Origin of the sequence: Streptomyces aurantiacus JA 4570, from assembly GCF_000414115.1 — a bacterium.
Taxonomy (GTDB): domain Bacteria; phylum Actinomycetota; class Actinomycetes; order Streptomycetales; family Streptomycetaceae; genus Streptomyces; species Streptomyces aurantiacus_A.
In genome coordinates, this window is record NZ_AOPZ01000361.1 from 1 (window position 1) to 52603 (window position 52603).

Genomic DNA, 52603 nt, shown 5'->3' on the forward strand with positions numbered 1-52603 from the left:
GGCGATCGGCGCCGGGTCGAAACGCCGGGCGCTCTCCAGGGCCGCGGCGCCCATCGCGCGGCGCCGCTCCGGGTCCTCGATCAGCTCGACGAGCGCCTTCGCGAGCGCGTCGGCGTCCCCGGGCGGCACCAGTCTGCCGTCGCGCCCGTCGGTGATGATCTCGGCGGGCCCGAGCGGGCAGTCGGTGCTCACCACCGGCACCCCGCACCGCATCGCCTCGACCAGCGTCATCCCGAACGACTCGGCGTCGGACGCCGACGCGACGAGTGACGCCTTGGCGAACTCGGCCTCGATGGCGGAGCGCACACCCATCAGCTCGACGTGCCCGCCGAGCCCGAGTTCGTCGATCAGCTCCCGCAGCGGCTCCTTCTGCGGCCCGCCGCCGTAGATCCGCAGCCGCCAGTCGGGATGCCGCTCGGCGACCGTCGCGAACGCCCGCACCAGCAGGTCGAACCGCTTGCCGGGCACGAGCCGCCCGGCCGCGGCGACCACCTTCGCGGTGCCGTCGGACGGCGCGACGGACGGGGCGGGCACCATGTTGGGCACCGCGAGGACGCGGACGCCGGGCAGTTCCATCCGCTCGCGGTAGACGGCCGCGTCGGCGTCGGTGATGGTGACCAGCGCGTCCAGTTTCCTGTACTGCGGCTCGAGTTGGGCGCGCAGCTTCTTGCTGTGCGCGTCATGGCGCAGATGTTCCTGCGTGGGCGCGCAGCTTCTTGCTGTGCGCGTCATGGCGCAGATGTTCCTGCGCGATGCGCAGCGCGCCGGGCGGGCCGAAACGCGCGAGGTAGACGTTGAGGCCGGGCCGCGTGCCGATGATCACGTCCGCGTCGCAGCCGCGCAGATACTCCTGGGCGCGCACGTCGTGCAGCCGCGAGTACTGCCGGTGCCGCCCCTCCGCGCTCGGGAACGCCCGGGCCGGCTCCGCGAGCCGCGGATCCGCCGCGTCCGCGCCGTCCGCGCGCAGATCCACCAGCGGTACGAGGCGCACGCGCGGGTCGACGGTGAACCGGGGCACCTTGCGGTGGCGCATCAGCGAGACCACGGTGACCTGGTGACGGTCGGCCAGCGCGGACGCGAGGTTGAGGGTGGTGCGGATGGTGCCGCCCACACCGAAGGCGTTGTGCAGCAGGAACACGACCTTCAGGGCCTTCATACGGAGAGATCCCCCTGGTGGAGCTCGGTGTTCCGCGCGAGGGGTCGGTTCGCACGGAAATGTACGGTACGGAGTAGTGAACGGCGCGCGGCCGTGGAGGAAACGAAAGGCCACTCGTGTGCCTCGGGGTAAGCGGGGATTCCGGCCAAGGTGGCGGAGCGGCAAGAACACGCCACACCCCCGCGGCAGCCCGGGGCAGGCGGGCCCGGGCCGCGCGGGGGCGGGGCGGATGCGGTGCCGGGGCGGCGCGGACGGCGCTCGGCAGGGTGGCCGGAAGTCTCACACCGTGCTGCTTGCCGAGGACGGCCGCGGCATCCGGGCGGCGGTCACGGGTGTGGCGAGGGTCACGGCGACGCCGCTTCACCGACGGCTGTTCGTCGGTTGCGCGGCGAACTCGCCCACCGGTTACGCGGCGAACTCGCCCGACAGCGCCGCGGCCATCCGCAGCTGCGTCGCCGCCTCGGCGTCCCGCCCCTGCCGTTCGAGGGTCCGGCCCAGCATCAGCCGGGCGTACCCCTCGACGGGGTCGAGCCGCAGGACCGTACGCAACTCGGTCTCGGCGCGCCGCAGTTGTGCCGAGTGGTAGTAGGCGCGCGCCAGCAGCAGCCGCGGGGCGACCTGCTCGGGCACCTCGTCGGCCAGCGGGGCGAGGATGCGTGCCGCCGTCGCGTACTCCTTGGCGTCGAAGAACTGCCCCGCGCGCTCCCAGCGCTCGGCGGCCGTGCCGTGGTCGAAGTAGGTGAACTCCACTGTTGCCTCCTTGACCGGCCACAACGACCCCGAGTGGTTGAATATTCCACCACATGGTCGAGGGGCGGGCCGCCGCTACTCCCGCCCCCGTGCCCGCTTGAAGCGGGCCAGCCCCTCGCCGAGGTCGACGATCGGTTCGGGGTAGTCGTAGCGGCCCCGTTCCGCCGCCCCGAGCTTCCACGGCTCGTGCACCCTGCCTCCCTCGAGACCGGCGAGTTCGGGCACCCAGCGGCGTACGTAGACACCGTCCGGGTCGTACCGCCTGCCCTGGAGAACGGGGTTGAGGACGCGGTTCGGCCGGGTGTCCGTGCCCGTGCCCGCCACCCACTGCCAGTTGAGCTGGTTGTCGGCGATGTCGCCGTCGACCAGGTGCTCCAGGAAGTGCCGGGCGCCGACGCGCCAGTCCACGTACAGCGTCTTCGTCAGGAAGCTCGCGGCCAGCAGCCGGCCGCGATTGTGCAGCCAGCCCTCGTGCCGCAGCTGCCGCATGGCCGCGTCGACCACCGGATAGCCGGTGCGGCCCTCCTGCCATGCCCGGATGTCCGCGTCCGCCGACGCCCCGGCGCGCCAGCGGTCGTGCCGCGCGCGGTAGTCGGCCACCGAGGTCTCGGGACGGGCCGCCAGGACCTGGTGGTGGAAGTCGCGCCAGCAGAGCTGACGTACGAACGCGTCGGCTCCCGGCCCGCCCCGCTCCTGTGCCAGGTGGACGAGTTCGGCCGGGGACAGCGTGCCGAAGTGCAGGTGCGGGGAGAGGCGGGACGTCGCGTCGCCGGGCAGGTCGTCGTGGCGGGCCGCGTAGTCCGCGATTCCGTCGCGCCGCCAGGCCAGCATCCGGGCCCGGCCCGCCCTCTCGCCCCCGGCCGCCAGCCCCTCCGCCACGCCCCGGACCGCGTCCCGGCGCGGGATCCGGCCGGAGGGCACGTCCTCGGGCACCCGGACCGCCCGGGGAGCTCGCAGCGGCCGCCGCGCCCCCTCCGCGGACCAGCGCTTGAAGTACGGCGTGAACACCGCGAAGTGATCGGAGCCGCCGCTCGGCGTCACGGCACCCGGCGCGACCGCGGTGATCACCGCGTCGTGGACACGCAGCCGCCGTCCGTCCGCCTCCAGCGCTCGCCCGAGCCGCCGCTCCCTGGCCTGCGCGTAGCCGCTGACCCCGGCGGCGACGTGCACCTCGTCGGCCCGCGCCCGGGCCGCGATGCCGCGGACCACGTCCACGACGTCGCCCGACCGGACCACGAGGCGCCCGCCGCGCTCACGCAGCCCCGCGTCCAGACCGGCCAGGCAGTCGCGGAGGAACGCCTCCCGGTTGGGCGCCGCGAAGCCCGACGCGGCGATGGCGCCGTCGCGTACGAACAGCGGCACCACGAAGTCCCCGGCGGCGACGGCCGCAGTCAGCGGCGGATGATCGTGCACCCGCAGGTCGGAGGTGAACAGGACGACCGAAACGGTCATGGTGCGGCTCCTGGAGTGTGGTTCTGCCTCGACCGTTCGGTACGCCGACGGAGTACGGCGGGTCAACGACCGGCCGCGTCCCGCGTGTCGACGCCGCCCCGCTCCTTGGCCGTGGCCACCGCCGTCCGCGCGATGTTGCGGGCCATGCCGCCGAAGACGACGGAGTGGAAGGGGGCGACGCTCCACCAGTAGGCGTGGCCGAGCAGCCCGCGCGGGTGGAACAGTGCCCGCTGGCGGTACCGCGTACGGCCGTCGTCGCCGCGCTCCGCGTACATCTCCAGCCACGCCAGGCCGGGCAGCCGCATCTCGGCGCGCAGCCGCAGCAGCCTGCCGGGCTCGATCTCCTCGACCCGCCAGAAGTCGAGCGAGTCCCCGACCCGCAGCCGCGCGGCGTCCCGGCGCCCGCGCCGCAGCCCGACGCCGCCGGCCAGCCGGTCGATCCAGCCGCGCGCGGCCCAGGCGAGCGGGAAGGAGTACCAGCCGTTCTCGCCGCCGATGCCCTCGATGACCCGCCACAGGGCGCTCGGCGACGCCGCCACGGTGAGCTGGCGCCGGTCGGTGTAGAGGCTGCCGCCCGCCCAGTCGGGGTCCGTGGGCAGCGGATCGCTGGGCGCGCCGGGTGCGGCCGCGGACGACCAGCGGGTGATGACCTGCGCCTCCTGGATCCGGCACAGCGCGAGCCGCAGCGCCGCGGCGCAGGACAGCGGGCGTCCGGGCAGGTCGGGGACGTACGCGGCGATGTCGTGTTCCCGGCAGACCACCTCGTGGCGCAGGGACTCCGCGAGCGGCCGCGCGATGCTGTGCGGCACGGGGGTGACCAGGCCGACCCAGTAGCTGGACAGGCGCGGAGTGAGCAGGGGCACCGGCACGATGAGCCGCCGGCGCAGCCCCGCGACGGTGGCGTACGCGCGCATCATGTCGCGGTACGTGAGGACGTCGGGGCCGCCGATGTCGAAGGTGCGGTTCAGGCCCGCGGGCAGGCGGGCGGCGGCGACGAGGTAGCGCAGCACGTCGCGGACGGCGATGGGCTGGATGCGGGTGCGCACCCAGCTGGGCGTGACCATCACCGGCAGCCGCTCGGTGAGATAGCGCAGCATCTCGAAGGACGCCGACCCCGAGCCGATGATGACCGCGGCGCGCAGGACGACACTTTCGACGCCGGAGTCCAGGAAGATCCGGCCCACCTCGGCGCGGGAGCGCAGATGCGGCGACAGCTCGGCCTCCGGTTTGTCCGCGGGCGTGAGCCCGCCCAGGTACACGATCCGGCGGACCCCGGCGGCGCGTGCGGCCTCGCTGAAGACGCGGGCGGCCCGCCGGTCCGTCTCCTCGAAGCCCGAGCCCGTGCCGAGGGCGTGAACGAGGTAGTACGCGACATCGACGTCCCGCATGGCCGCGCCCACCGACTCCGCGTCGGTCACGTCGCCGCGGACGACCTCGGCCCGGCCCGCCCACGGGTGGTCACGGAGCTTCTCCGGCGAGCGCGCCAGGCAGCGCACACGGTGTCCGGCACCGAGCAGTTCGGGCACGAGCCGCCCGCCGATGTAGCCGCTGGCACCGGTCACGAGGACGCGCAGGCCGGCGCCGCCACTGGTCTGCATTCGTCCATGGTGCGGCGCTCTGCCCGGCGGCGCGACCGGACGCCGGGTGCCTCGCCCGACACCGGACACGGGAGGGGCCCGACACCGGACGCAGCAGGGGGTGGACAATGAGCCGACTCTCAGCACCCCGTAGTCCGTACGAGATCCAGGGAGCACATACCGTGAACGACATCTGGGCCTACCCGCCCGGCAGCGGCCACAGAGGCGAGCAGCAGGAGCCCATGACCGGCTTCACGGTCGAGGCGACCGACGGCGTCATCGGCCAGGTGGACCGGCAGGTGGACCAGCCGGGCCGGCAGCACCTGGTCGTGGACACCGGAATGTGGGTCTTCGGCAAGAGCGTGCTGATCCCGGCCGGCGCGGTCACGCGCATCGACCGCGAGGCGGGGACGGTGACGGTCGGCCACTCCAAGGAGCAGGTCAAGGACGCGCCGCGGTTCACCACCGACAGCGAGACGACGGACCCGGCGTACCTCAACGAGGTGGGCGCGTACTACGCCACGCTGGACCGCGACGCGGAGCTCTGAGCCCCGCCGGCGCTCCGCCGGCCGCGGACGGGGAGTTGCTCTGTCCGCTCCGGGTGCCCGGGGCTAAGTTGTGCGGTATGAGCAATCTTGATCGCGAGGCGGTGCCTTCTCTGTGCGGCGGACGCGGGTTCGTCGTCGCGGAACCGGTGCGCGAACTCCTCAGCCCACGGCACGTGAAGCTCGGTGCGGCGACCGAGGTGCGGCGCCTCCTTCCGAACCTGGGGCGCCGGATGGTCGGCGCCTGGTGCTTCGTTGTTCATTAGTGGTCGGCGCCTGGTGCTTCGTTGTTCATTAGTCCAAAGCACAAACGCCCCCACCTGCAGCGATGCGGGCGGGGGCGTTCGCGTGTGTCCTAGCGGGTCCGACCGCGCGGCTTGAGAGGGGTCGAGGGCAGCGTCGGCGCGGCGAGCGGGCCGCCGTCGTACCCCTTTACCTCGCCGAAGCGGGTGCCGGTCATCCAGTCCTCGCGAGCCTGCTCGATCTCTTCCTGCGTCCGGCCGACGAAGTTCCACCACATGATCAGTTCCTCGGCGAATGGCTCGCCGCCGAGCAGCATGATCCCGGCGTCGGATGCCGCCCGCAGGGGCAGCTCGGTGCGGCCGCACCCGAGGTACAGCATCGATCCGGGCAGGACCGGAACGCCGTCGACGTGCACCTCGCCGGACATCGACAGCACGCCGTACTCGAAGTCGGGCACGAGGGGCAGGCGGGTCTCGGCGCCGGCGGCGAGGGAGATGTCGGCACCGACGATCGGTGTGTACGTCGTACCGGGGGATGCGGTGCCGTCGAGGTTGCCGAGGATGACCGTTGCGTCGAAGCCGGGGGCGGTCACCTTCGGCAGCTCGGGGTGATGCTCGAACTTCGGGTCGGCGTACCGGTCCGAGTCGGGAAGGGCGACCCACAACTGAGCGCCGTGCAGGAAGCGGCCATGCGATTTCGGGGACTCTTCCGAGTGAGAGATCGCCCGACCGGACGTCATCAGGCCCAGTTCACGGGGGCGGATCGTCTGCAGGCTGCCCGTGCTGTCCCGGTGCAGCACCTCGCCCTCGTGCAGCCAGGACACGGTCTGCAGGCCCATGTGCGGGTGCGGCGGCACCTGCATGCCGGGCTCGTCGGCGATGTCGTCCGGGCCGTACTGATCAACGAATGCCCACGCCCCGATCATGCGTCGTCCGAGGTTGGGCAGGAGTCTGCGGACTTCGGTGGACTCGCCGAGTTTGACGCGGCGAGGGCTGAGGAGTTCGCGTACGGGCTCCGCTACGACGAAACCGCGGCCGCCGCAGAGGGATGGGGCGGCCTCGCGATCAAGGTTGCTCATGTCGCACAACTTAGTCCCGGATGTCCGAGGCGCACAGACCAACGCCCCGACCCGGGGTCTTGCGGAGATGAGGGGTCGGGGCTTGGCCGTCACCTCTCCGTTGTGGGGCAACGGATCGGGCCTGCGTGTCGCTTGCTTCTTGTAGTGCACCGGAGTGCGGGAGGAGTCCGGTTACCGGATGGTTGGCATGGACGCCAGCGAACCACGTGCATCCTGCAGCTTTCAAGAGCACATGTGCGAGGCGCTAAGCGAGCGGATGAGGGCGCCCGGCGGAGTTCTGGTGCTGAGGCCCGCTTCCGCTCGCCGACTCCTGTCAGGTCTGTGCAGTAAGATCCTGTCTCTGCCCCCGCAGCGGCGCGGACGGGGCAAAGACAGGCTCTGAGGCACGTCTCATCTGCTGTTAGCTTCTCGGGCAAAAATCCATCGTCCTGGTTTTCGTGATTGCCTTCCGGAATCAACTTGAAGGCCCGATAGGTCCTGCAGTACACCGCGGCGTCCGTCCTGAGTTTGCGCGATCAAGCGGTTGCCCCGCGATTCAACAGCGAGATACCACGTCCCAGGCGCAAGCTCGGCTATCGGTGTTACTCCGCCATCCTCGGGATACAGGGGCCGAGGGACGGGTACCGCAAACCAGCCCGGGATCTTTAGCCGCGCCATGAGGGCGACGGGACACTGAGAGCTGGGAAGGACGGGGCGCTCCTCCGGCTTCGGGGTATCCAGTTCGGGTGCGGGGGCGACGGAAGGGGCGTGACGCCCCTTCCACCGGTTGACCTGCGCTCTTTGCCTACGTTCGTCACGGCGTCGGAGCAGCTGCCACCATCGGGCGTCCATCTTGGCAACTCGCCGATAGTGCGCCACTAGCCGGGCCATTTCTTCCGGCGGAGGGATGCGGCCCAGCACGACTGTCTGGTTGTGGATGTACTCAGCGAGGTAGACGGCTGTCGGGCTGCCACACATCTGGATGGGGGGCAGTGCCTCACGGAGGCGCTGCTTGCCGTTCGGACCGTCATTGACCCTGGACAGGCAGTGAAGGAAGTGTCCAATGATGGCTCGCTGTTCCTCGCGCGACCCGACGCGGACGGTGACGACCGCGTCTCCGGCGGGATTCCAGGCCATGTAGTTCTTGACCGTGTTGGCAACCGCTGCGCTAGCGGTGATTGCGGTGGCGTCTGGCACATCTCCATGAGACATCAGCCACAGGGCGACGAGATAGGCACTGTCTGTAACTATTCCGATACGGAACGCCCAGTGAGGTGCTTGGCCATGATCGCGAAGGTTGGCGAGTCCTCATAGGGCTTTTGTTCGCCGACCTTGATGTAGCCCCACCTCTCATACAGGGACACGACTTTGGGATGAGTCACGTCCACGAGGAGAGTCGCCACGTCCTCGTCACGGGTGAGTACGAGCGCACGGTGCAGTTCCTCCGACGCCCCGGTCTTTCGCCACTTCTTCAGCACCTTGAGCTCGGACAGCGCGAACACCCTGGCCTCTGGTGCAACCGAGGTAGGGCGTGCAGAGCCCTTCCACCAACCTCCGGCGCCGAAGGGCGCTCCGTACGCAAATCCCGTCGGCTCACCTTCATCGAAGCCGATTACGCACGACCAACCTTCCTTGCTGCTCCACATGTCGACGAACTGTGCGAATCGCTCCCTCGCGCGGAAACGATCTGCCTCGCCGTCGTACACCGCGTCCTGCATGTCTAGGAGCATCCCCCGGATAGCTGCCGCGTCCTGGTGGGTGTACGTCTTCAAATCCATGTTCGCGCCCTCTCCAGCCCTGCCCGGACCCCGGGCTCTTTCGATCCTGTTGCTGCCACGATCTTTTGAACCTTCACCAGCGTCTCGCTGGTCCGCTTCGAGCGGATCCTGCCGAGCATCGCAGCCGTCCGATCCCCAGTGCTGCACGCCAGCTCAAGGTCCCCCTGAGTGGCTTGCGACAGAGCTAAGTGGGCCGAGTAGTAAGTGCGGTTGCGGACGAGTTCGGGACGGATCGCGGTTAGCGCACGGTGGAGGTGACTCTCGGCCCGGTCGGGCTCGCCGAGCTTCAGCCACACAAGCGAGGACAGTCCATCGAACTCCGCCTGATCGTAGAAGCCGATCCACGGGGGGCGTTCTAGCTCGGCGCGGCGATCGAATGATCGCTCGGCTGCGGCGAGTGCTCTGAGCGATCCAGGGCGGTCGCCTGCGCCAGCGAGAGCGTTCGCTCGGCGCATGTGTGCGAGCGAGGCATACAGCGGATCATTCTTGGCGATGCTCTGGCTTCTTGCGGCATCTGCCGCCGCCGCAACCTCAGCGAAGTCGTGGCGTTGTACCGCGACCATGGATAGATGGTTCCACACGTGGTACTGGGTCTCGCTGTCGCCCGACAGGCCGGCAAGCGTCACCGCCTTGTCCAGGTGGCCACGGGCACGAGTTCGTGCTTGGGCATCGATGGCCGCGAACGCCGCTGAGCAAGTCACGTTTGAGGCCAGGCAATACAGCTTGGTCCTGGTGCGTGCGGAGGCGCGACTTCCGCCGAGGTCCGATTGAATGCGCATAGCCAGTTCTACGGCGGCGTTCTCTACCTTCTGCGCCCCACCCAATGCTTTGTCCTGGGCGATGATCTTGGCGTACTCATCGCCGTACCGTTCAACGTCGCTTAGCCCTAGGCGGGTGCGGGATCCGGCGCCGGCAACGGCTCCGACGACAGTGCCGGTGGTGGCGGTGACGAACGTACGACGGTGCACAGAGTCCTCCGGTGGTGCCTCTTGCGCTTTCTTCGATCGAGGGACGAACCCGAGATCCGTTGCCGGGCGGCCGAACACTCTCTCGATGGGGATCCTCTGCTTGGCATGGGGCCACCGCGTCTCGCCCTTGAGGTACCGCCGCACATCGCGGGTCGTCAGCCGCCCTTCCCTTCCTGTGAGCTCCCCGATCTCGTCGTTCAGGCGGCGGACTAACTCCGGTTGAGACATGTCGAGTTCGTCCATGGCCCTGGCGAACTTCTGGTTCTCTCCCACAACCGCACGGTAGCCGTGCCGCCGCAGGGGCCGACACCCCGAAGGTAAAAATCACCGGGGTCACGGTCGCGGAGCCTGGGGAAATCACCTATGCCCGATGCTGCAGTCAGCGGTGCACTGGGGGCTCAGCAAGACCCAACCCACGAGGAGGCTCCCGGTGCACATGAAGTCCATCGAGGGGGGTGCCGCCCCGTCGAGCCTGAGTCGCGAGAACGGCGAAGAGGGGACACGGAGCGTGGGCGAGATCAAGACCACCAAGATCAAGACTGGGGGTGAATCGACCGAGCCCTTCAAGGTCGTCATCTACGTTTGTGTGGCAGGCAACGCCAGCCCGGACGATGCGGTGAGTGCGTGCCGGGCGTACGCCGAGCGGTTCGGTTGGAAGGTCACGCAAGTGATCCATGACAACACGGGCTTGCTGCCGCCGCAGGGGCGTGACGGACTCGCGACTGCTTTGGACCTGATCCAGGCGAAAGCCGCCGGTGCGGTCCTGGCCCCGTACCGCTCGATGATCTCTCCACGGTCGGACGAATTCGACGAGGTAGCGGCTGAGATTGAAAAGCGCGGAGGGTTCCTCTGCGTACGCGATGAAGCGGTGTACGACAACTCGATTCCGTCCAGACAGTGAGCCGCTGCGATGACACGCACTGCTGCCTTAGCCGAGCCCGGGTTCTGGTGCGAGTGGCGCCTGAGCGATGGCAAGCGCATCACGTCGTGTGAGGCTGTCACGGCCGGTTCGGCGATGCGGTGGACTCGCATTCAACTGCGAGTGATGTCCTCAGCGGTGCAGGAGCCAGCCCTCGGCTATCTCTGGCAGTGGCTGAACGACGGTTGGCTTCATGCCGCCGCTGCTCTTGAGCGTGGGGAAGACTTCACGCTTCCGCTTGCTGCCTCTGACGTCGCCCTTGTATGGCACGCGCGCCCAGTGGTTCTGCTGCCACTCGTCGGTGGGAGTCCGGTTCCGCACCGCGAGGTGCTTGGAGGCGACCCGTGGCAGTGAAACCCCCCGATCTGTGGGCTAAGTTCAAGTGGGCGCGTGGCAACTGCTTCCGATGCGAACGCACGAATCTCCTCGTGACACCTATCGGAACGATCGAGATCAACAGAGTCGCCGTTGAAGTTCTGGCGTGCGAGCGATGTGTTTTCAGGCTGGGGCAAATTCACTGGGCGCTCAGAGAACGTGCTCGCATTCATGATGCTCCGTCGGCGAACGTGGCCGTTGAACCACAGCGAGACGCACCCACGCGGCGACGTCGGCGCCTGCTCGTCCCTATTCGGCGGGCGCGTCGCGGACGTCACCGGATGAGACAACCCGCTTCGGTTGCGTGAACGGACAGCCGCAGCCGAAGCGGGTTCTCGCACTTAGATTCCTTGCCTTGGACAACCTGATCGTGTCGTGCGATCTGGACCGGTTGCACTGCTCAGCTTAGGCAAGGGTTCCCCCGTTCGCTGCCGTGTAGCAGGGGGCGGACCATCACGCGAATCAGAGGCAATCCGCAAGGAGGATCCACGTGGACGACTTCATACCCCCGCCGAAGCGCACGCGCTCGTTCGAGAAACTGTTCGTGACCAAGGCGCACCGCAGGGTTCAGACGCCGGCGGAGTGCCACGAATACAAGAAGGTCGCAGGGTCTTCCGACGGTGCCAAGACGTACGACACCACTGCTACCTGACCGCATCAATCCTGTGGGGCATGGCTGTGAAATTGCCGTGCCCCACAGGGGGTACTTGGAGGTTCACCGTGATCAAACTGCGCCTCACTCCCTACGCAGATGGTGCGTGGGGATGGGACGGTCGCCGCTATGTGACGACCGGTGGTACCAGCGAAATCGCCCCGTATCAGCATCCGATGGTTGAGCATGCTGCCATAACTGACGGCGCGCGCTCTTTACTCGTTGTACGCGAACGCGTTTCCGGCAGGTTGGCCACTGACCCGAATCTGCGAACGGTGTCGTCGGTCGAATTCGATGCAGCTCGTGCTCTGGCCGAGGAGTGGCCGACTGACTACGTGCTTGTGGAGGCGGCCCCTGAGTTGCCGGTTCGTGTCTTGGTCGGCTCGTGCCGTACCGCGCCCCTCTACGTAGCGCACGACGAGAAGAGCCTTTACGGCTCATGGGACATGGTTGACCTAGCCGACCACGCGCAGAAGCTCAGTCCCCGAGAGGTTGCCCGTCTGCTGATCTACCGCCCTCGGTACAGCACCGAGACCGTGTTCCGCGGCATTCACCGACTGACCGAACGGGCTGCTGCGACCTTCGGCAGTCACCTGCACATCCACTATCCCGAGCCTGCGTTGCACAGCGGTCCGCGCGAACTCGCGGACGACGCTGACGTCTTGGCCGCCTTTGTGGGCGCGATGGACGATGCCCTTGACATGCGGCCCCTGGACGAAGCGGCAACGGTGTTTCACCTGACAGGGGGCTTCGACTCCGGCACCGTGGCCACCCGTGCGGCCGAGCGCTTCCCCGGCCGGTTCGCCACCTCAACGCTGTTGATCGATGGGCCCGGCCGCGAGTCTCAGGCGCGACGCCGCAAGCAGATTCGGGAAGCCGTGCAGTTCAACGACGAGGATTTCATCGTCGATGCCACGCAGTACCCGCCGCTTCATCCGGACTGCGCGCGTGTGCGCGGCGTGCGGATCAGCCCGTACGAGGAGCCGCTGCACCATCCCTTCACCCGGCTCACAGCACTGATGGCCGAGCGCGGCACCCGCACCGTGGTCACGGGACTCGGCGGCGACGAGATGGTCGCCTTGTCTCAGGAGGAGTATCCGCACAAGTCCATGGGCGAGATCGGCGATGAACTGCCGTGGATCGGTGTTCGCGCGCGTGAGGCGCTGGAGCACGCCGACGACGCGATTGCCCCGCCAGCGGTGGTCAACTCCATGACGCTCCTGTCGCTGGAGACCACGGCTCCCGTGTTGTTACGCGCCGGAATCTGGCCGGTGCATCCCTTCGCCGACCCTGGCATGGTCCAGCTCGGCGAATGGCTCCCCTTCCATTGGCGCGAGCTCAAGCACCTTCAGCGCGAGCGTCTGGCCGCCCTCGGGCTCGGGCCAGAAGTCACCCAGTCACGCGAGCGGGAGTCTTTCGCGGAAGTCGTTCAGTTCTCCCTCACCACACACGCACGCCCCCTGTTCGCCCGCATGCTGCATGAGGGCTCGCCTCTGTTCGACGAAGGGCTCGTCAATCCCGATGGGCTACGGCAAGCGGTGCGGCGCCTCGGCACGGGCCCCTACCGAGAGGATGGTGACGCTCAGCTCTTGGAGGTCATCGACCTCCACCTCGCCGCCCAAGCCTTCCTCTAACGTCTGCGACAGCTCGACGAGGAGACCCATCGTGTACGTCATGCGTCCCGCCACAGCCGCCGACTCCTCAGCCGTCGAGGCCATGATCTTGGCCCGTTCCTCGTGGCTTGAGCACCGCGGTATGCCCAGTTGGCGAGCAAGTGCCCAAGACCTAGCCGGGCAGGCGGAGAACACTGACGGCTCGATGTGGCTCCTCGTCGAGGACAGCCCGGAACGGATCGTGGGCTGCACCACCATCCAGCAGCAGACACCCCCCTGGGGATGGACCGAGCAAGAACTCGCCGAGCCAGCCGACTACCTGTACTCAACCGTCACCGACCCCGCCGACCGTGAACATCGGCCGGGCACGATCATCGCTCTGTGGGCCGTGGACCGAGCAGCGCGTGAGGGCAAGCACTGGGTGCGGCGCGGGTGTATGTTCCCGGGCCTCGTCCGCTACTACGAGACTCAGGGGTTCAAGCTCTTCCACGAGGTTCAGCGCACGAGGAACCGCGTGTACCTCATGGGGCGTCGCGCAGAACCCATCGAGGAGCTTCCCCGACTCTTCAATGTCGGCTGAGGAGTTGGCGAAGTGCTCGGAGCATGACCTCGAGCGGCCCGAGGCATCTGGGGCGCACACCTCTGAGAACCTGTCTTGGAACCCCTGCATGTTTCTTGAGCGACCAGCTCTGTCAGCCGGAATGGGGGAGCCAAGAAGAGGGCAGAACTACCGTCGCAGGGACAGGACTGCCGACGGCATCGAGGAGCCCTCTGGGAACCGGACCTGCCGCGCGGTCGAAGTCCACGTCGCCGCCGGAGAATTCCGCGCTGCCGAAGTCCACGTCGCCGCCGGAGAACAGCACGCTGCCAAAGGCGGTCGAAGGTCACGCTGCCGCCGGAGAATGCCGCGCTGCCGAAGTCCACGCTGCCGCCGGAGAACACCGCGCGGTCGAAGGTCACGCTGCCGCCGGAGAACACCGCGCCGCCGATGTACACGTTGCCGCCGGAGAATTCGGCGCCGAAGAAGGACACGCGTCCGCCGGAGAACTCCGCCCCGATGAAGGACATGGTGTCGCGGGAGAACTCCGCTCCGATGAAGGACACGCTTCCGCCGGAGAACTTCGCGTTCCCGAAGTACACGTCGCTGCCGGAGAACTCCGCCCCGTTGAAGTACACGGACCCGCCGGCGAACTCCGCCCCGTTGAAGGTCACGCTTCCGCCGGCGAACTCCGCCCCGTTGAAGGACACGCTTCCGCCGGAGAACTTCGCGTCCCCGAAGTACACGTTGCCGCCGGAGAACACCGCCCTAGCGAACGTCACGCCGCTGGAGAACACCGCCCTGGCGAAGTTCATGTCGCTGTCGATGGTGACGCCGGTGAGGTCGAGGTCGCAGCCTTGCCAGGAGCGGTGGGAGCCTCGGGGCCGTCGGTAATGGTCGCCAATGAGGCGCAGGATCGTGTGCCGGACCTTGCGTAGAGCCAGATAGCGGTGGTGCTCCTCTTGATGGTCGGGGCCGTCGCCGGGGTCGGGGGTGTAGGGGAGCTGGAGGTAGGCGCACAGGACGTCGATACAGGTCTGGCGCTGGCTGTCGTCGGGGGCGTCGTCAGCGAGGCCGGCCAGAGCGTGGACGCCGCCGAGTCGGACGGCCGGGGAGTCGGAGCCGAGTTTGTCGACGGCCTGGGAGAAGCGCTCGGTGTGGAGCCGGGTGGCTTCGCGGTGGGCGCCTGCCTCGTCGACGCGCTGGCGGCGGTAGGCGACGACCAGGGCGACGAGCGCGCCGGATCCGGCGACGACTCCGAAGGAGAGTTTCACCAGGTCGAAGAGCGTCTTCGCGTCGAGCTTCGCAGTGTGGTCGATCTCCTGGACGTCCAGCAGGACCACCAGTCCGTAGAAGACGCCCCCCGCGACCATGACTGCGGTTATGAAGGCGACCGTGAGAGCCCGGCCGACCTTCCACAGCCGCAACTCTCGATCATCCGGGCTCGAACGCGGCCTCTGGTTGGCTGTCATGAGGAGGGAGACAACGCGTGCAGACCTACGGTTGCAGGGTGCTGTCGGGCCGGGGTCAAGCGCAGCAGGTCGACCCACACGGGGCGAGGCTTCTATCCGCTGGGAACCCGATTCGGGACGTTTGAGTCGGAGGCATCGAGACGGGTTCTGACAGTCCGCACCGCCCGTCGAAGGGACGGTCTAGGCCCTGCGCGCGCTCCGGTGTTACCAGGGGACAAGGCGCGTGGCGTTCGTTCGCGTGCTCATGCGACGACTGTGGTCGCGTTCCGTCTCTCTTATGGATCTTGGTGGATGGGGCGGCCCTTGTGGATATCTCCGTCACCTGAAGGAGTGCATCACGGCCCATACGCACGAGAGCGCCCCTGTCCGGCCGTGAGGCCGGACAGGGGCGCATATCGTCAGTCCTTGCGTCGTTCCATTGGCAGTCCGAAGGCGGCCGGGCTCGGTGACGGTGGGTCGGGGGCCGGTGCTCCGTTCCTTCGGCACACGAGCGCGTCGGGGTCCCAGGATGGCGCCTGAAGCGTGTACCCGTCGGGGCACGTCTGGCCTGAAGCGCCGTCCTTCCCGTCGACGCCGGCGCGCCCGTCGGACCCGTCCTTCCCGTCTGTGCCGGGTGGCCCGGCGGGGCCCGGCGGCCCGGTCACGGACGAGCCGGGCTCGCCCTGGTCACCTTTGACGCCGCTCGGGCCCGGCTTCGGCGTAGGGCCCGACTTTCCCGGGCTGCCCTGGTCGCCCTTCTCTCCGTGCGCCCCGCGGGCCCGGTCGGGCCCCGCGGTCGGCACGGGCACCTCGGCCCGGTCCGGGAGATCCTCGACGGCACGCTCGGGGTCCGGCGCCGCCGGGGTGCCGCCCTTCGCCTTGATCTGCTCGCGCAGCACGCGCACGTCGCCGGCGAGCACCGCGACGGCGTCCCCGCGCAGGTTCGCCTCGTCGGCGAGCGCGTCGGCCCGGCGTGCCTCGGCGTCGATGCGCAACCACACCAGGATGACGGCGCCCGACAGCACGAGGAGAACGGCGGCGACGGCGAGGGGGCGCCACCGCTGCGCGAGGATCGGCTGAGCGTGACGGCGCTTCACGTCGGCTGCCCCCCGAGCTCGTCGATCCGGTCGCGCAGCCGGGCGTTCTCCGCGGTGAGCGCCGCGATCTGCCCCTGCAGTCCTGCCTTGTCGGCCCGTTCACTGGCGAGCTCGGCGTACGCCGCGGCGAGCTTCACCTCGTTCTCGGCGAGCTGCCGCGCGAGCTTGTCGCGCTCTTCCTGCAGGTTGTCGACGAGCGTCGAGTACCCGCCGAGGATGGCGCCGGACTGCGAAGCCCGGTTCGCGCCGCGCTGTCCGACCAGGGCGGCGGCGGCCGCGGCGAGCCCGACGACGATGGTTCCAACGGCGCCGAGCGTCGCAGCGTCCACGCTGTCCCTCCGCGGTGTGGGTGAGCAAGGGGGCGCCTACGGGGTGAGCGGGTCCTCGGGGTATCCGGCGGCCGGTCCGAGACCGACGGTGCGCGGCGGGGTCGCCGGGTCGAGTGCCTTCGGCAGCGTCGAGCCGGTACCGAGCACGCCGAGGCGGCCGGCGACCCACGACTTCGCGGACGCCAGGACGAGCGCGATCGGCGCCGCCCACCACATGGACACGCCGGCGAGGTCAGTTATCAGGACGCCGAGCGCGCCCTGTGCGCCGGTCCACAGCGCCCGCTCGGCGATGTCGAACCGCAGCTTGCTTCCGAACATGGGGTGATCTCCCTAGGGGTGTCAGATGACGTTGAAGCCATGGCGGGCGCCGAGTTTGGCGAGCGAGGACTTCCCGGGCACGCCGTCGGCGTCCTTGCCCGTGTAGGACCCGCCGGCCTTCGAGCGCTGCCACTTCGCGTACGCCTTGATCGACTCGGTGCCGAACGACCCATCGACCCACCGGGCGGCGAGCAGCCCCTCGGCGACGAGGGCGCGCTCGACGACCAGGACGGCCGCCTTGTGGGTGGTGGCGCCCTGCGGGGCGGCCGGGTCACGGCGCGCGGCCGCGGCCACGTCGGCGACCTTCACCTTCCGGCCAGTGGCGGCCGCCTTGTACTTGGGCCGTCCGTATCCGGTGATCGTCGAAGCGGTGCGCACACGGCGCGCGCACACGTCGGCGGTGTTGCCCTCGATCGTGTAGACGTATCGGCCGCTGACGCCCGTGACGATGCCGACGTGATCGATACGGGCGATGTCGTTGGTGCCGCCCCAGTCGAAGAACACGATGTCGCCGCGCCGGATACCGGCGACGTCGCTGTGCCACTGTCCGGCTGCCTTGAAGCGGGCGGCGTGCGCGACGGTGTACGCGTAGTCGGTTCCCAGGCACACGGTGTCGTGCTCGTCGGCGAGCACGGACCAGTACGTCACCGCAGCGTTGCACCACGCGAAGTTGCCCGCGTAGGCGCCGCCGTTGCGCTTGCGGTACCACCGTTGTATCGCGTTTGGCTCGCCGAGCCCGAGCGACTTCTCGGCGGCCGCGATCATCCGCTCGACGCTCATGCGAGGTCACCGCCCGCTACGGCCACGTACGTGCCGGTCATGTCGGCAGCGCCGAACTCCGTTTCGAGCAGGTCGGTCTCGTCGGCGACGGTCGGGCCGTTGTCGGTCTCGACGAGCTGCTCGGCCTGTTCGTCCTGGTCGAGGTCGGCCTCGACCGGCCGGTCGGTGTCGCTCATGGGTGAGCCCCTTTCTTGGGAATGACGAACGCCCCGGCCGGATGGCACGGGGCGTGAAGTGAGGAACGGTCTTGTCAGAACCTGCGGATCTTCCGAAGGCGCTTGGCGTAGGTGCCGGTTCCGTTGAGAGTTGAGGGGCCGCCGAGGTCGCTGAACGTCGGGCCGGACACGACCTTGCGGGAACTGATGAACCGGTGGTTGCCGGACGGGTCCTGTCCGAGATAGATGCCGTTGTGGTCGATCTGCCCCTCGACGGGCTCGCTTTGGTCCGCGTCGAACAGCACGACGTCGCCGGGGTGCATCCCGGCGAGCGGCGGCGGTACTCCCGTGGAGTCCTGAATCAGGACGCCCGGCCCCGATGGGCCGATGTCGCGGGTGCGGCGCGGCAGGTTGATGCCGTCAAAGTTCTGGTCGAACACCATGGGTATGCCGAGGTGCCGGCCGTAGACGGTGCGGACGAAGCCCGAGCAGTCGAGGCAGCCGCTGACCGTGATCTCTCCGTGCGGGAAACCGCGGGTTTCGCCGTTGGGGTAGGTCCAGGGAACGCCGATGTAATCGTTCCAGTCGGAGAATTCAGACCGGGTGCCATCGGGTTTGAGAGGTCCGTACTGCGCCTCGCCGAACACCTTCCTGCCGTCCAGCGCAGGTGACGTGACGGCGGGGGCCCCTGTGACGTACATCATCGCGTAGGCGAGCACGTCGGGTGTGCTGTCGGCGGACCAGGCGCGTACCCGGTTGGCGAGGCCGGTCGTCCACGTGCCGTTGAACGGGGCGTTGAGGACGCGCACCCACGTGTCGTGCGTGACGGTTGGCGGGTTCGCCCACACCGCGGAGTCGACGGCGACCTCGTCCACGAGCGTGTTGAACGGCATCGCGGTCGAACCGGTCGACGCGAAGCTGCGGAGACCGACGCGGCCGGTCGGCAGCGCCGTGTCGGTCGCGGAGTGCAGCCACACGGACGGTTCGGCGGTGCCGTCGAGCCACGCTCGGCAGCGGACCGTTGACCCGGTGCGCTGGACACGGATGTGCCACCACTGCCCGGCTGTGAAACCGCTGCCCACGGTGGCAGCCGAGCCGAGCGTTGTCGTCGTCCCTCCCACGGTCTTCTCCAACGCCAACTGAACCGTGCCGGTGGTGTTGATGAGCAGCCGCGCCCGGTAGTGGTTCGAGCTGTCCACGTACCCGAACGTCATGGCGATGGAGGTCGTCGCCCCGGTCGCGGTCTTGCTGGCGGTGACCTTGCAGCTCGCCGAGACATCGGCGATATCACCGTCGTTGACCGACGCGTAGCGGCCCGTGTTGGCGGTGTCGTTGACGATGACGCCCTGCGAGCCGTCGACGCTGAACAGTGCGTCGCTACCGGCGAGGTTCAGCCATGTGCCACCGCCGGGCGACTGTCCCCATCCGCTGCTGACGGTCCGGGCGAAGCTGTCCACGAACGGCCGCTTCCGCTCCGTGAACGTCCGCCGCTGCCCTCGAACCGTGACTGTCTTCGCGCCTGCGGTGAACGTCGCCAAGAGGCCGGAACCGTCGGAAACCTGCAGCATCTGCGGCGGGCCCGCCACCGGCTCCGCGGACAGCGCCCCGACCGGACGCGGATAGGCGTTCTGGTCATCGAGGACCATGAGCGGACTCATCACACCCCCTGCACATCGATCTGCACGGTCACCGCGGTCACCTCGCCGCTCACGGCGCGCACGGCCACGGCGAGGGAGTCCCCGGCCGCCATGGCTTCGCCCTGCACGGCCGGACCGGTCAGCCACGTGTCGGCCGTGGACAGCGACAGATCCGTCGCCAGTAGATCCGCGCCGTTCTTCTGCGCGTTGACCGTCGCCCCGGTGCCGCCCTGCCGGTATCCGTGCACGGCGGACACGACGCACGCCCGCGGTGCCCGCCACACGACGTAGGCGGCGGGCCCGGTCGGCGCGGCGAAGACGAGCCCCTTGGATGTGCCGGCGCCCCCGGTGCCGCGCGCGGTGATCCATACCCGAGTGGTGCCGCCGGCGTCCGCCCACATGCCGGTGACGCCCTCCGGCCCCTGAAACTCGGGGATCGCCCCGGACGCGTCCGTCACTACCTGGGACGTGGCCGCGCCGGTCTCGGCCAGGAGATCGGTGTACCAGGTGCCGCCCGTGGGAGAGTCCCAGAACGTCACCGCCACGCCAGGCGCCACACCCCAAATGCCGTCTTGCGGCTGCACCACGAAGTCGGCGACGCTCGCGCCGAATTGGTACCGCGCCATGTCAGTCCACCACCCAACTCACGTCACCGGGCAGTACGTCGTCGGCGTTGGTTATGTCCGGTTTCTGTGTCAGCCACGCTTGCCCCGGTCGCGTGGAGTGGTTGGCGGGATAGATCGTGATGCGGCTGATCTTCGCGCCGGTGATGTAGCCGATCGAGTAGACGTTGCGGTTGGGGTGGCGGTATGCCGCCGGGACGAGCACGGGCAGGCGGGAGTCGGCGGGCCCGGACAGGTTGCCGCCGGTGCGGGAGAACTGCCCGAGGCGCAGGTTCACGGTTCCGTTCCGCTCTTCCAGGATGGGGGCGACGACGACCGACCATGACGGGACGTTGGCGTCTGCCTCGATCGCGCCGCTGTCCGAGAACACCGTGCGCCACGCGGCGCCGGTGTACACGCGCAGCCGGTCGGTGTCGACCTCGTACCGCACCTCGCCGCGCTGCGGGTTCGGGTCGTACCACTTCGAGTCGACCGGCCGGATCCGCGTACCGACGTAGCGCTCGTTGCGGGCCACGGTGACCGAGTTCGCTCCGTTCGGCACGGTGACCGTGGCGAGCAGCACCTCGTACACGCCGACATCGCCGGTCTGCTGTGTCAGCATCGGCGGGCCCGAGCCGGGCACCCCCTGCTTGACGATGGCGCGGACCGTCCACGTAGCCCGGTCAAGGCGCAGCACGATGCGGTCGGTTCGGGTCTGCCCGGACAGATTCGGGCTGATCGGCAGGTTCACGGTCGTGGTGCCCGAGGTCCACGCGTGCCCGCGCACACTGCCGTAGACGGCCGCGCGCACATTGACCGACAAGCCGGTGCCTGCCGTCACGACCGCCGGGTCGGCCGGTGTGCCGTATACGCCGTCACCGCTGAACGCCGCGGCGATCTTCTCGTACTCGGTGTCAGTGACCGCGCGGGCATTGTGTGCCGGTGACGGCCACGAGTCCTGAGCCACGGGCACCTCCTTCGCTATCGGGTTTCGAGTCGGCCGAGGCGGCGGGCGAGCGTGCGCAGGGTCTTGACCGTGGCGGGGTCGGTGGTTGCCTCCGGTGACCCGACCAGGGTCGTGACGACCTCGCCCGCGTCCGGGGTGGCCTGCAGGTGGATGGAGCGGACGAGGTCGGCGACCTCGACGCCGAACGGAAGCGCCACGGTGACCCGGTCGCCGAGGTCGAATTCGCGGCCGGCCTTGAGATCGGGGGTGTCCACGGTGACCGTCGCGAGTTCGACGGGGGCGGCGCCGCCTGCGATCTCCCCGTTCCCGGCCTGCGTGAGCTCGCCGTCGGTGTCGGTCTGCGCCGAGCCGTCGACGTACCGCTCGACCCGCCACCACGAGGCGGCGGCCGCGGGGTCGGCGACCTGCACGTAGGTGCGTCCCGTGGTGCCGATGTCCGGCTCGGTTCCGGCGATCAGCGCGTGCGTGACGGTCGGCGCGCTGCGCTTGAACTGGATGGACCGCAGGTTGCCGATCCCGATGCTGAACCGGGCGGTCGCCGTGAGGTCGCGGGGCGCGTAGCAGCCGAACAGGATCTGTCCGGCCGCCTGCCCCGTGCGAAACCCGATCTTCCCGCCGTCCAGCGCGATGCGCCTGCAGACGTCGAGCAGCGGCTCGAACCGCGTCTTCAGCGTCGTCGAAGTGCCCACGCCCGCCGCGGTGTCGAGCGTCAGGCGCGGGATGCGCCGCTCGGGGCGCGCGCCGGCCCCGCAGTTCTCGCCGACCAGGGTCCGAATGACCGTTTCCGCGTTGGTGGCGGCGAGCTGCCGGTAGGTGTTGGCGGGCTGTGCCGTCCACGCGTCGGCCGGTGTCGGCCACGTGATGTACCCGGCCACCGTGGCGAGGTCGTCCGTGAAGGTGACCGTCACCCTGCCCCAACCGGGGTCCTCGGTGACCGACCACGAGAAATCGGTCGGGATCTCCAGCGGACCAGCCATCCACACCGCCCCGTCGCGGATGATGACCAGCCGGGCGCCGGGCTGCAGTTGGGCCATGACGTCCGGCCGGGCGGGAAGCTCGACGCTGCCCGAGCCCGGCTCGTTGAACCGCCGCGTGCAGTCGAGGCTCGTCCAGCCGTCGAGCGGGTCACCCTGCACGGCGAGGTTCTTGTCGGTGATGAGTAGCTGTACGGCCACCGGCCCGCACCCCTCCCTCGCGATCAGGCGGTCTCGTACCGGGGGCTGAAAGCCAGGTCAACCGCGCTGCCGGGGCCGGACCCGTCGAGCTGGAACGTCACCGGGTTGTCCCCGGGTGACAGCCCCCACAGCACCGCGCCGGGCCAGTTGAGCCCCGCGGTCCAGCTGCCGCCGTCCTGGTAGCGCACGGCGGGCGGATCGGTAGCGATCGTGACCCGCTCGCCGGCGAGTAGGTTGCCGTGCCCGGTCGCCGCCGGGTTGAGCGAGAACGACTCGCCCGTTCCGTCGTGCGTGAACGTGATCAGCGACGCCGGGCCCGTGACCGTCCACTTCGGCCACACGACCACATCCCCCGGGTTCCGGAGCGTGGTCGCCCCGAGCACCTGCGACGACGAGACGCTCGGGTAGGGCACAAGGAAGTCGACGAGCGCGCCGGTCTCACGGTGCACGGACACCTCGACCGGGTCGATCCAATAGGGGTCCTCGCACCACAGGGTGATCACGGCGGAGTCCGAGACGATCCCGGACCCCTTCGATCCGCGCCCCTCGAACCCCTCTTGATAGTGCACGGCGATCCGCCTGCGAGTGCCGTCCGGCCGCGCGATCTCCAGCCATCCGGGCCCCTCGCGCAGCGTGCGCGTGAACGCCGATGCGAGCGCCCGCCACCGGCCGACGAACTCGACGTGATCCCCGCCGTACACGTACAGCGGCCACACGATCGCCCGCGGCTGCGGCTGCGCGTACCGCAGCCGGGCGCCGCCGCGCGGGTGCGCGTCCGTCGTGAGCGTGTATGGCGCCGCGCCGAGCCCCGAGACGCCGTCGGCGAGCGTGAACCACCCGGCCGCCTCGTCCATCAACGGCCACACGGTCCAGGAAGGATCGGTGTACGAGGCGACGGCGAGCCCGACCTCGGGCAGCGGAACCGGTGTGCCGCCCGGATCGGGCGGGTCGACAGCCGGTGCGGTGATCAGGGGCATCTAACGGGGCCTCCCCACCCGAGCGAGGGCGTCCTGCCCCCCCCCGAGCGAGGGCGTCCTGCCGCCGCTGCAGCAGCTCCAGGTCGCGCACGCTCATGTCGAGCGTGCGCGGATACACGTTGTACGTGGTGCCGCCCGGCTGCCCGCCGGCCTGCGCGGCGGCGCGCACCGCCTCAGCCGTCGGCACGACGGGCGGGATCGCCGCGCGGCCAAGCCGCTTCGCGCCCGCCCGCACCGCGGCGAGCGACTTGTCGGTGCCGACGACGACGCCCGCGCCGACCATCTCGCCGACCTCCTCGGTCTCACGGCTCGGGGACCGGATCTTGAGCCGCTTGCGGATCGAGTCGACGAGGGCGTCGCCGAGCTTGTCCATCTGCTTCTGCAGGGCCTTTTCCTGCGCGCGCAGACCAGCGAGGAAACCGTCGCCCGCACGCTTGCCGCTGTCGTACATCGCGTCGGCCATCGTGTTTCCGTACGACGTCGACAGCTTCGCGCCGCTCTTGGCAAGAGAGTTGATCTTCTTGATGTCGCCCGCGGACGCCCCGGAGATGAGCTGTGCGAGCCCGCTGTCGGGCCCGGCGGCGACCATCTGCTGAATGACGGACTGGTCGACCCCCTTCTTCTGCGCCGTCTTGATCAGCCCTTGGAACTTCGAGAGCGATGACTGCCGCGTCTTCATGCCCGAGATCAGATCGCCGACCGTGGCGATCTTCCCGCCGTTGATGTTCGTCAGCCCGAGGTAATCCTTCGCGCTCTGCCGCTGGTCGACCGCCGCCTGCCGCGCGGTCGCGAGCGTTGAGGCGACGGTCTCGCGCCTTCGCGCGAGCCCCTGCAGCTTGGCCGACGTCCGGCCGACCTTGTCGGCGAGCCCGCGGCCCGCCTTGCCGGTCTTCCGCAGGTCGTCGGCGAGGCTCTTCGCCGCCCGCGCGATATCGCTCGCCGATCCGGTCAGGCTCTTCGTGAAGCCTTTGAGGTCGCCGGGCAGTTCCCGGCGTGCCTTGATCTCGGTGGGCGAACGGTAGGTGCCCGTCAGCCTCGTGCCCTTCGCGAACCCGCGTACGGCGCCGAGCCCGGCCGCCATGCCGAGCGAGGTGCGGTGATCGTAAACGGTCTCGCCGCCCTTGAACCGGACGAGTTCAGGACCGGCCTCGCCCACCCACGCGAGTTCGCCCGGCCGAGGCGACCCGCCGCGCGCGTACCCGCCGGGGCGGTTGTACGCCGAGGCGAGCGAGCCGTACCTCGACAACGCGTACCGCATCGACGCGTAGATATTGGCGAGCGGGTCCCAGATGCCGCGGCCGCGGAGCTTACCCGCGTACGCGGCGAACGTCGGGCCGATGACCTGCATCAAGCCCTTCGACGGCGTGCCGTTCTTGGCGTTGATGTCCGAATTGTTGATCGCGCGCGGATTGCCGGCCGACTCCTGGTTCATCCGGCGCAGCGTGATCCCGAGCAGACTCGCCGGCTGCCCGACGAGCTTGAGCGCCTGCAGTACCACCGACGACCAGCGCTTGACGCCCGAGCCGCCGATGTCACCCCCGCCGCCAGAGCCGAACAGACTCTTCGCCTTACTGACGACCTTGTCTTTGAGACCGCCGATCATCTTGACCGGCAGCTTCCCGATCGCCTGCGCCCACCTCGACTGACCGACCTTCGCGATCTTGTCGCGGACCGGCTTGATCGCCTTGTCCCACATCTTCCCGGGATCGGTGAGCAGATCGAGACCGTCCATCACGGCCCCGCCGATCTTCTTCGCCTTGCCGACTCCCCAGTCGACGGCGTCGCCGCCCCACCCCTTGATGGTGCCGAGCACACCGCCGTCGGCCATGAGCTGAGTCCCGGCCGCCTCCCACAGCGACCGGGCCCGCCCGCGGTACCGCGGGTCAGTCGGGATGACGAATTCCGGGTACTGGCGCCGTCCTTCGCCGACGATCGCGGTCGGTTTGCTGACCTTCATCGGCGCGGCCGGCCCCCACGGGCCGACGGCCCCGCCCGCGGCGAGCAGCTTCGGGGCCTTCGGGAGCTTGCCGAGCCCGACGAATCCCGCGACCTTGTCCCACACGGCCTTGATGCCGTGCGTATAGACCATGTCGATCACGAAATTCACGGGCCGTTTGGCGACGTCGTCGACCTCGCCCCACTGCTTGGCGATGCCGTCCTTCGCCGTCTTGAACGCCCCGGCGAACAGGCCGACGCCCCTCTTACCCGCGTCGAACGCAGGCTTCAGCCCCTTGGTCCACAAGAAGGACGCGGCCGAACCGATCCCGTCGAACGCCGGCTTGATCGCCGAGCGGTACAGCGCCGTCCCGGCCGCGCCCATGGTGCGAAACGCCGTCTTGACCCCGGCGGCGACCGGCTTGACGGACGAGCCGAGCAGCCACGACAGCACGGACCCGATCCCGCGGGCCGCCGGCGCGATCGCCGACCGGTACAGCCACGACCCGGCCGCGCCCATCGCGCGGAACGCGGCGACCGACCCGGCGGCCGCAGGACGCAGCGCGGTGTTGTAGAGCCACCTGCCGAGCGCTCCGATCGCGCGGAACGCCGGGCCGATCGCGGTGTTCCACAGCCACCCGATCACCAGGCCGAACGTGCGGAAAGCGATCACGAGCGGCGCGACCACGACGACCGCGAGGATCGTGAACAGCACCTTGCCCGCCGTGCCGATCGCGCTGAACGTCGGCGACAAGACGCTCTGCCACAGCCACACGGCCGCCGCGCCCACGGCCCGAAAGCCGGTCTGGACGATGTTGCGGAACGTTTCGCTGCGGGTGTAGGCGACGATGAGCAGCGCCGCGAGCGCCGCGACACCTGTGATGATCAACCCGACCGGGTTCGCGGACATGACCGCGTTGAGCGCCGCCTGAGCGATTGTGTAACCGCGGGTGACGGCCGCTGTCGTGAGGATGACGGCCCGGTAGGCGGAGAACGCGACAGTCGTCGCGGCCGTCGCGATCGCCGAGGCACCCATGGTGACGGCGAGCCCGCCCACGGCCACCACGAGCGGCAGCAGCCATACCCCGTAATCACGCACCCACCGGCCGCCGGCCGCGAGAGCGCCGCCCGTGGCCGTGACCGCGGGCACGAGGACGTCGACCAGGGCGCCGCCCACCGCACGCGACGGCGGCAGCACGTACCGGTTGAGCCCCGTACCGAAAGCCACCAACGCGGGCAACGCGTACTTGTCCGCGACCGTGGCGAGCCCCTGCAGTACCTGCCGCTTGAAGACTTCGAGCGGCTGCGTCGCGTTGTTGTGCAGGGTCTTGCCCATGCGGCCGGCCGCGCCGTCCACCTTGCCGAGCGCCGCCTCGGCCCGGCTCGGGTCGAGCGAGTACAAGCTCTGCTGCAGATCTTCGGCCTGTGTACCGAAGAGCTTGACCGCGACCTGCGAGCGCTTCGCCGGGTCCTTGATGTCACGCAGCCGGTCGAGGACCGTATCGAGCGCCTTCGCCGCCCCGGGCCCGCCTTTGGCGAAGGTCTGCGCCATCTGATCGGCCGACAGGCCGATCGCGTCGAACCCCTGCTTCGTGGTGTCCGAGCCGTCCTTCGCCCGGATCGCGAACTCTTTGAGCGCGTCCGCGACGATGTCCGAGTCGCGGGCGCCCGCCTTGAGTCCCTGCGTGAGCAGCCCGACCGCCTGCGACCCGGTCAGTCCAAGATCGCGGAACTGTGTCGAGTACTCATTGAGGGTGTCGAGCATGTCGCCGGCCTTGTCCGCGCCGGTCTGGAACCCCCGGGTAATCAGGTCGAACGCGCCGCGCGCGTCCTTGACCATGCCGGTCTTGATGAGCTGCCCGGCCGCCCGCGCCGAGTCCGACACGTCGACCTCGAACGTCTCGGCGAGGGCGAGCGCGGACTTCGACAGCCCGGCGAGATCCTTCTTCGGCGCGTTGACCGCAGCGACGCCGTTCTGCGCGAGCGCCTTCAACGACTGGTTGACCTGGTCGACGCTCTCGCCGTAGCCGCTCGCGTAGACCTTGCCCGCGACCGCTCCGATCCGCGCCGACTCCTTCTCGGACAGGCCGAGTTGGGCCGCCAGCTTGGCGTTGCTCTTGTCCTGCTCGACCGCCTCGACGAACCCCGCAGCGAACAGCGCGCCCGCCCCCGCGGCGAAACCGGCAACGCCGGTCTTGACGACATCGCCGATCCCGCCGAGGAACCCCTTCCCCGACTCGCGGCCGGCCGCGAGACCGGCGCCGGCCAACTCGCCCGCGAGCTGCCGCTCAAACCGGCGCCCGAACCCCCGCGCCTCGGGAACGACGCTGACGTACCCGACGCCGATCTCGACCGGCATGAGTCAACCCCCTGTGGCTCGGGCGACGATGTGCTCGTACGCGGCTCGCGCCTTCGCGCGCTTGGCCTCTTCGTCCGCCGAGGTGTCCTCGGGCAGCGCGTCGCCCGGCCGCCACGACGGCTCGGGCCACCGCAGCGCAGCGGCCTTCGGATCGCGGTTGGCGTTGATGAACGCCGTCAGCAGCAGCTCAACCAGGTCGCGGGTGTCCGCGGCCGCGTAGTCGAGGTGTGTCCAGTGGTGCCCGGCCTCGGCGCGGGCCGTCGCCGAGTCGGGAGGCAGCGCCTCGACCAGGACGCGCAGCTTGCGCAGCGTGATCTCGCCACGCCAGTAGGCGGCGAGAGGGTCGCCGCCGAAGTACCGGATCAGGTCCGCCTCGACGCTCTCGGGATGATCGCCGAGGACGTCGAGCACGGTGTACGTGTAGGTGTCGACGGCGTCCTTGCCGCCGTCGCCTACCCCCTCGTAGGGCGGTGCCGCTGCACCGTGTCCTGCGCCTCGGCGCGCACCGCGACGTACAGCAGCATCACGCTGTTGTCGTCGCCGCCCGCCTTCCCGAACGCCTCGTACTGATCGCCGAGCAGTACGCGCGCCTTGCCGTGATCGCCCTCGGCGTCGTCGAGCGCGCGCTGCTCCTCGTCACTGGCGAACATCGGGTGCGGGAAGCTGAACACCTTCCCGTCGCCGACCTCGAACTCGACCGCCTCGCCGCCGACCGCCTCGGCGTACGACGAGCGGACCGCTTCGAGCTTGTAGCGCTTGCGGTTGGGCTTCGACATGGCTGTACCTCTCCCTTGGGTGAGCTGCGGGTGAGCACGTCAAGGGCGGGAAACGGCGGGGCTCACCCAGAACCGCCGTCCCCCGCCCGACCAGGGGTTACGGAGTGGTGTCGAAGGCACGCCACCCGGGCCCGTCGACCCATGTGCGGCACGATGTGCCGACAGCGGTGTCGCGGTAGGCGGTAAACGTGACCGGCCGGTTCGTCGACTCGCTGCGCGCCCACTGCTCGTCGTCCTTGCCCGTGAGCCGGGCCCGCGGGAAGAACTTCACGACGTACAGCTCTTGGCCGGAGTCGTTGAAGTCCACGCCGATGAACAGCAGCCTGCGATAAGGGTTCTTCGGGGTGACGGGGCGGTCCCACGACCACGCGGCGCCGAGCTCGGGCAGCGCCCCAGCACCCGACAGCGGCAGCCCCTCGTACAGGGAAACGGTCGCCGCGTTCGTCTCCTGGGGGGTGTACTCGGCGGTGAGCACGTCCGACTCGACATCCGAGCGGGTCGGCTCGACGGACTGCGACGAGGTGACGTCGGACATCGACAGGTCGGACGCGAACGTGATCCCGTCGTCGGTGGTGTAGCCGACCGGCACGTACCCCGCGGGCACGGCGGCGAGCTCACCGGTCGCAGGGGTGAACGGCGCAGTGATCGCGGAGACACCCGTGTCAGCGGCGAAGATCGCCTGTGAAAGCTGCTTACGGATGAGTTCGGTCTTCAGCCCCGGGCCGGCAATAGCGTCGTAGGTGGGCATGGGTGTGTACCTCCGTGCAGGAAGAAACCCCCGGCCGCAGAGCGGGCGGGGGTGAGCTGTCAGGGCGGGTGAGCCGTGATCAGGGGGCGAGCGGCCTGCCCCGCAGCGACACCTCGACGGCGAACGTCGCGCGCTCGCTGCCCGAGGCGGGATCGGGCGAGTTGGTCGGACCGCCGACGTCGACGACGTCGTACGCGACAGCACCCCGCCACCCCGGAATCGCATGGACGAGCGCGCGGGCGAGCTCTGCGAGGTCGGCCGCCTCGTCCTGCGACGGCGCCCACACCTCGAACGACAGCCGCGGCCGGTCCGTGATCCGGTCAAGACGCGTGCCGCCGAGCCGCTCGACCCTGATGAGCCGATCCGGCCGCGGGTTCGGCACGCGGGTGCGCACCGGCACGGACACGCCGCGCACGTCGAGCGCCGCCTGCAGGTACGCCCGCACAACCGTCGGTGCGTCGGGGAACGCGAACGCGCCCATCACTCGACCGATCGAGCGGCGTCGAGGGCGCGCAGCAGCGCCCGCCGGGACACCTCAAGGACGCGGGTCGAGTAGTCGCCGATGACAGCGCCGCGCACCCGCCGCTCGCCAGTCTCGACGTCGACACGAAAGTGCCCGTCAGCCTCGGACACCTCGGCGGCCGTCTCGGCGACGGCCCGGGTCTTGCGCTCGATCAGTGCCCGCGTCTCGGGTGAGCGCAGGAACGACGCGACCGCGCGCCGGTTGATCGAGACACGCATGCGCGCCATGGCTCACCCCTCCACTGACCGAAGCCTGATCTCGTAGTGGTGCAGCCGGTCGGGCGCGTACGTCGGGCCGGCCGGGCCGATCACCTCGAAGTGCAGCGCACCCCAGTGGACGCGGGCCGAGCCGTACACGGTGAGCGGCGCACCGGCGGCCGTCTGCGGGTTGCACATCATCAGCCACTCGCCGATCTGCGCGTTCCGCTGGTCGGTGTCCTCCGCGCCCGTGTTCTGCTGCAGCCACGCCCACACCGGGGCGCGCGTCGAGGCCGACCAGTCGTCGACTTCGTTCTCGTTCCGGTCCAGCCGCTTGCCCGGGTGCTCGACGTCGACGAGGTGCGGCAGCATCTCGTCGGGGATCACAGCCATCGCCGCCCGAGGCACGTCGGGTCGCGAGTCCACCCCGGTAGCCCCTGGTCGACGAGCACGACCGAGTACGCGTCGTCGGCGTCCGGGTCGCTCGCGTCTTCCGACTGCAGCATGGCGACTTCGTCCTCGGTGAGGTACAGACCACCGTCTTCGCCGAGCGTCTCGGAGTACTGCCCGATGGTGCGCTGCCGGTACCCGCCCGGGTTGGCCGTGACACGGCGCACGACCGCGACGCAGATCGCGCGCAACGTGTCCACGTCGGGCGCGTGGCCGGTTGGGATGTGGCGCCGCATGAGCGCCGACGCATCGTCGAGGTACACCTCGACCTGCCGGCGCTTCGGGCTGCCCGCGGGGAGAGCGACGGCGGCGCGCGCCTCGTAGTCCTCGACCGTCGCGAACGCCGCCATCGCCCCTACTCCTTCGGCTGCTCGGGCTCGACGACGCCGGCCGACTCAGCGGCCGCGATGATGTCCTCGCGGCTCGCGTCGGCGGCGACCTCGACGTCGTGCTGTTCGGCGAACGCCCGCCACGCCTCGATGCCCGAGCCGCGGCCAGAGCGCGGCGGCGGCTCGGCGCCGCCGTCGGCCTCGGGATCGCCCGGCGGCCCCCCGGCGTCCTCGCCAGACGTCCACGCGTGCGCACCGATACGCCTCGCAACGGCCGCGGGCACCTCGTCGTCGGGCCCGTACGCGATGCCGTCGACGTGCACGTGCGCGATCAGGCGCCGACTCATGCGATCACCTGCGCCTTGAACGTGAGGTTCGGCTCGCGCAGGATCGGCATACCGACCGCCGCGGCGTGCGTCCACAGCCGCACCGGGTCCTTCGTCTTGAACGTCGCCGCCACGATGCCGGGCTGCTCGGACGCGACGAGGGAGTACTCGGCTTCGAGCGACTCGGCCGTCGTGCCGAGCAGCGTCGCGCCGAGTTCGGTCGGCTGTGCCGCGCTTGTGGCGCCCGGCTCGGGCAGCAGCGCGAGCGCGTTCGCCGGCGTGATCCGCGTCGAGGCGCCATCGACCTTGACCGTCGCGTCGTACAGCTCGATCGGCGGCAGCCCCATGGATTCGAGAACGGTGTTCACCTGGTCGCGGTTGACCATGGGCGCCGAGCCTGCGGGCGCGAGCGGGAACACCTGCCGAATCACCTGCTCGCACTGCCGCAGGTGCTGCAGCACCGCCTTCGGCATGAGGATCACGGCCGGCGCAGTGCCGTTGGTGTCGCTGTAGGTCTGCACCCACGACTCAAGGTCGTCGATCGGGGTCGCGTTCGCGTGATCCGACCACAGCACCGCGGCGACGACCGAGTGCCCGGCCGCGCGGCCGAAGTCGACGGTCTGCTGCAGTTCGGTGATCGGCGCCTGCGCGTTGACGAGTGCCTGCCCGCGCACGACCTCGAAGCGCGCGCCGATGTTGCGGGCGAGACGCTGCGCGTCGCGGGCGATGAACGGCAGCGCGTCGTCACGCTGCAGCTTCCGCAGGCGCAGCCGGTCGTACTCGTTGAGCAGTATCTTCTCGGAGATCGGGGGCAGCTCGCCCATGACCTTGCCGATCCCCTCACGGCGGCCGATCTTCGACTCGGCGTCCCACGACCGGTAGCTCGCGGTCTCGGCGAGCCCGCCGCCGCCCTTGGTGAACTCGTATGCGAGATCGTCGATCTCGACGTTCGGCAGCCACCGCGACAGGGTGAAGCGGTTCACCTGCAGGTCGGCGAGCGCGGCCCGAATGAGACCGGTGAGCTCGGTCGGCTCAATGAACTCGGTGTCGAGAGTCCAACTCATGATGATCAGTCCTCTCAGACGAACCGGATCGAGCCGGCGACGTCGGTCCTACCGGCGGCATCGACCGCAACGGGCAGCCGCGACTCGCGCACCTTGCCGTGCGTGAGCAGCGCGGCCGCCGGATCGCGGGTGTTGTCGGTCGGTGCCTTGACCGCGGCGAACAGGAACCCGACGAGGGTCTGCCTGCCGTCGGTCGCGGTGTCGCTGTACGGCCCGTACTTCCCGCCCGCCGTGATGCGGCCGAGCGGAATGCCGCTCTTGAAGTACCCCGCGGGGTAGTGGGTTGCCGGGGTGAACGTGCTCGTGTCGAGAGCGATCGTCTCGGTCGCGTCCGTGCCGTGCGCGGACCCGAGCCACGACTGATCGTCAGACCCGAACTGCTCGGTGGTCTGAGCAAGAATCATGGTCAATTCCTTCGGTGTCAGCTCTTGTCGGCGCCCTTGCCGAGCAGCGTCGCGTACAGGTCGCGGCCGGCAGCCACGCCGCCGCCCGAGCCCTTGCCGCTGCCCTTGCGGGCGCCCTGGTCGAATCCGCGGCCGCGGCGACGGCGCGTGTCACGCCCGTCGCGGTCGTCGTCCTCGTCGTTCTTGTCCTTGCCGGACTTCGGGGCGAGCCGGTCGGGCGAGCCGGTCGACGAGCTCGGCGATCCCGTCCTCGTCGACTTCGCCCTCGTCGTCGACGTACCGGCGCAGGTTGACGTCGTCGGCGACGTCCTTCGCGTTGTCGAGACGTCCCTTCGCCGCGGCGAGGAACGCCGAACGGGCGACCCGCTCGCCGGACTTCACGCGCTCTTCGGCGCGGGCCGCGGCGACCGCCTCGTCGACCTTCTGGTCGGCCTCGCTCATGCCCTCGCGCTTGATCTTCGCGAGTTCCTTCGCCGCGCCGGCGTTGGCCTTCGCGCGTCCCTCGTGCTTCTTCGCGAGCGCGCGCCACTTCTCGGCCTCGGCCTGGTGATCGGTCTTGTCGTCGCCCTTGTCGGCGTCGTCGTCCTGGTCGCCGTCGGTGTCGTCGTCCGTGTCGGAGTCGTCGCCGTCGTCGTCCTGGTCGCCGATGTCATCCGGAGCACCGCCGAGGACAGGCCACACCGGGTACAGCTCGGCCGGGTCCTCGCCCTGGTGCGGGCGGGCCTTGCGCCACCCGAGGGCGAGCTGCCCGGTACGGGCATGGCGGGGCAGAGTGCGCGTGCGCATGGTGGTGTCTCCCGTGTCGGGTTAGGGGGTGAGCCTGAACGCGCCGTGTCGGCGCGGGCATCACGAGCCGGCGATGTCGCCCGGCCCGGTGAACTCGTGGCGTGCCACTGCGAGCAGCGGCCCGTACTCGCCGTGTTGGCGAGTGATGATGACCTCGCGGTAGTCGGGTGCGCGGCCGCCCGCATCCGAGGCGCCGACACCCTTCGCGACGGCAGCGTGCGCCTCGCGCAGCAGCGTCTCGTCGATGATCTGCCCGGGATCCTTGTTGCCGACGATCGGCTCGGGCTTGCAGTTGCAGCCCGGATGGATCGGCATGAGGTTCTCGACCCGGTACCGCTGCGTCGAGGCGATCGTGCACAGCGCGCAGTTCCCCGGACCGCGCAGCGCGCGCCGGAAGAACTTCACGCCGCCCCGCTGCATGGACTGCCGGGCGGCGTGGGTGCGGGCGAGCTGCAGGTCGGTCTCGGTGATCGACAGCAGCCGCGTACGCCCTTCGGCGACCGCCTGCGCATACGCCTTGCCCTGCGCGAGCGCGGTCCACGTGGTGACGAACGGGCGCGTGTACACCTCGTCGGGCGGCACCCCGCGCAGCGCCTCGTCGAGGGCGACGCCGGTCGGCGCCGCGGCGCCGCCGAGCATGTCCGCGATCATCGCCGACAGGTACGCGTCGGTGATCTGCCCCATCTGCGCCTGCGCCGCGAGCACGGTCGGCAGCACTTGCTCGATGAACGCTGCGGCGTCGCCGTCGCGGTGACCTCCGAGCGAGTCGAACGCGTCGAGGACGAACTGAATCACGCGCGAACGCAGTGACGTTGACAGGGCGTCGTACCGGTCGGTGAGCGCGGTCTGCAGTGCCTCACCCACCCGTCGCCTCCTCGTCGTCGGGTTGGTTGCCCGCGGTCGGCGCCGGGTTGGCGGGCAGCAGCGAGGCGGCGAGCAGCTTCTCGGCCGCAGCGCCTGCGGTGATGCGGCGTACGCGTTGCGGCGACTCGCCGAGATCCTCGGCGATGACGTCGAGCGGATAGCCGATGCTCGCCAACTTCGTTGCGGCGTCCGCCTGGACGGCCGGACTCAGGTACTGCGGGTTGGTCCAACGCACGGTGGCGTCGGTGTAGTCCTCGGGCACGCCCGCCTGCGCTGCGGCGAGGCTCATCACGTCTTCGAGCCCTTCGCCGAACGACGCGATGTGCTCGCGCACCTTCGCCACATGCAGCAGATCGAGGGCGCTCACGGTGTCCGCCGAGATGTTGATGAGGTCGCCCGCGTAGTAGTACGCGGGGGTCTGCGACAAGATCAGCATGTCGCGCACGTCGGATTCGTGCTCCTTCATGAACCCCGACAGGTCACTCGCCGCGAGCTGCCCGAACTGCGCGTTCTCGCCCTCGCTCGCCCACACCACGGACGGCCCCGGAACAAACGGCTGCTCGACCGTGACGAGCCCGGTCACGGGGTCCTTGCGCTTCGCGAACTTGTGCCCCTTGATCCACTTCTGCGGGAAGCCTGAGTTCCGGCTCGCCGCCATGCGGTTCAAGATGCCCATGTTCACGCGGTCTTGGATGTCGAGCACACCCGCGAACTCGGGCTCGGGCTCCTCGCCAAGGTCGGGCATCCGCGGGAACTCGACGAGCGGCAGCCCGCCGAGATCGTGCGGCTCGCCCTCGTCGCTCTCCCCAATGTACTCCCACGAGTCCGGGCCCCACGGCAGTCGTCGCGCGCCGCATACCTCGGTCGTGCGGTACGGGAACGAGCGGTCGTCGTACAGCACGCGCGCATAGCCGTAGCCGTCGATCTCGTTGTGAAATGTCTTGAGCCCGACGTACGGCTCGCCGGTCTCCGGGTCGCACTCGACGATGCACTCGCGGGGATGTTCCGGAGTGATCAGGGGCGACGGGCGCCCGTTGGCCTCGGTGCGGGTCGGATGCGGGCCGACGAGCATGTACCCGACGCTCTGCGTCATCGCGACCCGCCATACGAGCTTCTGTCGCGAGTCGAGCCGGTTCGCCTGCCACCAACGGGCGGCGAGCTCGTCGGGCTCGCCATCCGGGCCGGTCACGCCGAGCGCGAGCAGCCGGTGCACCGTAGCCCCCGCGATCAGACCGCAGAAGTTCGTGCGCGCCTTGCGCTGGAAGTCGATGAACGCTTGCTCGACGTTGCGCGGCAGCTCGGGCAGATCTGGCTTACCGCGGTAGTAACGCCACCACTCGTCGAGCTGCCCGTTCCGCTTGCGCAGCTTCCGGCCGAGCCGCAGCAACCACCAGTCAGGAGAGTCGACCTCTTGGTCGAGCATGGCATCTCCTTTCTCGAAAGGGGCCAGATGGGCACAGCTCTTGGGCATGATGGTCGTCGGCAGCGAAGCAAGGGGGCCGCGGCGGTGGGTCAGTGACAACGCCAGATCACGGGGACTCCGGGGACCCGGATAGTGATCGCCCCAACCCGCCACCACCTGAGCCTGATTCGCAGATCCGGGTGCATCGCTGGCAGGTGATCACAGCACTCATTGCAGCGGTGGCAACGATCATCGCCGCTCTGATCACCGGCCTGTTGGCGAACGGAAGCGGGGGAGAGAGCCCGCCACCAGCGGCCCAGCCACCCCAGAGCGTGAGGAACTCGGTTGGCATTACCTCGTTCACAGAGTCCCCGGCGCCGCCGCATGGCAAGACGTACGTCTTCACCGGGACTGCAGCGAGCTTCCGCTCGGGGATGGCGGTATACGTCATCACCCGCAATCCAGCGGGTGATTCCTCGGACGAGGAGCAGTCCAAGGGCGGGGATGCGTGGCTCGTGTCGCCGAAGGCCGACATCCTGCAGGGCGGCCGCTGGAAGGTGACATGGAAGCTCAAGAAGCCGCCCCCAAGAGGTGAGTGGACAGCCGTACTCGTTTCGCCCTCGGGGTTCGACGAGCATGACTCGAATGCCCATTGGACGTACGACGTTCCGGCACTGCGAACTCACGGGGTGCTGTCTGACAAGGTGGCCGCTTCGGGAAAGACGAAATAGAGCATCGGGCGTAACGCACTCCCACAGCTCAAAACGTTCCGCCCCACATCTCGGCCTCTTCGACCGCGACGCCCTTCGCGATCGCGTCGAGGCGGCACTGCCACGCCAAAACAGCGGCGACCGCGGCGTCAATCTTGTTCGGAGAGTCGGGGTGTGCCTTGGCGATCTGCATGCCCGATCGGCTCGGCCGGCGACGGGCGTTGCACAGATGCCGCACGAGCGCCGACGAGCCGTCGTGCGTCAACTCGCCTTCGGTAAAAGCGGTGTGGAATTTGTCCAGCGCCCGCACGATCAGCACGCTGCGGCCGCCGGTCATCCACCACTCGATCGGGTGCTGCCGGGTCGCCTGCACCTGCAGGCGCGGCCCGTACGCGGCTTCCCAATCGGCCACGTGCGATTCCCACTTGGCGGGGTCGGCGTAGAACCCGACGACGTCGTACGTCGCGAACGCCTCGACCACAGCGGCGAGCACCTCGACGGCCGGTACCTGCCACCCCTCGCCCGCCTTGCCAAGCGGCTGTTCCCACACACGGATGGTGAACAGGTGCCCGTCGGACAGACGGCAGCCGATCAGCGCCGTCGCGTCGGTGATCTTGCGGTTCCGCTTCCGCGAGCCATCGAACCCGAGCACGATGCGCTCGCCCGGTTCGACGACCTTGCCGAGGTCGGAGGCCGCACGCACCTCGGGCTCGGTCAGCCACGCATCCGACGCGTGCGTGATCTGGTTCAGGAAGTCGGCCCGCAGATCCTGCGGGTCGTTCGAGGTGTCCCAGAAAGCGCCCGTGATCCCCTCGATCGGCGACCAGCCGGGCCCGCACGGCGGGTCGTGCAGCACGCACCCGTCGGGGTGATCGCTGCTGTCGCCGTACGCGTACCGCAACCCCTCGACGAGCGACGCCTCGTCGGTCATGTCCGTGTCGGGCGGCGCCTCACGGTGGTCGACGAGGATGCCCCGCGCCCGCGACCGGCCGTCGATGATCGCCTGATAGTCGGCCGCCGACTGCTCGGCGACGCTGCCCTCGCCCGGCGTGAACGCGTTCGGGGTCTCGATGATCGACCCGCCGAGCTTGGTCGCGTTGAACCGCAGCGTCTTCGCGAGCCTGCGGCCGCCGTTCGCTTCCTTCCATTCCTCGGTCTGGTCGAGGCTCGCGAAACAGGCGGGGTCACCCTTCACCGAGGTCGCCGACGAGGTGATCGGGGAGATCTCACCGCGCGGCAGATAGATCACGGTGTCGAGGACGTCGAGCCCGTAGTCGGTCGACAGCGACCCGCCCCGCGCCATCTCCAGAAGCGGTATCCACGTGTTGTCGGTCTGCTGCTCGGTCACCGCGGCGATACGCACGAGCGGCGTCCGCAGCGAGTGCCACGGCCGACCGACCGGCTCGCCGTCGGCGTCGAACCCGTCCGCGACGACGTCGGCGCACGCCTCGGCGAGCGCGATCGCCCCGACGAACGGCGACTTGCCCCACCCGCGCGGCCGCGAGAGCAGCGCCCGGTGAATGACCCGCTTGCCGGTGACCGGGTGCACCTCGTAGAACCCGAGCAGAAACTCGGCTTGCTCCTGCGTCGGCAGGAACGGGGCGCCATCGTCCCGGCCGGGCTGCGCGAGGTTCTGCATCATCCAGTCGAGGACGTACCAACCGAGCGTCGGCCGCTCACCCTCGAACTCCGGGCCGCGCCACGGCATGACGCCCCCTCGCGCTACGTGCTCTTGCCCTGGTCGCTCTTCCCGCCCGGCAGCGACCGCAGATTCCCGTACCGCTCACGCGCGGACGGACCGCCCGAGCGGCCGCTGCCCCCGTCGGCGCCGTCCGCCTCGGCGAACACCATGCGCAGCCGGGCCCGGTCCGCCGGCGTCGCACCGAACGCCGCTACCCGCAGCCGCAGCTCGCCCGCGGCCGAGAGATCGCCGCGCCACAGCCGGGCGTGAATCAGGGCGGTGTCGAGCAGGTACTGCCAGTCGGACGACCCGAAGTGGTCCGACAGCGGGCTGTCGATCCACATCTGCCACCACTCGCGCGTTCGCTCGGGCCACACAAACTCGACGAGCTCGCCGTCGCGCTCGATCCGGAAGTCGGGCAGCTCGGGCGCCTCGGCCCGCTCCCACCTGAGAACTGTCTGCGGGATCGCGTCCTTGTTGCGCCGCGCCTTGCGCCCCTCGGGCTTCGGCGCCGGGCCCATGCCTGCCATGGCCGTACCTCCAATCAGCGCACATGCCGCCAACGCCCTAAGTAGGGTGCAACCGTGGATCTTCAGGGGGTTTCGGGTCTTTGGACCGCCGGATCATTCCTGCTCGGCCAAGCAGTGATCTTCGGCGGCTTGTTGATCAACAATCGTGCGCAAGCACGTCGGGAACGGCTCGCGCGAGACGCCGAGCGGACACGCGCCCTCGCCGACCGCCGCGAGACCTTCGAGCTCACGCACCTTCAAGACCTGCACGGTGCGCTGTCTGAACTACTGCTCGTGGCCGAGGACAACATCAAGGCATGGTGTTGGTGGCATCGTCTTGGCAGTAGCAGACCGACGCGGGCACTGTCGCAGGAGGAGATAGACCGGCGCCGGGCCGAGGTCGAGACCGAGGCAACAGCGCTCGACGAGTCCGCACGGGCTCACAGCGAGAACGTCAATCGGCTCGCGGGGCTGGTGATCCCTGACGGGCTGCGCCGCAAGGTCGTACGCGCCCGCGGATTGTATGAACAACTTGAGTGGCTGCTGACAGAGGACGGACCGGACGCTGCAGAGTCAGCGTTGACCGACGCTGTCGACCGGTTGCATGCAGCTCAACGTGCCGTCGCGGAGCGCATTCGAGAGATCTACGTGTCACATGAACCGGTCACGGCTACACCACCGAGTCGATTACGTGCTGTAGGTCGCCGAGGCGCTGTGGCGTGCCGCCGAACGTCCGCCCCGTGACCGCGATGTACCGGCCGGTGCCGTACAGCTCGACCGAGCCGCCGCCGACCGTGATGCGCCTGCCGTGCGGCAACGCGCCAAACCCCCAGACATGCAGCCCATCGCCGCCCTGCGACACCTCGACCCACGTCGAGCCGTTGACCGCGTCGAGCATGTTGCGCGCCCAGCCCGCGATCGCGCCCTCGTGGTCGAGGCAGTGATCGAGGTCGAGGCAGACGACGCCGTCACCGTTGAGGACGAACCCGAGCCCGGCGCCCGCCGTCGACTTCGCGGCGTCCCGGTATGTCGACCAGGACGCGGGGTCGGTGCTGCTCGCGACGTCGCCGCCGACCGTGACCGGGACCTTCCGCGCGGTGCGCCGGACCCACCGGGGCCGGGCCGTGAGCTCGGCCGGGATCGCGCGGGCTGCTCGGTGAGCAGCAGCTCGGCACGCAGGCTTGCAGAACCGCGCGTGCCGCCGGGCCGTGATCGGCATCGGCTCGTCGCAGTGCTCGCAGCGGGGCGTCGTCGGCATGTCCCCAGGATATCGCGGCGTACGCTTTTAGTGCCCTGACCTGCATGTATCAAGTTCGCATCGGGAATGCGGCAGGCTGAGAGGCGATCTGCGGTCCCTCAACCGCGCGCCATCAAATCAGCCTGCCGCATCCCTGCCCGCCGCCCTGCGGGCCGCCCACGCCCCGCAGCGTGGCTGATTTCCCCAGACCCGTACAGAACTTCGGCCACAGCACCTCCCGAGCCCTCGATGGGGCGGGGAGGGGGAGTCACCCCCCAGGGGCAGCGGCCGCATTCGGGTCGAGTTCTTCGGGATCAAAACAGCCCGGGGTGACGCTCTTTCGGCCGCTGCCTGCGTACCGCCCACCGTGCCGCGTTGCCCTGCCGTGAGCTCTTGCGTCCGTGGCAGTCCTCGCACAGCGCTTGCAGGTTCTCGGGCCGGTGGTCATCACGGTCGCCGATGTGGTCGACCTGATTCGCCGGACGGGCGCAGAGTGCGCCGTCGATGACCTCCTGGCATCGGTTCTTATCGCGCGTGAGGACGAACGGGCGCAGCTCCGTGTACCAGTTGGCTGGCAGCTCGGCCTTTCGTGTGCTGCCTTGCCACCCGCCGCTCATCCGTCGTCGTCCTGGTCGAGCTGCTCGTCGTCCTGGTCGAGCTGCTCGTCGAGGTCGGGTTCGTCGTCCTGGTCGGCGCGCTCGGTTGCGCTGTCGAGAGCGACGCCGTCGAGGTGCCGACCAAACCCGAACGCCCCTCTGCTCGTGCTCGGTTCGGTCTGCATCGCGTCGAGCAGTCGTCGAGCTGTGCGTTCCGCCTGCCGCAGCAGCGCGGGGTCGCTGCCCTTCGCGGTGATGTCGACCTCGCGTGTCCCGTCGGTGAGGCGTACGCGCATGGGCGGTGACCTCCTGCCGGGGGAGCGGCGGAGGGTACGCCGCGTGGGGGGTGTGCGGCGTACCCCGGTGTAGCTATGCGGTGATGCCGGTGGCCTCGCCGTTGACGAGGGTGGCGAACACTCGGGCCTGCGGTTCCTTCTTCGCTGGCACGGGGTAGAGGATCACGCCCTCGTCATGCTCAACCGTGATGTACAGCTTCTGCTCGTCCTTCTTGAGCCACAGGGCGAAGATCCCCGTCAGCGCGACCCGCGTCGCCGTGATGCGCTTGCGGGCGGTCTCGCCGAGCTCGATCGTCACCTTCGATCCCTCGACGGGGATCGGCGCCTGTCCGGCCTGGTGGAACTTGCTCCCGATGACGGTCACGCCGGTCGCTGCGCCGGCTGCACGTATGCGGCCGAGGTGTTTCGCGGCGGCCTTTTCCTCGTCGGTCTTCTTCCTGCCGAACATGAGACGTGCCCCTTCGTGCGGTTCTGGGTGAACTCCCATGGTGCCGCGTGGGACTGACGGTCGGACAGATGTTGGTGTTACGCGCGGGGCGGTCAGCAAACCCGCCATGGCTTGTAGTGACCCCGCCCCGCGCGAGTCGGGTGCCGCCGCCCCGGGGGGAGTTGGGGCGGCGGCGTGCCGGTCGACGGTGGGGTGTGCCGACCGGCATTGGGGGGAACGCAAACGCCCCCGCGGTGGGCGGGGGCGTCGGGTGGATTCTGTGTCCGGGCATGGCGGACTTGCCGTCAAGAGTGCGACACGTGATCGTTCGGCGTCAAGTTCCTGGGGGTGTCGGCTCGTCGACGAGGTGTCCGCCGACCGCCTGCCCGTCGCGGACGAGCAGCGTCAACGGGCGGGGCACGTCGTGCTCTTCGAGCCCGCCGTCGGGGACGGCCGGGCCACCGAAGCGGCTGCGGGTGCTGCCTTCGTTGGGGTAGCCCCATACCCACTTGGGGTGATCGGAGCGCACGCGGATGTCGCCGGGTCGCCACGTGGCGTCGAGACTGGTGATCTTGTGCGCGTCGGTCATGGCGTCATCTTGCCGTTCGGGGCTGACAGCGGGCGGGCAGAGAGGTAGTTCGCGGCGTGCGCCGCCCACTACCGGTAGACGATCTCTCTACCCGCCACCCCCCAGATAAAGGGAGAGGAGGGGGACGCGCGCGCGTGAGTCCCGAGGGCGTCCTCCGGGGACACGGCGCGATGACCTGCGTACTCGCCGGAGAACCGCGAACGATTCGGCGAAGATTCTCGTTCGATTCGTCGTCGATTCGCGCGCGAAATGCTCGCAGATCATGCCTCGTCGACCGCGTCCTCGGCCGGGCTCCGGTCGGCGACCGCGATGTTCAACTGCTGCAACTTTCCTCCGAACGACAAACGGCCCTGCGGGATGTCACTGCCACTCGCACCCGCCGCTCGTGCGTCGGCGACGAACGCCGCGATCTCGTCGAGCGTCATGAACTTGTCCGCGGGTACGTGCTCGATCTTCTTTGCCACGGGGTCAGTCCTCGCTCACGTTTCGGTACGTGCCGTTTCGATCGTGTGCTTCGAGCGCTTCGGTCAAGGTGATCTGCCCGCTCTCGTGCGCTCGCTCGATCCCTTCCGCCTCGGCCTCGAAACACGACTCGCAGTCGCCGCATTCCTCTTCCGGCGTGACGGCGTCACAGTCGGGCGCGAAACCTTCGGGAGCTGTGCTCATCGCTGTCTCTCCTTCGTGCGGCCCAATCTCAGGGCCCGGCTCGATAACCTCGCCCCTACACCGCGGTGGGCACCATTTGCGTTCCGCTGTCGACGGATGCACAAACTTGATGCCTTTGTGGCCAGTGGGGCACTCAAGTACCCCACCGGCGTTAGCCCTTGCGTGCGTCGTCGAGGAGCGCAGCGAGGTCGCGCACCCCGCGGGCGCCGCCCGGGTAGTCGATGCCCGCCGTCTGCAGCGCCTCGTTCACGGCGTCGAGTTCGGTGCGGAGTCGGGCGAGTTCCGCGTCGCGCGCCTCGGGGGCGCGCAGCGCGTCGACGACGCGAATGAACAGCTCGACGTTCTCGTCGGCGATGCCGAGCCGGTCGGCAGCATCGTCGGGGGTGAGTCTGGACATGGCCGGTTGTCCTCCGCCTTCAGTGGTTGACTTCGTCGGTGAGGTTTGGCCCCACTCCGCAAGGGGGCAGTCTCGCCCGGTTGGCAATCGGACCAGGCAAGAGAGGGAACGGTATGAACAAGAGACTCTATGTCGGGGGTCTGAGCTACTCAGTCGACGATGACGGGTTGAGGGAGCTCTTCGAGCGGTGCGGAGAGGTCAGCTTCGTCAAGGTGATCCGCGACCAGTCAGGGCAGAGTAAGGGCTTCGGGCATGTGGAGATGTCCACTCCCGAGGAAGCCCGGGCGGCAATTGAAGAACTGGACGGCGCCCTCCACGAGCGGCGGACGATCACAGTCTCCGAGGCCAGCGCAGGACAGCGCCGGTAGCCGACAGGGTCGCTGAGGTGGTGCGTGCCGGCGCGGGGAACAGAGCGCGGCGGGCCTCTCTACAGGTAGGGCCCGTTCGGCTCGCGCCTCGGGAGCGCCTGGACGACCTTCGGCTTCCTCGCGTCGCGCGAGTTGACCGTGCGTACGTACCCATCGGTCGTCTCGAAACCGCGCCGCACCATCTGCGCAGCCACCTGCGGGGCGGTCAGGTTCGGCAGCGCCGCACGGATGCACCGCACCGCACCGGCCTTCGACCGTCCCTCGCCCGCGAGCGCCTTGTCGACGATCTGCTCGATCGGGCTTGGGCCGATACCGCTCTGCTGATCTGCGAAGTTGGGCGTCGGGTCGACAGGCGGCCCGGGCGGCGGGGGCGGGGTGGAGGCCGCGGGGAGTGCTTCCGGCTGCTGCACGGTGATGACGAGGTGATGCGGTGCGGGCGTCTCACTGTGGGGCGGCGGTGCATCGGCGCGTGCCACGGTGTAGCCGGTCGAGCGGGGCACGCGGTCGAGGACGATCGCGACGTCGAGTTCGGTCACGTCTTGCCCGTACTGCCGCAGCACCTCGGCGAGCTGCGCCGGGGTGAGTTCGGGCCGCGACTCGTGCCCGATCCGAATTGCCTTGGTCGGGGGGAGACCGGCGAGCTCGGAGGCGAGCAGTTCAGCCGGCTTGCGTGGCCCGGTGGCGGGCTCGTCCTCGCCCTTGTCGTCGGCGCCGGTCACGTGCGCGACGGCGCGGCGTTTGGTCGCCTCCCATGCCTGTTCGCCAGCGAGCAGCCACCCGAGCCATCCGAACACCGGCCACCGCATCGGGTGTTCGCCGCGGGCGACGCGGTGCCGGGCGCGGGTCGCGGCCCACGACTGGTCGAAGAGCAGCAGCAGGCCGGCGGTGGGGGCGGCGAACATCAGGGTCGCTCCGACGCCCCCGCCGATGTGCTCGGCGTGCAGGTGGTTCAAGTACATGGAGATCGCGGCCTGCAGCAGGGTGACGAGCCGGGGGCCGAGGGCGCTGCGCCCTTCGCGGACCGCTTCGCTCGCGAGGTACAGGCAGGCGAGGGCGATGCCGTCGAAGCACGCGGCGACGAGGCCGGCGAGCAGCTTGGGCACGCCGTACATGTCGTGTGCGACGACGTACAGCGACCAGGCGACGATCCCGGCCGCGGCCGGCGCGATGATGCCGATACCGATGCGGTACCCGAGCCGGTCTGTTACCCGGCCTCGTCGTGGCCGCTGATCAGGATTGATGGCCGGGTGTTCCCGGCTAGGATTCTTCACGGATCTGCCCTGTCTCTTAGCGGAAGGCGGGCGGGTCCACCCCGGCTCAATGGCGTCTCCAGCGCCGGGCCGGGGCTTTTCCGTATGGGGGTACAGCTAAGAGGCGACCTCTTTACATTGTCAAGAGGTCTAGGGAATGATGCCGACGTGCCAGAAGAGCCGACGACACCGCCGAAGAGCGGCGATGACCTCTTGTCGATCGCACAGATCTGCACCGACTACGGGGTGAGCCGGCAGACACTGCACAACCGGCGGGCCGACCCGAAGGGCGAGTTCCCCAAGGGCGTCATCGAGCCCGGCAGCACGCGGCCGAGGTTCCGCCGCGGCGACCTGGACGCGTATTTCGGGAAGCATCCCGTCACCCCCGGCCGTCGCACCGACCTCGAATCCAAGGGGGACGCGCAGGGGTGACCCGCCTCGGCGGGCCCGTCGGGGCGGAAGGCGCGTGAGCGCGCCACAGCCCGCAGGCGCTCGGAATGCGGAGGCGCGGCGGGCGGCTGACCCTGGTGACATGGCCGATGCGCCGATAGTCGTACACCGCCCTTCCCCGACCGGCGGGCGGCGGGTGACCGCGCGCGGGCAGATTCTCGGACTCGCGCACAGTGATGAGGATCTGGTCGAGTTCCTGCGGCGCGCGGGGATCGAGGACGCGGGTCCGCTGCTCGACAATCCGCGGGCGGTCACATGGCGAGGCGGCAGGGCCCACGAGTACGAGGCCAAACGATAGCGACGGCCCGCCACCGGTAGGCCGATGGCGGGCTAAGCATGTGCAAGAGGGATTACTTCAGAACAGCCAAGGCCGCATCGTAGTTGGGTTCTTCGGTGATCTCATCTACCAGCTCCGAGTGCAGGACTCGGTCGTCACTGTCCAGTACAACGACAGCCCTGGTAGCCAAACCGGCCAGCGGGCCCGTGTTGATCAGCACGCCGTAGGTCTCATTGAACTCGGGGTTACGGAACGTGGACATGGTGACCACGTTGTCCAGGCCCTCCGCCCCGCAGAATCGCGATTGTGCGAACGGCAAGTCCGAGGAGATGCACAGCACTACGGTGTTGTCCAGGCCGCCTGCCAGCTCATTGAACTTCCGTATGGAGGCGGCGCAGACATCGGTGTCGAGGCTGGGGAAGATGTTCAGGACCTTGCGTTGCCTGACGAAATGATCCAGGCCGACGGGTGACAAGTCCTTGTCGACGAGCGTGAAGGACGGGGCTCTGTCACCTACCATCGGCTGTTGGCCAGCTACTTGGACAGGGTTTCCCTTGAAGTGCACCGTCGTACTCATCAGTTCTCCTGAAGGTAGGTTCCTGCAAAACCCTGTGATCATACCGTCGCAGTCAGCTACATCCTGCGCGGCCCCCTAGCAAGTGGGGCTCGCCCCCTGATCAGCAGCGGAATAGTGCACAGCCGGAACACGCCCCCTTCACCAGTCGCTTAGGGCCTATGATCAGCGCGAAGCGCCCCGCCACTTCCCTTGGCGGGGCGCTTCGCTGTCTGGTCGAGAGGGCTACGGGCTGCCTGGTACAGGTACCCCCTGGGAGCCGTACCGACTGTTCGATCAGAACGGGGCCATCATCGAGGCCGGTCACCCGCAGGCTCCGGACGGGTGACGGCTGCCGAACTGCACCACGGTGAGCCCCTCTATATGGCAGGCTTCAGTTCAGCGGTCAGCATGTCATATTTCTCTTGAAGTAGAAACCATTAGGAGGCCGGACAAAATGGCGGACAGTCAACGGTGCGCAGTCCTCAGGGAACATATGGATGCCCTCGGCGGCAGCGGGGCCACTGGTGGTGGACCTGGTGTCTCTGCAGGCTATTTGGCAGTGTATGCTCAGTATCTTTATTACGGCTGCTCGATTGACGATCTCTCTGATGAACTTGGCGACGATGGCCAGTTGGGTGCGTTTCGTTTCTCCAGGCCATTCGAAAACGGGGGTAATACTTTCAGGATGAAAGTCAACCCGGAAACTGGAGTTGCTGAAAGCGGAAGGGACAGGGAAGGGCCGTCCGAGGACACCGGGCATTGGTCTCAGCGCTTCACGATCGCCGGAGTGGAAAGCAAGCCTCTAGCCGCTCCGCAGTCCGGCTCCGACTATGCGATGCTCATGCAATTGCACGTCACGGATGGACCCAATGCGGGAATGTGTCTCGGGACGACTGGAACCGACACCGCGGTGAAAGTCATGGATTGCGCAACCTCCGGGAAAGATAACTATTGGCGCCTCATCCCCAACGAGAATCGGACAGAGCTGGTGATTGAGAATTGGGGAATGGTTGCGGAATCCGGCGCGGAAGAGGGGAGGTATTACTACAAGGGTGACCTGCGTCCGCTTGAACAGCGCGGATTGCGTTCCGCGTATGCGCTCCGCATTTTTCCGGGTATCCATTACGACTGGATGTCTGCTGGCGCTAGCTGGAGGATTACGCCATAACCTCCCGCCTCCGACTCTGCAGGCTGACGCCTCTCGGTCGCCGTCCTGCACTTCGTTGGCGTGCATCAGCACGGGTGTTGGCGGGATCGACGAGCAGCGGCGCGTACTGCTCGGGGTCGGTGGAGCGAGAGGCGATGATCGCGGGGACGTCGTCGAGGTCGGGAAGTAGCCGACGCCAGACCACGCCGGCCGCCGCCGCACCCCTTGCGAGGTGCGGCGGCGTTCGCATGTCACGCTGCGGCGCGGCGTGAACGTTCGGCCCGCTTCTGGTCGCGCCGACGGCGCCGTCGCGCAGCGGCGGCGACCGCCTCGTGCAACGCGAGCAGCGCCTCGGCCCCCCGCCACACGCGGCGCCCCTCGCCGTCCAGCGACGTCGGGGCGCAGCACGCTGCGCCGGTCTCACAGGTCACGGCCGCGGCATCATCGTCGGCGCCCCGGTGCATCACGAGCTGTCCGGCACACCATGGGCACGGCTGCTCGCCCATGGGCACCGACCTGTGCTCGGCGCCGATGGTGCGCTCGATGCGCCGCGCCGCCTCGCGGGCGACGCGGCCGATCAGACGGCGGTGCGCCAGGGTGAGCGACTCGCACGGGCCCGGCTCGCCCTCGATCCGGGCGAGTAGCCACTTCGCGGCCCGAGGCGCGGTGCGCTCGCGCAAGTTGTAGTGCCACCGCTGCGGGTCTGCCTCGTCGCGGACGGCGAGCAGCGCGAGATCGCGACCGGTCGAGTCGTTGGGGTTGGGGCGGGTCGGGGCACTGATCTGCCGCCGCTGCACCTGCGCCGCGATCTCATCGGCGAGTGAACACAGGGCGGCCTCGACGGCGCGGCTCGCGTCTACGACGTGCAGCCGCAGCGGTGCGGGTTGCTCGGCGAGCACGAGGTGCTCATGCCCGGCGGCCGGCGCCTCGTCCTGGTCGTGGCCGGGGCGGGCGAGGTACTCGGCCGGGGAGAGATGGCCGGCCGCGGCCTCGGCGGCGTCGTGCTCATCGAGGGCACGCAGGTACAGCGAAGGGTTCGCGGGCGGCCAGACGTCCGGCGTCGCCGTGTCGATCAGGGCGCGCAGGTGCGGCCAGTGCTCGACGACGATGCGCAGGGCCTCGGTGGGGGTGCGGGTGGTGTTCTGCATGGCGGGTGCTCCTGGTTGTGCTGTGGGACGTATCGTGATCGCACCGCAGGGGCGCCCCGGATTGCTGGCCGGCAAGGGGCGCCCTGTCGTCATCTCAGGGGGTGGCGTCGAGCTGTACGAACCCGATCTCGAAGCGGCTGCGCCGCATGAGCTCGGAGCGCTCGGGCTCGCACCATCGGTTGGGGTCGAACCCCCACCGAGCCGCGTCCCATTCAGTCGCGCGGTCGCGGTAGTCGAGCCACCGGTCGAGCAGCATGTCGGCGGTCGCGGCGTCGGCCGCCCGCCGAATCCGCTCGGCGAGCGCGTCGAAAGCCTTCGGTGAGGCGGGCACGGCGATCACTTCGTGCCCGGCATGAACCGCGCGATGTCCCGCATCGCTTCGGCCTCGACCAGGTCCCACGCGCGTACAGCGTCGGACAGGATGCGGCGCCGGGCGTCCATCACGGCGCGGTACCCCTGCACCGCCTCGGGCAGCGACGTCGGCTCACTGCGCCCGAGGTGGTGCTCGATCCGGCCCACCGCGGCGGCGTCGAGGATCGTGTCGAGCTCGGCGTAGCGCGGAGCGTCGGTGTGCGATTGCCGATGCCGCCACGCGCGTATCTCGTCGAGGGCAACGCGCAATGGGTCGACGTACTGCTCGTCGGCGGATTGGGTGAGCGTCGTATCGGCCATGGTTCCTCGCTTGTCGTGGGCGCGGGCAGGGGTCACAGGGGGTGCAGGTCGTCGATGCCGCGACCCGGGGTGGCCTCCGGTGCGGCCCGAGTCGCGGGCCGGGCGTACCCGGCGAGCGGGTCCTCGGGCGTGGGGTCCTCGTACAGGTCGGTGAGGTCTTCCTCGCTCATCTGCGCGAGCCGGTCGAGGTCGTCCTCATCGAGGTCGTCGGGGTCGACAGTGAAGTCGTGGGCGCTCACGCCGCGGTGTCCTTGCCGGACTTGAGCCACGGCGCGAGCGCGCCGAGCACGGCGTCGATGCGTCCCGCGGTGCGCTTGGTCATGCAGCGGCACGCCGACGTGCGCTCGCAGTCGGGGCACGGCACGGGCTTGTTCAGGGCGATCTCGACGACGCGGCGCAGCGCGAGCGGCGCGGCCGACGGGTCCGCGGCGGGCTCGCCAACCGGGGCCGGCCGCTCGCCGTCCTGGTCGACGAACTCGATCTCGGTCGCGCCCTGGTGACCGTGGATGAATTCGACGCTCACGCGACCGCGGTCCCAGAACACGGCCGAAGGGTGCTCGCCGCGCCACCGCACGGACGCGGTTCCGTCCGGCCACAGCACGCCGTCGGCAACATCGCCGAGCCCGCTGGTCCCGGAGACGTCACGACCTCGGCGCACGGTGAACCGCAACGGCACGAGGTGCTGATCGGCACGGACAACGTGCCGGCCGGCGAGCTCGCGGGTCGCCTCGTCGATCAGCGCCTGCGCCGCCGGGGGGTCGACGACGCGCCGGGCGAACGCGAGCAGTGCCTCGACGGCGGTCAACGGCTTGTCGGTAGTGGCCATGTGCGGTGTCTCCTTCGAGCGGTGCGGGCCGGTCAGGCGGCCGTGCGAGTGGCAGGGTCCTGCGGGGTGTTCGCGGTGGCGCGGGCGTTCTTGCGGCGCACCGCGACAGCGGAGAGTTCCGCGGCGAGCTCGGCGCGGTGCCGCGCCGCTTCCGGGTCCGGCCCTCGACGCGCTTTGCGCTGCCCTCGCGGCGGGCGGGCGCCGCCGAACGTGCCGTCGGGCACGGTCTCGGCGAGCAGCCGGTCGGCGTAGATCTTCACGACGCGGCCTCGCTCTCGACCGGGGTCGCCCGCGCAGCGCGTAGCGCCTCGCGTGCCTGCCGGTATGCGTCGTTGGGCCGTCCGTCGGCCACCGGGCCCGAGCCGGCGAGCAGCGCCCGCAGCTCGGCCGGCGCCTCGCAGCCGGTGCGCACCGCCTCGCGCTGCGCCCGCAGAGCGGCTCGATAGCCGGGGATGTCGTCGGGGTCGAGGTGAGGGTGCGCCGTTGGCTCGAACGTGCCCGTGTGCCGGCCGAGCCGGTCGCGGGCGACGGACCGCCACCGGGCGGCGATGTCCTTCGGCATGATCGGCCACGCCGACTCGGCGTAGTGCTCGCCGACGGCTCGGCCGGCGAAGTCGAGCGGGACATCACGCAAGATCGCCGCCCACATCGTGAGCTGCGCCGCCTGTTCGGTCTCGGTCGCTTTCACGACGCGGTCGTCGACGAGGGCGATCTGCGACAGCAAGTCGAGGGTGTCGTCGAGGTTCATGAGGCTGTACCTCCGTTCAAGCGGTCGCGCAGCCGGCCGAGGCTGGCGACCTGCTGCTGCGCCTTGCTCGTGGGCTGCTGCGCGAACGGGACGACGACCCCGCCGGGCGCAGCCGGCTCGGTGCGTTCGTTCTCGGCCCACTGCTGCCAGCGGCCGCCGAACCCGGCTGCCTGCACGCCATCGTCGGCCATGCGCCGGACGAACTTCCGCGTGACGGCGGTGAGCTGCTGCGCGGTGAGCCGCGAGCGGCCGCTGTCGGCTCGGGCGAGCTGCGCGGCGCGAACGTCGTCGTCGGTCGGCTGCCAGTCGGCGGGGATTGAAGAGAGAGCTCCACGGCCGCGTGCGCTACTTCCCGCAGACGGCTCTCTACCTGCACCCCCTGAAGGGGAGGGGATGGGAGGGGAGGGGGACGCGTGCGCGCGAGTCCCCCCGTTGTCCCCCGGGGACGGACGGCCGTGACCTGCGCAGTCGCCGCCTTCCGGCGCGCGTTCCGCCGACGATTCGTCGTCGAATCCCTCACGGTCCGGGCGCGAACCTTCGCCGAATCCGCCGTGATTCCCCTCCGGGCCCGTGCCCGCGCGCTGCCTGCGCTTCTTCTCGGCCGCCTTCGACTTGCGGTCGAGTACCTGCCGCCGCGACGGGTTGTATTCGAGGTAGTCGTGAATCATGAAGTCACCCGCGGCCGGCTGAAGGCACTTCGGGTGCCGGCAGGTGTGGCCGCTGGTGTGCCACAGACCGGCCGCCGTGAGCTTGGCGATCTGCGGCTTTGAGCCGTACATCTTCGCGATGACGCCGGGCACGATGCCGTCGGTAAGGTGCTGCGCCGCATACGCGCCGCTGCGCAGCCACAACCCGAGCGCCGCGTTCCCGGCGGCGATCATCTTCGGGTGTGAGTGTGCGTTGTCGTCAACGACGAACCAAGGCATCGGAGTTGCTCCTAGTCGAGGGTGAGCTGTCCCTCGGGGACCGAGGACGTACGAGAGGTGCGAGGACGCGGCACCGGGGCCGCGGCCGCTGCGCACTGGTGGTCGATCACGTGCGGGTGCGGGCACCCGCCGTCGCGGCGGTTACAGTCGGCCCACCGCAGGTCGGGCCCGCCCTTCGTGGTGCGCAGGCACCAGTCGAGGCGGTTCGGCCCGCGCAGCTCCGCGGCCGCGCCCGCGGTCAACTCCTCGGCGTCGGCGGTCACATCGAGTGCCGCCCGGTGGCCGACGAGTTGCCGCAGGACCGTGCGGCCGCAGCGGCAGCGCACACGCCGTGCGCGTGTCACCCGTGCTGCTCGATCCGGCTGCCGCGCCGTGTGCGGGCTGTGTGCGCCTCGAACTCGACCTCGGTCGGATGGTGGGTGAGTGCCTCGGCGACCGCCGCCTCGACGTCGCGGGTACCGGGGCCGAGCTCGTCGAGGGTGCCGTTCATCTTGCGGCGCCGCATCATCGCCCGCATGACCTCGGCGACTTGCGCCGCCTGGTCGTGGTCCTGCGCGACCTCGGCGACCGTGATCCGTAGCTTCACCTGCGGCTCTTTCTCTTCGCCGTCGGCGTGCCCGGTGAAGCTCTTCGAGGTGAGCTCGACGACCGCGAAGACACTCATCCCGGGGTGCTCCCACAGTCCGCGGCGCTGCGCGGCGGTGAGCGCCTGCTGCAGCCAACCGGCGTTTGAGTCGACTTTCACCTCGGGCAGTTGGTCGGGGTCGAGGTTGTGCGGCACGGGTGATTCACTTCCTTCGCCTGCTGTGTGAGAACTGCAGCGCCGCGTACTGCCGAGCGGCCGCTGCTCGTATCGCTGGAATGGGGCATTCGTCGCGGCGGTGCCGGCCGTACGCGATCACGAGCGACTCGACCTCGACGTCGCCCTGCGCGGACTTGCTGAACTGCCCGCACGGGCAGTCGCCATCGGCCGTCGGGATCGCCCGGTTGCTGTCCTTGCGCACCCGCAGCCCGTAGCCGGGGTGCGGGTCGCAGATCGTCGGCCCGATAGGGCCGGCCACCCCTAATCACCCTCATCGGCGGTCGGCTCGTCGCTGCGGCACGACCAGGGCGAGCAACTGCCGTATTCGCCTTCTTCGAGCGCCTCGGCCTCAACGTCCGCGACAGCATCGAAGAAGTTGAGCTGCCGGTCGGCCCACTCGCCGCGGGTGACCTTGTCGATCGGTGCCTCGGCGAGTGGCAGCAGACTGCGGTGCAGGTAGGGGGCCTTCTTGATGCCGCGGTGTGGCACCTCGCGCATCTTGCCGTCGAAGGCGACGGCGTCGTCCCACTCAGGAGCGGCGAACCCCGCGCACGCCCGCGGAGCATCATGCGGGCAGACATCACACAACAGACGGTCACCTACCGTGACATGTTCGTCCCGGAGGTGCCCGCAGTGGCAGGTGTCGCGCAGTGCCCGCCATGCCCGGTTGCCATGGAACGGGCAGCCGATGCAAGCCGACTTCGGGGTCTCGCCCCAACCGTGCGCACGCAGGTAGCGGATGCAGTCATTGCGGGTCCACCCCTCGCGCCCGTCGGCGGCGCCGGCGAGGTGGAGCAGCGGGAAGTCGTTCTTGAGGTACTGAACGTGTGCGTCCTTCGCGCGCTGGAACTCGTCACGGCTGATACCGATCGAGCTGAGCGCATAGGTCCCGCGCGGCACGGGGCGGGGGTGTGGATATCCGAGACGGCGCCGTACTTCCTGCTTGAACGGGACGAGCTTGTACTCGTCCGTGCACTGGCGCCGTACCATGGCCGCGCTCTTGTCCTCACGGTCTGCCACGAACACCGGCATACGCATCCACGAGTCGGGA

General features: G+C 69.4%; 66 protein-coding genes and 3 pseudogenes (1 of these 69 cut by a window edge). 12 read left to right on the forward strand and 57 right to left on the reverse strand.

Annotated features, from left to right (window positions below):
- The 4 genes and pseudogenes from STRAU_RS29925 to STRAU_RS29940 all read right to left on the reverse strand — a co-directional run.
- Window positions 1–1147, reverse strand: a pseudogene (locus tag STRAU_RS29925) (glycosyltransferase family 4 protein); the annotation flags it as partial.
- A gap of 414 nt (window positions 1148–1561) precedes the next feature.
- Window positions 1562–1906 (reverse strand): tetratricopeptide repeat protein, encoded by a 345-nt coding sequence (locus tag STRAU_RS29930; RefSeq protein ID WP_016644160.1) that lies wholly within the window; start codon window positions 1904–1906, stop codon window positions 1562–1564.
- Window positions 1907–1981: 75 nt separating this feature from the next.
- Window positions 1982–3358 carry a cryptochrome/photolyase family protein gene (locus STRAU_RS29935; RefSeq protein ID WP_016644161.1) on the reverse strand — a complete coding sequence of 459 codons (1377 nt, stop codon included), beginning with the start codon at window positions 3356–3358 and terminating at the stop codon, window positions 1982–1984.
- A gap of 62 nt (window positions 3359–3420) precedes the next feature.
- The gene (locus STRAU_RS29940) at window positions 3421–4956 is read right to left on the reverse strand and encodes an SDR family oxidoreductase (protein WP_016644163.1); all 1536 of its coding nucleotides are present in this window, start codon (window positions 4954–4956) and stop codon (window positions 3421–3423) included.
- Window positions 4957–5117: 161 nt separating this feature from the next.
- On the opposite strand from STRAU_RS29940, the gene STRAU_RS29945 reads away from it, so the two are divergent.
- Both STRAU_RS29945 and STRAU_RS40765 read left to right on the forward strand, forming a co-directional pair.
- Window positions 5118–5483: a hypothetical protein gene (locus STRAU_RS29945; RefSeq protein WP_016644164.1), complete on the forward strand. Its 366-nt coding sequence runs from the start codon at window positions 5118–5120 to the stop codon at window positions 5481–5483.
- A gap of 77 nt (window positions 5484–5560) precedes the next feature.
- Window positions 5561–5743, forward strand: a pseudogene (locus tag STRAU_RS40765) (pirin family protein); the annotation flags it as partial.
- A 92-nt stretch (window positions 5744–5835) separates the two neighbouring features.
- On the opposite strand, the gene STRAU_RS29950 reads toward STRAU_RS40765, so the two are convergent.
- The 4 genes and pseudogenes from STRAU_RS29950 to STRAU_RS44050 all read right to left on the reverse strand — a co-directional run bounded on the left by STRAU_RS29950 (window position 5836) and on the right by STRAU_RS44050 (window position 9799).
- Window positions 5836–6801 carry a pirin family protein gene (locus STRAU_RS29950; RefSeq protein ID WP_016644166.1) on the reverse strand — a complete coding sequence of 322 codons (966 nt, stop codon included), beginning with the start codon at window positions 6799–6801 and terminating at the stop codon, window positions 5836–5838.
- Between the two features lie 459 nt (window positions 6802–7260).
- Window positions 7261–7440, reverse strand: a pseudogene (locus tag STRAU_RS44045) (hypothetical protein); the annotation flags it as partial.
- Window positions 7441–8027: 587 nt separating this feature from the next.
- On the reverse strand, window positions 8028–8558 hold the full coding sequence (locus STRAU_RS29955; protein ID WP_037662850.1) for an acetyltransferase: 531 nt from the start codon (window positions 8556–8558) through the stop codon (window positions 8028–8030).
- Window positions 8549–9799, reverse strand: a complete 1251-nt coding sequence (locus STRAU_RS44050; RefSeq protein WP_259300016.1) for an NsdA family TPR-like regulatory protein — start codon at window positions 9797–9799, stop codon at window positions 8549–8551. The genes STRAU_RS29955 and STRAU_RS44050 overlap by 10 nt, the downstream gene beginning before the upstream one ends.
- A gap of 163 nt (window positions 9800–9962) precedes the next feature.
- Here STRAU_RS44050 and STRAU_RS39300 point away from each other — a divergent pair, with 163 nt between their 5' ends.
- The 4 genes from STRAU_RS39300 to STRAU_RS29975 all read left to right on the forward strand — a co-directional run bounded on the left by STRAU_RS39300 (window position 9963) and on the right by STRAU_RS29975 (window position 13665).
- Window positions 9963–10427, forward strand: a complete 465-nt coding sequence (locus STRAU_RS39300; protein ID WP_158692156.1) for a recombinase family protein — start codon at window positions 9963–9965, stop codon at window positions 10425–10427.
- Between the two features lie 883 nt (window positions 10428–11310).
- Window positions 11311–11472: a hypothetical protein gene (locus STRAU_RS43130; RefSeq protein ID WP_193560614.1), complete on the forward strand. Its 162-nt coding sequence runs from the start codon at window positions 11311–11313 to the stop codon at window positions 11470–11472.
- A gap of 68 nt (window positions 11473–11540) precedes the next feature.
- On the forward strand, window positions 11541–13106 hold the full coding sequence (locus tag STRAU_RS29970; RefSeq protein ID WP_037662852.1) for an asparagine synthase-related protein: 1566 nt from the start codon (window positions 11541–11543) through the stop codon (window positions 13104–13106).
- 40 nt (window positions 13107–13146) lie between these two features.
- A complete protein-coding gene (locus STRAU_RS29975) occupies window positions 13147–13665 on the forward strand; it encodes a GNAT family N-acetyltransferase (RefSeq protein ID WP_203227481.1) in 519 nt (172 codons plus the stop codon).
- Here the strand turns inward: STRAU_RS29975 and STRAU_RS29980 are convergent.
- From STRAU_RS29980 to STRAU_RS30095, 25 genes are all read right to left on the reverse strand, one after another.
- A complete protein-coding gene (locus STRAU_RS29980; RefSeq protein WP_310592285.1) occupies window positions 13581–15095 on the reverse strand; it encodes a pentapeptide repeat-containing protein in 1515 nt (504 codons plus the stop codon). The genes STRAU_RS29975 and STRAU_RS29980 overlap by 85 nt on opposite strands.
- Before the next feature lie 398 nt (window positions 15096–15493).
- Complete coding sequence (locus STRAU_RS44520) at window positions 15494–16171, reverse strand: collagen-like domain-containing protein (protein ID WP_016644172.1); 678 nt, start codon at window positions 16169–16171, stop codon at window positions 15494–15496.
- Window positions 16168–16500: a hypothetical protein gene (locus STRAU_RS29990; protein WP_016644173.1), complete on the reverse strand. Its 333-nt coding sequence runs from the start codon at window positions 16498–16500 to the stop codon at window positions 16168–16170. Before STRAU_RS29990 ends, STRAU_RS44520 begins: the two co-directional genes overlap by 4 nt.
- 36 nt (window positions 16501–16536) lie before the next feature.
- Complete coding sequence (locus STRAU_RS29995; protein ID WP_016644174.1) at window positions 16537–16818, reverse strand: hypothetical protein; 282 nt, start codon at window positions 16816–16818, stop codon at window positions 16537–16539.
- 21 nt (window positions 16819–16839) lie between these two features.
- Window positions 16840–17598, reverse strand: a complete 759-nt coding sequence (locus STRAU_RS30000; protein WP_016644175.1) for a CHAP domain-containing protein — start codon at window positions 17596–17598, stop codon at window positions 16840–16842.
- Complete coding sequence (locus STRAU_RS30005) at window positions 17595–17774, reverse strand: hypothetical protein (RefSeq protein ID WP_016644176.1); 180 nt, start codon at window positions 17772–17774, stop codon at window positions 17595–17597. The genes STRAU_RS30000 and STRAU_RS30005 overlap by 4 nt, the downstream gene beginning before the upstream one ends.
- Window positions 17775–17848: 74 nt before the next feature.
- Complete coding sequence (locus tag STRAU_RS30010) at window positions 17849–19411, reverse strand: C40 family peptidase (protein ID WP_259300017.1); 1563 nt, start codon at window positions 19409–19411, stop codon at window positions 17849–17851.
- A complete protein-coding gene (locus STRAU_RS44060; RefSeq protein ID WP_016644178.1) occupies window positions 19411–20016 on the reverse strand; it encodes a hypothetical protein in 606 nt (201 codons plus the stop codon). The genes STRAU_RS30010 and STRAU_RS44060 overlap by 1 nt, the downstream gene beginning before the upstream one ends.
- Before the next feature lies 1 nt (window position 20017).
- Window positions 20018–20959 (reverse strand): hypothetical protein, encoded by a 942-nt coding sequence (locus STRAU_RS30015; RefSeq protein ID WP_016644179.1) that lies wholly within the window; start codon window positions 20957–20959, stop codon window positions 20018–20020.
- Between the two features lie 14 nt (window positions 20960–20973).
- Complete coding sequence (locus STRAU_RS30020) at window positions 20974–22134, reverse strand: siphovirus ReqiPepy6 Gp37-like family protein (RefSeq protein ID WP_016644180.1); 1161 nt, start codon at window positions 22132–22134, stop codon at window positions 20974–20976.
- Between the two features lie 23 nt (window positions 22135–22157).
- Entirely contained in the window at window positions 22158–22637 is a 480-nt protein-coding gene (locus STRAU_RS44065; RefSeq protein WP_259300018.1) for a phage tail family protein, read from the reverse strand.
- Window positions 22573–27405 carry a phage tail tape measure protein gene (locus STRAU_RS40780; RefSeq protein WP_016644182.1) on the reverse strand — a complete coding sequence of 1611 codons (4833 nt, stop codon included), beginning with the start codon at window positions 27403–27405 and terminating at the stop codon, window positions 22573–22575. Before STRAU_RS40780 ends, STRAU_RS44065 begins: the two co-directional genes overlap by 65 nt.
- 3 nt (window positions 27406–27408) lie before the next feature.
- Window positions 27409–27816 (reverse strand): hypothetical protein, encoded by a 408-nt coding sequence (locus tag STRAU_RS30035; RefSeq protein WP_016644183.1) that lies wholly within the window; start codon window positions 27814–27816, stop codon window positions 27409–27411.
- Window positions 27817–27857: 41 nt separating this feature from the next.
- On the reverse strand, window positions 27858–28181 hold the full coding sequence (locus STRAU_RS30040; RefSeq protein WP_016644184.1) for a hypothetical protein: 324 nt from the start codon (window positions 28179–28181) through the stop codon (window positions 27858–27860).
- A gap of 97 nt (window positions 28182–28278) precedes the next feature.
- Window positions 28279–28929: a phage tail tube protein gene (locus STRAU_RS30045; protein ID WP_016644185.1), complete on the reverse strand. Its 651-nt coding sequence runs from the start codon at window positions 28927–28929 to the stop codon at window positions 28279–28281.
- Window positions 28930–29008: 79 nt separating this feature from the next.
- Window positions 29009–29410, reverse strand: coding sequence for a hypothetical protein (locus tag STRAU_RS30050; protein WP_037662859.1), 402 nt, complete (start codon window positions 29408–29410; stop codon window positions 29009–29011).
- Entirely contained in the window at window positions 29410–29679 is a 270-nt protein-coding gene (locus tag STRAU_RS30055; protein WP_259300019.1) for a hypothetical protein, read from the reverse strand. The genes STRAU_RS30050 and STRAU_RS30055 overlap by 1 nt, the downstream gene beginning before the upstream one ends.
- 3 nt (window positions 29680–29682) lie before the next feature.
- Window positions 29683–30042, reverse strand: a complete 360-nt coding sequence (locus STRAU_RS30060; protein WP_259300020.1) for a hypothetical protein — start codon at window positions 30040–30042, stop codon at window positions 29683–29685.
- Complete coding sequence (locus STRAU_RS30065; protein ID WP_016644188.1) at window positions 30033–30449, reverse strand: hypothetical protein; 417 nt, start codon at window positions 30447–30449, stop codon at window positions 30033–30035. Before STRAU_RS30065 ends, STRAU_RS30060 begins: the two co-directional genes overlap by 10 nt.
- 5 nt (window positions 30450–30454) lie before the next feature.
- Window positions 30455–30775, reverse strand: a complete 321-nt coding sequence (locus tag STRAU_RS30070) for a hypothetical protein (RefSeq protein ID WP_016644190.1) — start codon at window positions 30773–30775, stop codon at window positions 30455–30457.
- Window positions 30772–31818, reverse strand: a complete 1047-nt coding sequence (locus STRAU_RS30075) for a major capsid protein (protein WP_016644191.1) — start codon at window positions 31816–31818, stop codon at window positions 30772–30774. The genes STRAU_RS30070 and STRAU_RS30075 overlap by 4 nt, the downstream gene beginning before the upstream one ends.
- 14 nt (window positions 31819–31832) lie before the next feature.
- On the reverse strand, window positions 31833–32222 hold the full coding sequence (locus STRAU_RS30080; protein WP_016644192.1) for a head decoration protein: 390 nt from the start codon (window positions 32220–32222) through the stop codon (window positions 31833–31835).
- A gap of 150 nt (window positions 32223–32372) precedes the next feature.
- The gene (locus STRAU_RS30085) at window positions 32373–33008 is read right to left on the reverse strand and encodes a hypothetical protein (RefSeq protein WP_016644193.1); all 636 of its coding nucleotides are present in this window, start codon (window positions 33006–33008) and stop codon (window positions 32373–32375) included.
- Between the two features lie 60 nt (window positions 33009–33068).
- The gene (locus tag STRAU_RS30090; RefSeq protein WP_016644194.1) at window positions 33069–33872 is read right to left on the reverse strand and encodes a hypothetical protein; all 804 of its coding nucleotides are present in this window, start codon (window positions 33870–33872) and stop codon (window positions 33069–33071) included.
- Window positions 33865–35394, reverse strand: a complete 1530-nt coding sequence (locus STRAU_RS30095) for a phage portal protein (RefSeq protein ID WP_259300021.1) — start codon at window positions 35392–35394, stop codon at window positions 33865–33867. Before STRAU_RS30095 ends, STRAU_RS30090 begins: the two co-directional genes overlap by 8 nt.
- Window positions 35395–35489: 95 nt before the next feature.
- Here STRAU_RS30095 and STRAU_RS42575 point away from each other — a divergent pair, with 95 nt between their 5' ends.
- Entirely contained in the window at window positions 35490–36005 is a 516-nt protein-coding gene (locus STRAU_RS42575; RefSeq protein ID WP_158692157.1) for a hypothetical protein, read from the forward strand.
- A gap of 28 nt (window positions 36006–36033) precedes the next feature.
- On the opposite strand, the gene STRAU_RS30100 is transcribed toward STRAU_RS42575, so the two are convergent.
- Together STRAU_RS30100 and STRAU_RS30105 are read right to left on the reverse strand one after the other, a co-directional pair.
- A complete protein-coding gene (locus tag STRAU_RS30100) occupies window positions 36034–37692 on the reverse strand; it encodes a hypothetical protein (RefSeq protein WP_016644197.1) in 1659 nt (552 codons plus the stop codon).
- A gap of 14 nt (window positions 37693–37706) precedes the next feature.
- Window positions 37707–38195, reverse strand: coding sequence for a phage terminase small subunit (locus tag STRAU_RS30105; protein ID WP_037662861.1), 489 nt, complete (start codon window positions 38193–38195; stop codon window positions 37707–37709).
- A 54-nt stretch (window positions 38196–38249) separates the two neighbouring features.
- On the opposite strand from STRAU_RS30105, the gene STRAU_RS42580 reads away from it, so the two are divergent.
- Window positions 38250–38918, forward strand: a complete 669-nt coding sequence (locus tag STRAU_RS42580) for a hypothetical protein (RefSeq protein WP_158692158.1) — start codon at window positions 38250–38252, stop codon at window positions 38916–38918.
- Here the strand turns inward: STRAU_RS42580 and STRAU_RS30110 are convergent.
- From STRAU_RS30110 to STRAU_RS30145, 8 genes are all read right to left on the reverse strand, one after another.
- Complete coding sequence (locus STRAU_RS30110; RefSeq protein ID WP_016644199.1) at window positions 38845–39432, reverse strand: hypothetical protein; 588 nt, start codon at window positions 39430–39432, stop codon at window positions 38845–38847. The genes STRAU_RS42580 and STRAU_RS30110 overlap by 74 nt on opposite strands.
- A gap of 293 nt (window positions 39433–39725) precedes the next feature.
- A complete protein-coding gene (locus STRAU_RS30115) occupies window positions 39726–40028 on the reverse strand; it encodes an HNH endonuclease (protein ID WP_037662863.1) in 303 nt (100 codons plus the stop codon).
- Entirely contained in the window at window positions 40025–40303 is a 279-nt protein-coding gene (locus tag STRAU_RS30120; protein ID WP_016644200.1) for a hypothetical protein, read from the reverse strand. Before STRAU_RS30120 ends, STRAU_RS30115 begins: the two co-directional genes overlap by 4 nt.
- Window positions 40304–40376: 73 nt before the next feature.
- Window positions 40377–40751, reverse strand: a complete 375-nt coding sequence (locus STRAU_RS30125) for a hypothetical protein (RefSeq protein ID WP_016644201.1) — start codon at window positions 40749–40751, stop codon at window positions 40377–40379.
- Window positions 40752–41064: 313 nt separating this feature from the next.
- Complete coding sequence (locus STRAU_RS30130; RefSeq protein WP_016644202.1) at window positions 41065–41319, reverse strand: hypothetical protein; 255 nt, start codon at window positions 41317–41319, stop codon at window positions 41065–41067.
- Window positions 41320–41579: 260 nt separating this feature from the next.
- Complete coding sequence (locus tag STRAU_RS30135) at window positions 41580–41783, reverse strand: hypothetical protein (protein ID WP_016644203.1); 204 nt, start codon at window positions 41781–41783, stop codon at window positions 41580–41582.
- A gap of 4 nt (window positions 41784–41787) precedes the next feature.
- Complete coding sequence (locus STRAU_RS30140) at window positions 41788–41985, reverse strand: hypothetical protein (protein WP_016644204.1); 198 nt, start codon at window positions 41983–41985, stop codon at window positions 41788–41790.
- A 151-nt stretch (window positions 41986–42136) separates the two neighbouring features.
- Complete coding sequence (locus STRAU_RS30145; protein WP_016644205.1) at window positions 42137–42382, reverse strand: hypothetical protein; 246 nt, start codon at window positions 42380–42382, stop codon at window positions 42137–42139.
- Between the two features lie 113 nt (window positions 42383–42495).
- Between STRAU_RS30145 and STRAU_RS30150 the strand changes: the two genes are divergently transcribed.
- Complete coding sequence (locus STRAU_RS30150; protein WP_037662865.1) at window positions 42496–42750, forward strand: RNA recognition motif domain-containing protein; 255 nt, start codon at window positions 42496–42498, stop codon at window positions 42748–42750.
- Between the two features lie 59 nt (window positions 42751–42809).
- Here the strand turns inward: STRAU_RS30150 and STRAU_RS39305 are convergent, their stop codons facing one another.
- Complete coding sequence (locus STRAU_RS39305; RefSeq protein WP_016644207.1) at window positions 42810–44021, reverse strand: DUF2637 domain-containing protein; 1212 nt, start codon at window positions 44019–44021, stop codon at window positions 42810–42812.
- Window positions 44022–44168: 147 nt separating this feature from the next.
- Here STRAU_RS39305 and STRAU_RS30160 point away from each other — a divergent pair, with 147 nt between their 5' ends.
- Together STRAU_RS30160 and STRAU_RS30165 are read left to right on the forward strand one after the other, a co-directional pair.
- On the forward strand, window positions 44169–44432 hold the full coding sequence (locus tag STRAU_RS30160) for a helix-turn-helix transcriptional regulator (protein ID WP_203227480.1): 264 nt from the start codon (window positions 44169–44171) through the stop codon (window positions 44430–44432).
- A 100-nt stretch (window positions 44433–44532) separates the two neighbouring features.
- On the forward strand, window positions 44533–44748 hold the full coding sequence (locus STRAU_RS30165; RefSeq protein WP_037662867.1) for a hypothetical protein: 216 nt from the start codon (window positions 44533–44535) through the stop codon (window positions 44746–44748).
- Between the two features lie 52 nt (window positions 44749–44800).
- Here the strand turns inward: STRAU_RS30165 and tpx are convergent, their stop codons facing one another.
- Window positions 44801–45304 carry a thiol peroxidase gene (tpx, locus tag STRAU_RS30170; protein WP_037662870.1) on the reverse strand — a complete coding sequence of 168 codons (504 nt, stop codon included), beginning with the start codon at window positions 45302–45304 and terminating at the stop codon, window positions 44801–44803.
- Window positions 45305–45737: 433 nt separating this feature from the next.
- On the opposite strand from tpx, the gene STRAU_RS42585 reads away from it, so the two are divergent.
- Window positions 45738–46451 carry a hypothetical protein gene (locus tag STRAU_RS42585; RefSeq protein WP_158692159.1) on the forward strand — a complete coding sequence of 238 codons (714 nt, stop codon included), beginning with the start codon at window positions 45738–45740 and terminating at the stop codon, window positions 46449–46451.
- Window positions 46452–46681: 230 nt separating this feature from the next.
- Here STRAU_RS42585 and STRAU_RS30175 read toward each other — a convergent pair whose 3' ends face one another.
- From STRAU_RS30175 to STRAU_RS30230, 12 genes are all read right to left on the reverse strand, one after another.
- Complete coding sequence (locus STRAU_RS30175; protein WP_016644211.1) at window positions 46682–47578, reverse strand: hypothetical protein; 897 nt, start codon at window positions 47576–47578, stop codon at window positions 46682–46684.
- A 94-nt stretch (window positions 47579–47672) separates the two neighbouring features.
- The gene (locus tag STRAU_RS30180) at window positions 47673–47909 is read right to left on the reverse strand and encodes a hypothetical protein (protein WP_037662922.1); all 237 of its coding nucleotides are present in this window, start codon (window positions 47907–47909) and stop codon (window positions 47673–47675) included.
- 5 nt (window positions 47910–47914) lie between these two features.
- A complete protein-coding gene (locus tag STRAU_RS30185) occupies window positions 47915–48250 on the reverse strand; it encodes a hypothetical protein (protein WP_016644213.1) in 336 nt (111 codons plus the stop codon).
- Between the two features lie 32 nt (window positions 48251–48282).
- Complete coding sequence (locus STRAU_RS30190) at window positions 48283–48489, reverse strand: hypothetical protein (protein ID WP_016644214.1); 207 nt, start codon at window positions 48487–48489, stop codon at window positions 48283–48285.
- On the reverse strand, window positions 48486–49076 hold the full coding sequence (locus STRAU_RS43135; protein WP_016644216.1) for a hypothetical protein: 591 nt from the start codon (window positions 49074–49076) through the stop codon (window positions 48486–48488). Before STRAU_RS43135 ends, STRAU_RS30190 begins: the two co-directional genes overlap by 4 nt.
- A gap of 32 nt (window positions 49077–49108) precedes the next feature.
- Window positions 49109–49336, reverse strand: a complete 228-nt coding sequence (locus STRAU_RS30200; protein WP_016644215.1) for a hypothetical protein — start codon at window positions 49334–49336, stop codon at window positions 49109–49111.
- Window positions 49333–49824, reverse strand: coding sequence for a hypothetical protein (locus STRAU_RS30205; protein WP_016644217.1), 492 nt, complete (start codon window positions 49822–49824; stop codon window positions 49333–49335). The genes STRAU_RS30200 and STRAU_RS30205 overlap by 4 nt, the downstream gene beginning before the upstream one ends.
- Window positions 49821–50750, reverse strand: coding sequence for a hypothetical protein (locus tag STRAU_RS30210; RefSeq protein ID WP_037662874.1), 930 nt, complete (start codon window positions 50748–50750; stop codon window positions 49821–49823). Before STRAU_RS30210 ends, STRAU_RS30205 begins: the two co-directional genes overlap by 4 nt.
- An 11-nt stretch (window positions 50751–50761) precedes the next feature.
- Window positions 50762–51094 (reverse strand): hypothetical protein, encoded by a 333-nt coding sequence (locus tag STRAU_RS30215; protein WP_037662877.1) that lies wholly within the window; start codon window positions 51092–51094, stop codon window positions 50762–50764.
- Window positions 51091–51531: a hypothetical protein gene (locus STRAU_RS30220; protein ID WP_016644220.1), complete on the reverse strand. Its 441-nt coding sequence runs from the start codon at window positions 51529–51531 to the stop codon at window positions 51091–51093. Before STRAU_RS30220 ends, STRAU_RS30215 begins: the two co-directional genes overlap by 4 nt.
- 7 nt (window positions 51532–51538) lie before the next feature.
- On the reverse strand, window positions 51539–51811 hold the full coding sequence (locus STRAU_RS30225; protein WP_016644221.1) for a hypothetical protein: 273 nt from the start codon (window positions 51809–51811) through the stop codon (window positions 51539–51541).
- A 2-nt stretch (window positions 51812–51813) separates the two neighbouring features.
- Window positions 51814–52603, reverse strand: the 3' portion of a protein-coding gene (locus tag STRAU_RS30230; RefSeq protein ID WP_259300022.1) for an adenine nucleotide alpha hydrolase family protein. 317 nt of this gene lie beyond the right edge of the window; 790 of the gene's 1107 nt are visible here — the last part of the coding sequence; its start codon lies beyond the right edge, outside the window — the gene reads right to left on this strand; its stop codon occupies window positions 51814–51816.

Excerpts from the sequence above, each read along its gene's own strand:
- STRAU_RS29935 (WP_016644161.1), bottom strand. The coding sequence starts at position 3,358 with ATGACCGTTTCGGTCGTCCTGTTCACCTCCGACCTGCGGGTGCACGAT.
- STRAU_RS29940 (WP_016644163.1), bottom strand. The coding sequence starts at position 4,956 with ATGCAGACCAGTGGCGGCGCCGGCCTGCGCGTCCTCGTGACCGGTGCC.
- STRAU_RS29950 (WP_016644166.1), bottom strand. The coding sequence starts at position 6,801 with ATGAGCAACCTTGATCGCGAGGCCGCCCCATCCCTCTGCGGCGGCCGC.
- STRAU_RS29955 (WP_037662850.1), bottom strand. The coding sequence starts at position 8,558 with ATGGATTTGAAGACGTACACCCACCAGGACGCGGCAGCTATCCGGGGG.
- STRAU_RS39300 (WP_158692156.1), top strand. The coding sequence starts at position 9,963 with ATGAAGTCCATCGAGGGGGGTGCCGCCCCGTCGAGCCTGAGTCGCGAG.
- STRAU_RS29975 (WP_203227481.1), top strand. The coding sequence starts at position 13,147 with ATGCGTCCCGCCACAGCCGCCGACTCCTCAGCCGTCGAGGCCATGATC.
- STRAU_RS29980 (WP_310592285.1), bottom strand. The coding sequence starts at position 15,095 with ATGACAGCCAACCAGAGGCCGCGTTCGAGCCCGGATGATCGAGAGTTG.
- STRAU_RS29995 (WP_016644174.1), bottom strand. The coding sequence starts at position 16,818 with ATGTTCGGAAGCAAGCTGCGGTTCGACATCGCCGAGCGGGCGCTGTGG.
- STRAU_RS30000 (WP_016644175.1), bottom strand. The coding sequence starts at position 17,598 with ATGAGCGTCGAGCGGATGATCGCGGCCGCCGAGAAGTCGCTCGGGCTC.
- STRAU_RS30005 (WP_016644176.1), bottom strand. The coding sequence starts at position 17,774 with ATGAGCGACACCGACCGGCCGGTCGAGGCCGACCTCGACCAGGACGAA.
- STRAU_RS30010 (WP_259300017.1), bottom strand. The coding sequence starts at position 19,411 with ATGAGTCCGCTCATGGTCCTCGATGACCAGAACGCCTATCCGCGTCCG.
- STRAU_RS44060 (WP_016644178.1), bottom strand. The coding sequence starts at position 20,016 with ATGGCGCGGTACCAATTCGGCGCGAGCGTCGCCGACTTCGTGGTGCAG.
- STRAU_RS40780 (WP_016644182.1), bottom strand. The coding sequence starts at position 27,405 with ATGCCGGTCGAGATCGGCGTCGGGTACGTCAGCGTCGTTCCCGAGGCG.
- STRAU_RS30040 (WP_016644184.1), bottom strand. The coding sequence starts at position 28,181 with ATGTCGAAGCCCAACCGCAAGCGCTACAAGCTCGAAGCGGTCCGCTCG.
- STRAU_RS30045 (WP_016644185.1), bottom strand. The coding sequence starts at position 28,929 with ATGCCCACCTACGACGCTATTGCCGGCCCGGGGCTGAAGACCGAACTC.
- STRAU_RS30050 (WP_037662859.1), bottom strand. The coding sequence starts at position 29,410 with ATGGGCGCGTTCGCGTTCCCCGACGCACCGACGGTTGTGCGGGCGTAC.
- STRAU_RS30055 (WP_259300019.1), bottom strand. The coding sequence starts at position 29,679 with ATGGCGCGCATGCGTGTCTCGATCAACCGGCGCGCGGTCGCGTCGTTC.
- STRAU_RS30060 (WP_259300020.1), bottom strand. The coding sequence starts at position 30,042 with ATGGCTGTGATCCCCGACGAGATGCTGCCGCACCTCGTCGACGTCGAG.
- STRAU_RS30065 (WP_016644188.1), bottom strand. The coding sequence starts at position 30,449 with ATGGCGGCGTTCGCGACGGTCGAGGACTACGAGGCGCGCGCCGCCGTC.
- STRAU_RS30070 (WP_016644190.1), bottom strand. The coding sequence starts at position 30,775 with ATGAGTCGGCGCCTGATCGCGCACGTGCACGTCGACGGCATCGCGTAC.
- STRAU_RS30075 (WP_016644191.1), bottom strand. The coding sequence starts at position 31,818 with ATGAGTTGGACTCTCGACACCGAGTTCATTGAGCCGACCGAGCTCACC.
- STRAU_RS30080 (WP_016644192.1), bottom strand. The coding sequence starts at position 32,222 with ATGATTCTTGCTCAGACCACCGAGCAGTTCGGGTCTGACGATCAGTCG.
- STRAU_RS30085 (WP_016644193.1), bottom strand. The coding sequence starts at position 33,008 with ATGCGCACGCGCACTCTGCCCCGCCATGCCCGTACCGGGCAGCTCGCC.
- STRAU_RS30100 (WP_016644197.1), bottom strand. The coding sequence starts at position 37,692 with ATGCCGTGGCGCGGCCCGGAGTTCGAGGGTGAGCGGCCGACGCTCGGT.
- STRAU_RS30105 (WP_037662861.1), bottom strand. The coding sequence starts at position 38,195 with ATGGCAGGCATGGGCCCGGCGCCGAAGCCCGAGGGGCGCAAGGCGCGG.
- STRAU_RS30110 (WP_016644199.1), bottom strand. The coding sequence starts at position 39,432 with ATGCCGACGACGCCCCGCTGCGAGCACTGCGACGAGCCGATGCCGATC.
- STRAU_RS30115 (WP_037662863.1), bottom strand. The coding sequence starts at position 40,028 with ATGAGCGGCGGGTGGCAAGGCAGCACACGAAAGGCCGAGCTGCCAGCC.
- STRAU_RS30120 (WP_016644200.1), bottom strand. The coding sequence starts at position 40,303 with ATGCGCGTACGCCTCACCGACGGGACACGCGAGGTCGACATCACCGCG.
- STRAU_RS30125 (WP_016644201.1), bottom strand. The coding sequence starts at position 40,751 with ATGTTCGGCAGGAAGAAGACCGACGAGGAAAAGGCCGCCGCGAAACAC.
- STRAU_RS30130 (WP_016644202.1), bottom strand. The coding sequence starts at position 41,319 with ATGACCGACGCGCACAAGATCACCAGTCTCGACGCCACGTGGCGACCC.
- STRAU_RS30140 (WP_016644204.1), bottom strand. The coding sequence starts at position 41,985 with ATGAGCACAGCTCCCGAAGGTTTCGCGCCCGACTGTGACGCCGTCACG.
- STRAU_RS30145 (WP_016644205.1), bottom strand. The coding sequence starts at position 42,382 with ATGTCCAGACTCACCCCCGACGATGCTGCCGACCGGCTCGGCATCGCC.
- STRAU_RS30150 (WP_037662865.1), top strand. The coding sequence starts at position 42,496 with ATGAACAAGAGACTCTATGTCGGGGGTCTGAGCTACTCAGTCGACGAT.
- STRAU_RS30165 (WP_037662867.1), top strand. The coding sequence starts at position 44,533 with ATGGCCGATGCGCCGATAGTCGTACACCGCCCTTCCCCGACCGGCGGG.
- tpx (WP_037662870.1), bottom strand. The coding sequence starts at position 45,304 with ATGAGTACGACGGTGCACTTCAAGGGAAACCCTGTCCAAGTAGCTGGC.
- STRAU_RS42585 (WP_158692159.1), top strand. The coding sequence starts at position 45,738 with ATGGCGGACAGTCAACGGTGCGCAGTCCTCAGGGAACATATGGATGCC.
- STRAU_RS30175 (WP_016644211.1), bottom strand. The coding sequence starts at position 47,578 with ATGCAGAACACCACCCGCACCCCCACCGAGGCCCTGCGCATCGTCGTC.
- STRAU_RS30185 (WP_016644213.1), bottom strand. The coding sequence starts at position 48,250 with ATGGCCGATACGACGCTCACCCAATCCGCCGACGAGCAGTACGTCGAC.
- STRAU_RS43135 (WP_016644216.1), bottom strand. The coding sequence starts at position 49,076 with ATGGCCACTACCGACAAGCCGTTGACCGCCGTCGAGGCACTGCTCGCG.
- STRAU_RS30205 (WP_016644217.1), bottom strand. The coding sequence starts at position 49,824 with ATGAACCTCGACGACACCCTCGACTTGCTGTCGCAGATCGCCCTCGTC.
- STRAU_RS30210 (WP_037662874.1), bottom strand. The coding sequence starts at position 50,750 with ATGCCTTGGTTCGTCGTTGACGACAACGCACACTCACACCCGAAGATG.